Source organism: Paraburkholderia sp. EG286B, from assembly GCF_040965655.1.
In the GTDB taxonomy this organism is placed as follows: domain Bacteria; phylum Pseudomonadota; class Gammaproteobacteria; order Burkholderiales; family Burkholderiaceae; genus Paraburkholderia.
In genome coordinates this window covers 56,560-112,005 of the sequence record NZ_JBFRCF010000005.1, presented here as the reverse complement: position 1 = coordinate 112,005, position 55,446 = coordinate 56,560, and the positions used below count along the sequence as shown (strand labels likewise).

Here is a 55,446-nt window from a genome sequence, read left to right as displayed (position 1 = left end):
TGCGCTGGACAAGCCGGTGCGCTACGTACTGGAGTTCGCCTACTCGCATTACTTCGGCGACAGCGCCGGGGTGCTCGGCTTCAACGAACTCACCTCGCTGGGCGTGGGCCTGGAACTCGACAGCAGCGCGTATCCCGTCATCATCACCCGTACGCGCGCGATGGTGCGCTATGTGTTTGGCCACAACGTGCGCGGCGTGTCGTTCGGCCTGGCGGTCAGCTTTTAGGAATTCGAACGATGGATGCGCGTGAGGAGAATTACGATGAGTCCGATAGGTGAGCGTCAATTACGTTCAACGGCAGGTTCCGCATCGAGGCGGCTCGTGCTCGCCGGCGTTTGTGCCTGCCTGCTGTCATTGGCGGGATGTCCCTACTACGCCGCGCCACCCGGCACCGTGGTCATGACGCCCGCCAGCTACGACCGCTCATTCGCCGCCGCGGCGGGCGCCATGCGCGACGAGGGACTCGCGATCACCGTGCAGGACCCCGGCACGGGCACGATTGCGGGGACGCTCGACGGCGGCACCGTGACGGCGAACGTGCGCCAGCAACCCGACGGCAGCGTGGTCGTGAAGTTCGATACCGCCGACGCGCGCGACCCCACGTTGATACACCGGGTCGTGAGCAGCTACGACCGGCGCATGGGGCGCTAGGGCGATCGTTTTCCGATTGCACGCGGCGCCCACAAGCGCCACCCCAGCCGCTTACGCAACGTGCGCGGCAAACCCCGTGAGTTCCGGCGCAACGTCTTCACGCAGCGTGAGCGCCGGGATTTCATACGCACCGCCATTCTGCTTGCGAAACGCGATCGGCTCCGTCTGCGCCAGCGCATCGAGCCGAGCGCCGAGCGCGGCGCGTGTTTGCGCATAACGCTCCTCGTCCATGCGCCCCGTGCGATACACGAGAAACGGCGGCAGCACGTCGTAGCCCGGGTAATAGAGCACGCCATGATGGATCGGGAACAGAATGTCGTCGATCGGGCCGTTCACGCCCCGAGGCCCGTAATGCGACGCCCAGCCGCCCATCGTTACGACGAGCATCGCGCGCTTGCCGGCCAGCGTGCCTTCGCCGTAGCGGTCTCCCCAGCGCACGTCGGAGTGCTCGCCCACGCCATAGGCGAAGCCGTACGCGAAAACACGCTCCACCCAGCCCTTGAGGATGGCCGGCATGGAGAACCACCAGAGCGGAAACTGCAGGATGAGCGTATCGGCCCACAAGAGCTTCGCCTGCTCCTGCGCGATGTCCCCGGCCTGGAGGCCGTTCTCGAAAGCGTGCTTCGAATCGAGTGACGGGTCAAACGGCGCGTCGCTCCGGCGCTCGACGCTGTCCTGCGCGTCGAGCGCCGCTTTCCAGTTCATGGCATAGAGGTCCGACACCTGAACGGCGTGACCCGCCGCCTCGAGACGCCGCACGGTGAAATCTCTCAGCGCGCCGTTGAGCGACTTCGGTTCGGGATGCGCATAGACGAGCAGGATATTCATGAAGTGGGCTCCGTGATCGGGTACGAACCCAGCTTAGTTGTCCGGCTGCTATATTGGAAATGAATAACGGAGATACCAGCCATTATGTCTGCTAATTTGCGCAGCCTCGATCTCAACCTGCTCGTCACGCTCGACGTGCTGCTTGCCGAGCACAACGTCACACGCGCGGCGCGCCGCCTGAACTTCTCGCAGCCCTCGGTTAGTGTGCATCTCGGGAAGTTGCGCGAGATATTGGGCGATCCACTGCTGCTGCCTGGCCCACGCGGCATGCAGCCCACGGCGCGCGCGCTGGCGTTGCGCGAGCCCCTGCGCGAGGCGCTGGAATCGCTCGAGCGGGCTATCGCGCCCGAGAGCTCGTTCGATCCGGCCATCGCCCGCGATACCTGGTGCGTGGCTGCAAGCGACTATGGCGAGTCCACCATCGCGCTGCCGGCGCTGCGTGGCTTACGCGAGGCCGCGCCGCATACGCGCCTGGCCGTGGTCGAACTCGCGCCTGCGCGCGTTGCGAAGCAGGCGGCGCAGGGCGAAATCGATCTGGCGTTCCATGCCACCAGCGACGCCCCCGAGAACCTGCGCCGCCGCGCGCTCTTCACCGAGCGCTACGTACTCGCGGGCCGCGCGGACCATCCGCGCCTAAAGCGCCGGCCGAGCATCAAGCAGTTCTGCGCTCTCGAACACGTGATCGTCTCGCCCGATGGCGGCGGATTTCGCGGCATCACCGACGAAATGCTTTCACAAGCCGGACTCACGCGGCGCGTCGTGCTCTCCGTTCCGCATTTCCTTTTCGTCATTTCAGTACTCGAACGCAGCGACCTCGTGGCGATGCTGCCGTGGCGACTCGTGCGCGAAAGCGCGGCGCTGCGCATGTTCGAACCGCCCGTCGAGGTACCCGGCTACGAAATGTGCATGCTCTGGCACGAGCGCTCCCATCGCGACCCCGCGCATCGCTGGCTGCGCGAGCAGATCGCCCTCGCTGTGTAACTGCGTGCGACGGCCAGACGCCGGGTGAGAACAGCACGATGTCGCTCAGTCATGCAGAGCGGCGCTTGAAAACCGGGCCGCGCGAAACTGCTGGCAAACCTGTCGCGTAGGCGCTCGCGTCAGCCTGCATGTCAACGGCATCAGCGAGTGATCCGCTGGATTGTGCGAGAGCCCCGCCGTTGTGCCAAAGGCGGCAGCCAGGGGGCATTGTCATGACAGCAAGATAAGGAAGCCTTAAGAATCATCCCCTAAGCTCGCTACAGCGAATTGACAAGTCAAAGCGCATTCTGGCCGTCATAGGGGTTAAAGGCTTCCCTGGTCAAGCAAGGGCGAACTCTGGAGCGAATGAATGTGGCACGCGGATGCCAGCAGACCAGCAACGCTGACGCGCAGCCGGCGCGCGTCAGCACCGGCTGCGCGTGAAAGGAGATGGAAAGGCAGGACTCACGTATGTCGGTTCAGGTCGTATGGACACGGGCTGGACGGCGAACCGCACTTTCAATGCGTTGAATGCGGCGTGTTTATGGTGCGTGGTGTCATGTATGGCCCGGATTGACGCCCCGTCGATGTTCCACAGCGACATCAACGCCGCTTGCTTGAAGCTGCTGCCAGGGATGTCCGCCTCGGCGAGCTTCCAGAAACGAAGCGCAGCGGGATTGGCGTAATCGAAAATGAAGTCCGTTACGGCGCCGCCATCGCGTTGCGCGCTCAAGAAGAAGAACGGATCGATGGCGACCTCCTGCTCCGCCCTGGACCGCAACTCACTGGTCTGGAGCAGTGCCGGAATAGTGCATGACAGCAATTCCGGCGCCCATGAAAAGAGCGCCGATCAGGGTCGCGCTACGCGGAGGATCGCGCGTCATGACAAACGTCAGGCCAAGCCAGCAGACGAGCACTGCGCCGGCCCACGAGGCGACCGTGGTCAGAACGGGCCTCGTAGAACACCGGCCCATGCCTGCCCCAAGCCTGTCTGACCTGTGCGCAATGCCATACCAGGCAAGGGGTGCAGCAAGGTAGGGCCGCATCGCTTCGCCTGCAAAACGGGCAGTCTGGTGAAACAGTTACAAGATAAGTATTGACGCTGGACCATCCGGCGAGGTACTGTTCTGGTCGAAGTTCAAGAAGTTCGATTGCTGTTCATCAATTGATCGCTCCTCCGCGGTATTCGTTGTCCTCTCCCTCCTTGAAGCTTCACGCGCTCTTCAATAGAGCAAATTCCCGCATTTCTTTCTCAAGGATTCTTTATGGATACCGGCACCGTTAAGTGGTTCAACGACAGCAAAGGCTTTGGCTTCATCACCCCGGACAAGGGCGGTGACGACCTGTTCGCTCATTTCTCCGAAATCAGGAGCGAAGGCTTCAAGACGCTGGCTGAAAACCAGAAGGTGAGCTACGAAACGAAGCAAGGCCCGAAGGGGCTGCAAGCGGCTAACATCAAGCCGCTGTAAAGTTGAAGGGCCCGGCCTCCTCAGACGGACGCCGGGCTGCAGCGAAACCCTCGCGGAGCTTTGTCTCCCACAGTTGGCGCGATTTCTCCTGATTGGCATCTGTTTATTCAGCAGCGTGCCAGCGCCATACGCCTCGTTGCGCCTCATTCTCCCCTCAGGCTTTAACGCCCTTTTTTCGCTTTTCGACTGCTGAAGCATTCGGCTCGAATGGCCTTGAATCGGCGCGCCCGTGCGCTATTCGCACGGCATATGCGCGCGCAAATATCATTAAAATTAAAATGCAGAACAAACGAATTCAACATTACAACGGCTATGCCGTCCAATCCTCGGCGCATCGTTTGCCCGATGGCAGCTTTTCATCCAACCTGTTGCTCGAACTCATCGACGGCGAGCGAGCCGAAGCCCGCTACTGGTTCTATTCGCTCGATTACTTCAAGAGTGAAGAGCAAGCGTTGCAGCACTCGACCCAGTGGGCACGCAACTGGGTCGACACGCGCGGCTAAAGACGACGCCTCAGTTCGAAACACTCAACGCACCCGAAGCGCCAGGACGGGTGCAGCAAACGCGCCCAAACATTACGCGGGAAGCCGAACTGCGCATCTTCGGCACGCGTCGCTGACGACACCCTTTCCCGTGGCCTCGCCGATCGCGGCGGGTAGATAGCGGCCTTCGGTTACAATACAGGACGAGTTCGCTTCGCACAGCGCCGACAAGACGCGTGTTGGTGAGTCGCGAGTCCTGCTTTGATTGATCGTCCAGCGATAACCGTGCTCGCTGGACTGCACGCCCCGACGCGCATCGGTCTGGTATTGCGAGCCGCCGCGTCTGACCCATCCCCTCGCGTACCTGACTCGCCGCCCGGACAGGGTGGTGCCCATGACTTCCGGGACGCAAGGGCAGCCCAGTAATTTTCATGCTCCCCATTGCCGCGCGAGCGCTTGTCGATCAACGCTCGCGACGTCTTCGGCAATGCGGCGTCCGAATCCATGTCCCGCCAAATGATCAGGAATCTTGAATGGCCAAAGAAGAACTGCTGGAACTCGACGGTATCGTTGACGAAGTGCTGCCAGACAGCCGTTACCGCGTCACGCTTGACAATGGCGTGGTTGTAGGGGCGTACGCATCCGGTCGCATTCGCAAGAATCACATTCGCATCCTTGCGGGCGACCGGGTGACGCTGGAACTCTCGGTGTACGACCTGACGAAAGGACGAATCAATTTCCGGCACAAGGATGAGCGAAGCGGTCCCGCAACGCAAAGAACCGCATTTCGCCGTCGTTGATGGCGCGATACGCGACCGTCGGCTGGGATCCATACCTGTGACGCCGTTGCGTGCACTTCCACATCACGATTCGCCATTGCTGGCGGATCTCAACCAGGGAAAATAGTGACTACCGTAATTCTGAAACCCGACGAACCCGTGGACGTTGCGTTACGCCGTTTCCGTCGCGCGATCGAGCGCACCGGCCTGATTCCGGAGCTTCGTGCCCGGACGGCCTATGAAAAGCCTACCGCAGTACGCAAGCGCAAAAAGGCCGCTGCTGTGGCACGCCTGCGCAAGCAGATCAAACGGTCGTTGCCGCCGAAAAAGCGGTACTGACCGGGAACTGCCGGGCATCCCGCGTAACCTCCGCTCGTTCTCCGCATGGGAGGCTGCCGAGGCCAGGCAGGGAATGGCACGCCGGTCCTGGTGCTAGTCGTGTGGCCCGGCGACACTCTTGTTGATCAGGTCGAGGAGCCGGGACGCGGCGAAAGGCTTGCGCAGAAAGGCCCGAAATGCACCCGGGTCAGGCGGCTCCACGATGGCCGAGATGAGCACGACCGGGACCATCGAAAGCCGGGGGTCGTCAGCGAGGGCTCTGGCCAGTTCGAGACCATTCATGAGAGGCATCATGTAATCGGTGACGACTAGTTCTGGCGGTTGCGAACGCGCGAGCGCCAGCGCTTCTGCGCCATTGTGTGCCTGAGCCACCCGATGGCCTTCGGACTCGATTAGCCAGACCAGGGCATCGAGCATGCGCGCATCGTCCTCTACCAGCAATATCGTGGCCACGTACCGCCCCTGCTTTTGCGTTTCAGGACGATCCTGAACCACCGGTGCAAAAGCCAACTCGCGTGTCCTTAAGTGCATACCATCGGCTTCCTATGCACGCAGTAGCGTCTGGCTGTCGTTTCGAAGGTCTGGTTCGTTTGTCTGTCAAAAGCACGCGTTTTTTCAGCGTGCATCTGCGAAAGTTGGCTGTGAAGCATTTTTCATTCCCGCCCGACCTTCCGCGCCATCTGCACAGCAGGACATCAACTGGCCGCCTCAGCCTTTCGCCACCAACCCCACATCGGACTGGGCATCTAGCGCGGGCCATCACCGGATGCGCCGTCAAAGCGCACGCGCGCGGCATGGATGTCGGGATAACGACGATCGGCCCAATCGATGAGGGCCGCCATTGGGTCCAACAGGGATTGGCCTAGCGGAGCCAGACGATATTCGACGCTTGGTGGGCTGGTGGGAAAAACATGACGGGTGATGAGTCCGTCGCGCTCCAGATCGCGCAGTGTCTGGGTAAGCATGCGCTTGGAAATGTCCGGGATGGCCCGGTGAAGTTCACTGAAGCGCTGCGATCGCGTCGCGAGCTCCATGATCATAAGCATGCTCCATTTATCGCCGATGCGGTCGAGCACGTCACGAATCGCGCAGTGTGCGGCCTGGGCGTCGGCCAGTTCACGTTGATATCGGCTGAATCTCTCGATCGCATTCTGGGCGGTGCTCATTCGGGTTCCCCTTGACTCTTCTGGTAACAAAAAACTGCCTCCTTCCGGCGCGAGGCATCGGTCTCTATGATAGACCTGCCCTCAAACGAAGACCGCTCCTCAGTTAGCCGCAACCGCAGCCGCAGAAGTGTTGGCGTTAGGGGCAATTCCAATTTCAGGAGAAATACATGCTTTTGGTAATGGGAATTACGGGACGCGCAGGCGGCGCAACGGCCAAACATCTGTTGGCGCAAGGCCGGAAAGTACGAGCGCTGGTCCGCAATCGCGAGAAGGCGACGAATTGGGCGGATCAAGGTGTGGAACTCATCGACGGAGACTGGAATGATGCAGCCGCCGTAGAGAGGGCGCTCGAAGGGGTCGACGGCGCATTCGTCATGCTGCCGGCTGTCTGGGCACCCTCGCCTGATTTCAGGGAAGCAAAGAGCGTGATCGCGACCTATGTCGAGGCGCTGACCAGGGCAGCGCCGCCGCGGGTGGTTGTGCTGTCGTCGATGGGGGCAAACAGAACCAGCGGGCTGGGACTGATCACGGCCCTGTCGCTTCTGGAGCAAGGACTGCGCCACCTGACGCTGCCGATCGCCTATGTGCGAGCCGGCGGGTTTTTCGAAAACTTCCTTTACGGCCTGCACGTCGCCCAGGGCGGCACGCTACCCGTCTACTACAACCCGACGAGCCGGAAGTCGACCATGGTCGCGACCGACGATATCGGCGCCGGGGTGACGACGCTGCTGACCGGGCCGGCGTGGTCCGGGCATCGCGTCGTCGAGCTTGGCTCGATGGTCAGCGCCGATGAAGTCGCGGCCCAACTGGGCGAAGTCTTGCAGCGTGACGTCAAGGCCATTCCCATCCCGCGGGCCGGGTGGCCTGCAGCGTTCGAACAGTTCGGCGTCCCGAAGGGACAGACTGGACCCGCGGAAGCGATGTTCGATGCCGTCAACGCGGGCTGGATGGATCTCGGCGTCGCGGGTACGGAGCACATCGCGGGCACGACGTCTCTTCGTGATGTCTTTGCGGCGGCCCACAAGGCCACTACGGCATGAACAACGAAGATCGGCCGTCTCGTCGAACAGACGGCCGCACCGGTCCTCCGCTGCGCACTCAACAGAGAAGGTAGAACGCATGTCCAAGATTTCCTGGCGCCAGATATTACCTTTGGTTCTTGCCGCGCTTTTCGTCGTCGGATCGCTCAGCAACATCGTCGCCCCGCGATCCATCTTTGAGGAATACCTGAAGTGGGGATATCCGCACTGGTTCCATTTCGTGACTGGTCCGCTGGAACTCATGACGGCCCTTCTGCTCGCGCGAGCACGGACGAGGCTGTGGGGCGCGGCGCTCGGCTGCACCGTGATGTTGGCTGCGCTGGCAACCGTCGCAGTGCACGGCGAATACGAACACGCGGTGGCGCCACTTGTCGCGGCGACACTATCGATTGTCGTCGGCTGGATTGCCTGGCACGAGCGGCTCGCTACCGGTTCTTTGGCTCAGGCCTAAACCTTACGCGGCCTTCAAGAGCTACACAGCATGCTGTAAGTGCGTTTACCAGCCTCTGCGAAAGGCTGCCATCACCCTATTGGACCTAAGTCCTATTGCGCAACCCGCGAGTCTGCCAAATATTGTTGGCACGACCACGCACTGGGTGCCCGGTCAAATCGATCTGGATTGCCGTATCGCCAGACGAAAAGGCTTCGCCTGCGGCGCCACAATCCTCGCCTCACTTTCCTGTGTGAATTCGACCTTAACCCTTGATGGAGGTGATCATGCACAGACGTTCTGTTTTGAAGACAGGTGCCGCAACGCTAACGATCACGGGACTGTCGTTGACCAGTTTCTGGGCGCCGGTGACTGCGGCCGTTGCCGCAGAGTCCAATGCAGCAAAGCGCCACGAAATCGACGCAAAGGTCAATGAAACACTGTCGCGGCTGTTCGAGACAGTCAGTGGCTCAAAGGAACTCGTCGGCAAGGCGAATGGCGTACTCGTATTCCCGTCTGTCATCAAGGCTGGTTTCGTCGCCGGGGGAGAATACGGCCAGGGCGCTTTGCGGATAGGCGGGAAAAGTGTCGGCTACTACAGCACGGCGGCGGCCTCATTCGGCTTGCAGGCAGGTGCGCAATCCAAGGCTGTCATCTTTCTGTTCATGACGCACGATGCGCTTAACAGCTTCCGCAACTCGAAAGGCTGGTCGGTCGGTGGCGAAGGATCGGTTGCGCTGGTGAAGGTCGGAGCGAATGGCCAGATTGATACGACTACGGCTACCGCGCCGGTTCAAGCCATTGTGATGACCAACGCCGGATTGATGGGCGACGTGTCACTGTCCGGCGCCAAGATTTCGCGACTGAAAATCTGAAGTGAGTCTCGCCCCGGCGCGGGCAATCCGTGCTGCAGGTAGTTGAAATACGCACGGATAGCCCGTCTCCCTCGCATGCTCTTGAATCCCAATGTCGGCTCGACTCCAGGCGTTCGCCTGGAAGCTCACGTCGGCCAGGTCCTGCCCGGACGATAACCATCGGCAACTTCCACCTCTTTCAGGCCGAGCGCCCTGGCGACCTCCTTCTTCGTGGCGAACCGGGCGGTAACGTGAAATTTCGTGGTGCTCTGGCGCATTCGCCCGATACCATACGCACCCTTCTCGTTTTCCTTGACGATGATATCTGCCGGATGAGCGGCTTCCCCACGGAAGTCTTCCGACTCAAAATCGACATGCTGACGATTTTTGATGTTGGTTTCGGCAGTTCGGTCGAGATCGTAGGCCACTAACCAGGCATTACCGGAAATTGCCTGCCCCGGCCGATAGGACTGTTCAAGGTCAAACACCCACAGCGCTGCCCCGTTATGCGACATGAGCTTTTCCTCCACCGCGGTGAGTGCGTGCTGCCTGGGAATCCAGCGAAACAAGCTCCACATTTTTGTCGCCATGAACGTCTCCGCGGGTGTTGTCGGACTCAAAGCATCTGTCGCGACCGGGTATCAGGTGCTTATTAGAACAGTTCGCTAGCCGGATTATTCCGTGCGTCTGCAGGTTGGCTTGCTGCCATTCGCAAACCAGTATCGGCAGCTGGTTGCAGAGGTACAACGGTCGTATTGTCCGTGAAATGGCGCACGGCGCCTTAGTGTCATTCTCACGGCGAGACTCCGAACAGCTGGAGGACCACACCACGCAACCAGCGATTCCCGGCCTCGTGATGATACCGGGCATGCCAATGTTGCCGGACTGCGAAACCATCCACGGGGACCGGGCACGAATGTACTGCCAGATCGTTGGCCTGCGCGAGGATTTCGCCAATGTGACGAGGCAGCGTAGCGATCAGATCGGTCGTCTTGACGATCGTGCCGAGTCCCAGGAAACCGGGCAGCTGCAGCACGACGTCACGCTCGATCCGCTCGCGCGCCAGCGCCTGTTCGAGCAGTTGCGCACCCGTGCCCGATTCGATGGCGACATGCCCCGCCGCGCGGTACTGCTTCAAACCGAGCCGCGCGCGAACGCGCGGATGGTGCCGGTTCGTCAGACATACCCAATCCTGTTGATAAAGCTGCTGCTGGTAGATGCCGCCACTTAGCCAGGGCACATAGCCAATAGCCAGATCGGCCTCGCCCGACTCCAGCGCCCGTTCCTACCTTCCATGTGGAGTACATGGCGATCCCCTTGCCGCATATTTCGTGAATCGTGACGAGATACCCGGTCGTAGCCGCCTCAAAATTCATTTTGAAGCAGAAACGAGTAAAAATAGCATGGCACTACTGATCGTTTTATCTGTAGCGCAGAGCAAGCCGCGAATCCATCGGTAAGCGTGCGCGCCCGTGATCGGCTTATGCACCAACGCCGGCATGAACGCCGACACGCATTCGACGAATGTGCGTCACAGCGAAAACTCGACGACTGCGAAGATCGATAAAAAATCGAGTCCCCTGGAACGGGCTCTCGATGGATGCCATTAGCGCGTTTGTCATGGATCACCGTGATCGACGACGAGAACGCCCGTTGTCCACTATGCGTGTTGTGGAGCAGAAAAATGTCTGAAGATAGAGGCTACGGACCACTCTAGTCTATGGAATGCTTTTGTTCAACTTGTCAAATGGTGGCGCAGATCGCTCGCAAGTGAGCGCGTGACCCCGCCGAACATGAGGCCCTGAACGGAGACAATTTTCAGGCACGACACTTCATGCACCGAATCCGGCATTGCAGATTCCCATGTCGGAAAAGCACGGCAGGCGAACCTTTCAAGCCCGGCATTGCGGCAAGGGACTCCGTCATCGCTGACCTGTGAGGCGGTCAGGCGACGACGCCCCGGCACCGTGGCATAACAGGACAAACAGCATGGTTGCCCAGTGAACGTGCGTCGGCTTGCCTACGTACGCTCGAGAGTGCGCACGAGACGATTTCCCACCCCATGACGGCCAGGTACAGCCCTGCCAATAACGGGGAATCCGTCGGGAGCTGCTGCGCATGCTGGTGCGTGTGCGAACTGGTCGACAGAAGCCGGAACGGCTCGCTAACGCGTCAGGTAAGGACTCTCATGGCCCGGCTCATAGGGCCGCGCCTTGATCTCCATGCGCGCAATGCTCTGGAGATGCACCTCGTCCGGGCCATCGGCGAACTTCAATGCACGCCCCCAGGTCCAGCTGTCCGCCAGCGGCGTGTCGGGGCTCAGCCCCATCGCGCCGAAGGTCTGGATCGCGCGCTCGCATACGGCGGTGTGCACGCCCGGCACGAGCGCCTTGATCATGGCGATTTCCTTGCGCGCCTCCTTCGCACCCACGTTGTCGATCATCCAGGCCGCCTTCAGCACGAAGAGCCTTGCCTGATCGATTTCGATACGCGACTTCGCAATCCACTCGCCAACGGAGCCGTGCTGATAGAGCTTCTTGCCGAACGCCGTGCGCGCCTGTGCGCGCTCGATCATCAGTTCGAGCGCCAGTTCGGCGGCGCCAATCGAACGCATGCAATGGTGAATGCGGCCCGGTCCGAGACGCGCCTGGGCGAGCGCGAAACCGCTGCCTTCTTCGCCGAGCAGGTTCGAGCGCGGCACGCGCACACCCTTGAATTCGATCTCGCAGTGGCCTTCGGGCGCCGTGTGGTTGACCACCGTGATATTGCGGATGATCGTCACGCCCGGCGTATCGCGAGGCACGAGAATCATGCTTTGCTGACGGTGCGCGGGCGCGTCCGGGTCGGTTTTGCCCATGACGATGAACAACTGGCAGTTCGGGTGCGCCGCGTTCGTGATGAACCATTTGCGGCCGTCGATCACATAGTCGTCGCCGTCGAGTCGAATCGACGTGGTGATATTGGTCGCGTCCGACGACGCCACTGCCGGCTCCGTCATCGCAAACGCCGAACGGATCTTGCCGTCGAGCAGCGGCTCGAGCCACTTCGTGCGCTGCGCGGGCGTGGCGAACATATGGAGCAGTTCCATGTTGCCCGTGTCCGGCGCATTGCAATTAAACACCTCGGAGGCCCACGACACGCGCCCCATGATCTCGGCCAGCGGCGCGTACTCGAGATTGGTCAGACGCGTGCCCGGCTCGTCGTCGCGCAGATGCGGCAGGAACAGGTTCCAGAGGCCTACCGCACGCGCCTTCTCCTTCAGGTCTTCCATGAAGGAAACGGGATACTGCCCCGCGCTCACTTCTTCGTGCCATTGGTGGATGCGCGGCACGATATGCGCGTCCATGAACGCGCGCAACTGCGTGCGCAGCGCTTCGACTTTCGAGCTATAGGCAAAGTCCATCTTGCTCTTCCTTGAATCGTGGTGAATGTCGTGCGGCGCGTGGGTCGATAACGCGCCGATCCCATCGTCAAATCGTCAGGCCACCGTCGACGACGATGCACTCGCCGTTGGTGTAGCTCGCCGCGTCGGAGACGAGATAGAGCACGGTGCCGGCCATCTCGCGCGGCTCCGCATGGCGGCGCAGCGGAATCTTCGTCATCCAGCTTTCGTACAGGGCCTGGTCTTCGAACAGGGCCCCGGCGAATTTCGTCTTGGTGAGGCCCGGCAGCAGCGCGTTCACGCGGATGCCGAACGGTCCGCACTCCTTGGCAAATGCCCGCGTCATGTTGACCACGGCGGCCTTAGTGATCGAGTAGATGCCCTGCTTGTCGCCGGGCTGCAGCGCATTGACGGAAGCCGTATTGACGATCGCACCGCCGCCGTGCTCGCGCATCAGCTTGCCCGCCTCGACCGACATGAAGAAGTAGCCACGCAGGTTGACCTCCACCGTCTTTTCGAACGACGACAGATCGGTGTCGAGAATGTGGCCGAAATACGGATTCGCCGCCGCGTTGTTCACGAGGATGTCCAGCCGGCCATGTTTCGAGCGGACGTGCTGGAAAACGCCTTGAATGTCGTCGAGACGCCCCACGTGGCACGGATACGCCTCGGCGCTGCCGCCCGCTTCCCGGATGCTGCGCGCCACGGTCTCGCAGTCGTCGAGCTTGCGGCTCGACACGATCACATGGGCGCCCTGTTCCGCGAGCAGCTTCGCGATCTCTTCGCCGATGCCACGGCTCGCGCCGGTGACCAATGCAATCTTTCCGCCCAGATCGAACAAATCAGTAGTCACAACTGTCTCCTCAATGTAGTCGCGTGTCCGCGTCAAATGCCTGGCGTCAGATGACATCCACACCCATCTTCGCGAGCGCACCGGCCATTTCACCCACCTGGCGCGCCTTCTCATGCGATGCGTTGCCGCCCAGCGCACGTTTCTTCACACCCTGCGCGATGGCGGCCAGCCGGAAGAAGCTGAACGCCAGGTAAAAATTCCAGTGCTCGATCGGCCCGATTCCCCGCAAGCGGCAATACCGCTCGACGATCGCGGCCTCGTCCGGCACGCCAAGCGCCGCCCTGTCCAGCCCCGCGAGACCACCGATATGGCCTTTGGGCGGCAGCCGCAGGCACATGCAGAAGTACGCGAGGTCGGCGAGCGGATTGCCGAGCGTGGAGAGTTCCCAGTCGAGCACGGCGCGAACCTTCGGCGTGCCGCGGTGGAAGATCAGGTTGTCGATGCGAAAGTCGCCGTGCACGAGCGAAGGCTTGCCCGCTTCGGCCGGACAGTGCGCCGGCAGCCAGTCGATCAGCGCTTCCATGGCGTCGAGGTCGTCGGTCTGCGCCGCGCGATATTGCTTCGTCCAGACTTCGATCTGCCGTGAGAAGTAGTTGCCCGCGCGGCCGTAGTCGGCGAGGCCAACGGCCTCGACATCGACATCGTGCAGGGCCGCCATCGTGCCGATCAGCGCGTCGTACACAGCGCCGCGCGCTTCAACGGGCAACGCTGGCAACGACGGGTCCCAGTAGATTTCGCCCTCTTCGAAGCTCATCACGTAGAACAGGCTGCCGATCACGTCGCGGTCTTCGCAAAGATGCAAGGCCCGCGCAACGGGAACCGGCGTGTTGCCGAGCGCGCTCAGCACGCGGAATTCGCGGTCCACCGCATGCGCGGACTTGAGCAGTTCGCCCGGCGGCTGACGCCGCAGCACATAGCGGCCGCTTTGCGCCTCGAGAAGAAACGTGGGGTTCGATTGTCCGCCAGCGAACTTCTCGACGACCATCGGCCCGTGAAAGCCGGGCACGTGCGCGGTCAGATAGCGCGCGAGTGCATCGGCATCGAACTGAAGACTTGCATTCATCATGGAGCGGGAATCCGGATTCGAATCAGCCATAGGTGACGTGTTCGCGCCTCTCGGCCTGTTCGAGATGCGGCAAGGTGTTGAAGGTGAGCAGCGACATGGCGCTGTCGTTGAAGACGTACTGGCTCACGCTGCTGTTGCGGATCTGCATGTTGAGCGCGATGGCGGCGGCAGCCGGCGCCTGCAGAACCTGCTGCGTGAACACGGCGATCGGTCCGCCCGAACTCACCACCAGAATGCGCTTGCCGCCGCTGCGCTGAATGGCGAGACGCGCACGCTCGCAGCGCGCCTGGAACTGCCCCCAGGTCTCGGGAATGCGCCCGGGCAGCTTATCTTCGGACCAAAGCTGCAAGACCTGCTTGAGCCCCTTGTAGAAGTGCTTCATCGAGCCTTCGGCCAAAAGCCCGGGCGCGAGTCCGCTCTCGCCGAGCGCGGAAAAGAGGGCTTGAAAATCGTACTCGTTCAGATCCGCGTCCTGTACGACCTCCACTGTCGCGCCGCCCATCGCGGTGAGCAACGCGTCGGCGGTCTGCGCGTGGCGCCGCATCGTGCCGGTCACGACACGATCGAACGTCAGCCCCGCCTGCGCGCAATATTCGCCCAGCCAGCGCGACTGGGTAACACCGCAAGCTGAAAGCTCGTCATAGTTTTCGGCGCCGAACGACGCCTGCCCGTGCCGTACCAGGAAGAGTTCCGCCATGCCAACCTCATCTGAACATGACGGCAACGATACTGGCACACAGACTATTCAGGAAATTTATTCTGGTGATACTGCGCCATAACGATTCGTGACACCTACGGTCGCTGCTTGCGCATGAGACGGCCAATCTGCTCGCGCAGCCAGCGATGCGCCGGATCGGCCGTGACGCTGCGGTGCCAGTAGCCATGCGTCTCGAGATCGGGGAGATCGAACGGCAGCGCCAGGATGCGTGCGTCATAGCGCTTGAGCAACATGAGAGGCGCAGTCAGGACGAGATCAGTGCGCATCGCGATCAAGGGCGCGACGAGATAATGCTGAACGCGGGTCTGGATGGTGCGGCGGAGTCCCAGCTTGTTGAGTTCGGCATCGACGAGACCGGGTCCCTGCCGGCGGCTGGACACATGGATATGGCCCAAGCGCAGGTAGTCGTCGATCGTGAGCTTCTTCCTCGCGAACGGATGGCCCTGGCGCAGCATGCACGCATAACGGTCGCGGCCCATCGGCTCCTGCTCGAGGTACGGATCGTCGATGAGCGGCGCGTCGATCGCCAGATGGACCGCGCCGCTCGCCAGCGCTTCGGGAACGTCGCGGCGCGTCGTGAAGTAGCTCTCGATGCGGATGCCCGGCGCAAGACGCTGCAACACCTCCTCCAGCGCAGGCAGCAGCATGGTCTCGGTCAGGTCGTTCATGCTGAGCCGGAAGGTTCGCTGCGACGAGGCCGGATCGAAGCGTTCACCGGCGTGGGTGCTCGAATCGAGCAACTGCAGCGCCTCGCGCACGCGCCCAATGATATTTTCGGAAACCGGCGTGGGCATCATGCCAGCCGGCGTGCTCACGAACAACGGATCGTCGAATGCCTTGCGCATGCGCGCGAGCGCGTTGCTCACGGCGGGCTGCGTGATGAACAGCAACTCCGCCGCGCGCGTGAGGTTACGCGTTCGATAGACGGCCTCGAACACGACGAAGAGATTCAGATCGACTTTGGATGGGCGCATGGCCCCGAGCCTAACCGGCCCATCGCAATGCCGTCAATCGAGCGCGGATCGCGTCGTCTCGAACGTCAGTCCGCATACCCCGGACAGGCTCGATCGAGCCGGCGCAGCAGTCCGGGCCAGACGAGCGCCCCTGGCATGACGCCGCGCGTCACCGCCACGATCTGCTGCTTGAAGCCGTCGAGAATCGGCTGCGCGATTGGCGTCAGCTTTGTGCCGCCCGACTGCGCGCGCACCTGGATCATGCAGGCCGCCTCGAAGAAGTACATCGCGACAAAGGCGTCCGCCGGCGTGCTGCCGACAGTCAGCAGTCCGTGGTTACGCAACATCAGATACATCTTGTCGCCGAGGTCTCGAACCAGACGCGGCTTTTCGGCTTCGTTCAGGGCAAGGCCCTCGTAGTCGTGGTAACCGAGCGACGCCAACACCCCGAGCGACTGCTGCGAGAGCGGCAGCAGTCCCGCCTCCTGGGCCGACACGGCAACGCCGTTGATCGAATGGGTGTGCATCACGCAGTGCGCGTCGTCACGTGCTGCATGCACGGCGCTGTGAATCGTGAAGCCAGCCGGATTGATGTCGTACGGCGACTCGCTGGCCTTGCGGCCGTCGAGGTCGATCTTCACCAGCGAGGACGCCGTGATTTCCTCGAACATCATGCCGTACGGGTTGATCAGGAAATGATGCTCCGGGCCGGGCACGCGCGCCGAGATATGGGTAAACACCAGATCGTCCCAGCCGAACAGCGCGGTGAGGCGATAAGCAGCTGCCAGATTGACGCGCGCCTCCCATTCGGCGGGTGACACGTCGTTCTTGACATTGACACAGGGTGAAGCCATGTCGACGCTCCTTGGTTGGGTTTCGTGAACTCCAGAGAGTCCTCATGATGCGTGCGGACTCGCCGAAAGATTGTCGGCCAGGCGACAACTCCATTCAACCGCGGCTGGCACATGCCATTCGATAGCGCTCGTTTAAGGCATCGCCTTGTGATCCCAGGGCGGTTCGTCGCCAAACGTCTCCGCGAGGTAATCGACGAACCGGTGCACCTTGAGCGGTATGCGCCGCACGCCCGGATACACCGCCTGAATCGCCAGCTCGGTCGCGCGATAGTCCGGCAGCAGCGCCACCAGTTCGCCGCGCCCGAGGTGCTCGCCGAACACGAAGGTCGGACCATAGGCGATGCCGGCTCCGGCCAGCGCGGCACCGAGCAGCATCTGTGTATTGCTGGCCGCCAGCCGGCACGGTCCGTCGATGACGTGTGCGCGGCTGCTCGCGTCGAGCAGGGTCCAGTCGCCGGCCGAGACGGCCTCGCTGAAGGCGAGGCGCTGCGCGCGCCGCAGGTCGTCGGGAGTGCGCGGGGTGCCATGGCGCTCGAGATACGCGGGCGACGCACACACGACCATCCGGCACGGTGCCAGCCGGCGCGTCACGAGTCCCGGGTCCTGCAGCCGTCCGATCCGGATCGCGACATCGACGCCCGCATCGATGAGGTCAACGTAGCGGTCCCCGAGCAGCACCTCCACGTTCACGTGCGGATGGTCCTCCAGATAGCGCGCGACGACCCCGCCCAGATGCATCGCGCCGAACGTCACCGGCGCGGCGACGCGCAGCACGCCGCGCGCCGTGAGCTGGGAATCGCTTGCCTCCCGGTTCGCTTCGTCGAACGCTTCGAGAATCCGCTTGCAGCGCTCGTAATAGGTGTGGCCGACATCGGTCAGGCTCAGGCGCCGCGTCGTTCGCTGGAGCAGCCGCGCATTCAGTTCGGCCTCGATTGCGCTCACGTGCTTGCCGGCCATCGCGGCCGACAACCCGAAGCGCCGCGCCGCCGCGGCGAGGCTGCCCTCCTCTACGGCGGCGACAAAGACGCCGAGACTCGTCAGTCGGTCCATTGCATCCTCCGATTCGATCATCCGATTATCGGCTGACCACACTGGAACGGCAATTATCAAAGCCAAGGCTTGAATCTACGATGCATCCATCACCCAACCGGGAAGGAGCCTGGAAATGGAAATCGAGTCGAACGGCACGCGGATACACGTCAGGCAGCAAGGCAGCGGCGAGCTGGCGCTGGTGTGCCTGCACTACTACGGCGGCTCGTCGCGCACATGGGATGGCGTAGCGAGCGAACTGTCCGACCGCTATCGGATCGTGGCCACCGATCACCGCGGCTGGGGCGATTCCGAGGCGCCTGCTGACGGCTACCGGATCGCCGATCTCGCCGCCGACGCCGAGGGTGTCATCGAGGCGCTGGGTCTGCCGCGCTACGTCCTCGTCGGGCATTCGATGGGCGGCAAGGTCGCGCAACTGATCGCATCGCGTCGGCCAGACGGGCTCGAAGGCCTCGTGCTCGTGGCGCCATCGCCGCCGTCGCCGATGATGCTGTCGGACGAGCAGCGCGCGACGTTGACCGGCGCGTATCAATCGCGCGCATCGGTCGAATACGTCATCGATCACGTGCTGACCGCAAAACCGCTCGACGCCGCCCGCCGCGAGCAAGTCATCGAGGACAGCCTGAAGGCCGCGCCGCAGGCCAGGGCGGCCTGGCCGAACGTGGCCATGCGCGAAGACATCACCGAAGCGGTGGCATGCATCGACGTGCCGACCATCGTCATTTCAGGCGAGCTTGACCAGGTGGATCGCGTGGCGACGCTGCAGGCGGAACTGCTGCCGCGCATCCCGCACGCGGCGATGCACATCCTGCCTGGAACGGGACACTTGTCGCCGCTGGAGGCGCCGGCCGACGTGGCGCGGGTCATTGCGCGGTTCGTCGGCGCGATCCAGGATCGCGCCGACGCATGCCGCGCACACCTCAACCCCCTTGGGCAAACACCTCGCGCGCCGCGAACAGGCCGTTGAGCGCCGCCGGAAAGCCCGCATAGACGGCCATCTGCATGATCGTCTCGACGATCTCCTCGCGCGTGAGGCCCACATTCAGGCCCGCCGCGATATGGACCTTGAGCTGCGGCTGCGCGTGGCCGATCGCCGTAAGCGCCGCGATGGTGGCGATCTCGCGCGAGCGCAGGTCGAGACCCGGCCGCGCGTAGATGTCGCCGAAGGGAAATTCGAGCAGATACTGCGCGAAATCCGGCGCGATGTCGGCAAGCGAGTCGATCACGTGCTCGCCGCCGCTGCCGTCAATCGCCGAGAGCATGCGCTTGCCTCTTGCGAGGCGGCTTTCCTGGTGGGCGTCGCTGTGCTGATTCATCGTGGTGTGCATTCTCGTTCCTTTGCATGGCGTGGGAATAACCTTCGATCTTGTTGTCGAGGACGAGAAGACACGCCTGGAGTTCCGCCACCTGCGCACGCACCGCTTCGCGATGCGCCGCCAGCAATTCGCCGCGCTCGCGCTCGGTTGCCTTGCCCGCCGCACGCAGTTGCGCATAGCGCAACATGCCCTGAATCGGCATGCCCGTGGTCTTCAGACGGCCCAGAAACTCGATCCATTCGAGCACCGAGCGGTCGTAAGCACGCTGGCCCGTTTCGTTGCGCACCGCATAGGGAATCAGCCCGATGCGTTCGTAGTAGCGAATCGTGTGGGCCGAAAGGCCCGTGAGCGCGGCCAGTTCGCCAATCTTCATGCGCTTCTCCTCATCGACGTTCTGAATGGTGAGACTTCGAGTGCACTCCAGGTCAAGCTTTTTTTGCGCGGGCGTGTCCCTGCACAATAGACCCGAGAAAACGAGCAATAGACTTGAGAACTCTTGCCCCTGCCCTGCCAATAGAACTCGAAAATTAAAATGACAATGGAAGTTTTCTAGTCGACCTGGTCCCGGCGGCCCTCATGCACGTGCAATCGCTGCGCCAACAGTAGGCTTCGGACACGGGATGACCGAAGGCCCATTGTCCACGCGAAGTATATGTCTGGCGTCGCGAAAGTCGCGCGTGGGGCTCTCTGTCCCGGTCAGGCGAGCCCGCTGGAGGCGTCGCACGGAGCACCCAGCGCAGCGAGTTTCGCCATACACGCTCGTCTCACTGATGCCGAGGACGCCATGGCAAGCGCCACATGATTGAGGCGTGGGGCGCGGGTGCGTCGATTCTCACGCGGATTGAGGGGGTGACGCCGCGGTCACTCGTGCACTGAGATTGACTGTACGAACGGGGCCCCGAGCAGCCCGGGATTGATCTGCACGTCGTACCTGTTCTCGAAAGAATCGTTGTGCCGATAGGCCAGCGAGCACGGCATCGGTAAAGTGCGGATCCGTTTGTCGTCCAGGACGACTGGTGTCGACGCGTCAAGGACGAGTGCGCAGGACGTGTGTTTTCCGTGCGTGATGTGGACAGTGCCGTCGACGGCGAGCGATAGCACCGGCACTACGCGCGCGCCGGCATAGTCATTCAAAAGAATGCAAATTGCGCTACTGAAAAACACCGAACTGAAGACACCCCACATCACGACGTCGAGCGCGACCGCTCCCACCCGAACGCACGCGTCTAAGGCAAAGTGCGCCCTCTACGTCGCACTGCGTGCGCATTCGCGAGGAGCGGCTCGCGGACTGGATGTTGACTGAACGACGACCGGGTTCGACGGCCAGTTTTTGCTGGCTCTCGCTGAGCAACTCGTTCAAGACGTGTCCCCTGAAATTGGCTTCTACATCTGCCACGTCGCCGTTTTGCGCGCTCGCGGGCTACGAATACGTCGTGAGCCCCCTCATGGTCTCGCGCGTGCATCTCAGTGCCGCACCCCGCGAGCGCGCTGCCCGATCATGGCCGCAGCTGCCGTCCCCGTCAGCAGCTTTTTCCTTCTCATCTTGACCGCCCCCGCGGCCAATGTGGAATGCAGTCTAGGAGTTGTAACAAGACGTAACAAGCCGAACCAGACGAATAGCGTGGGCAAGCTCACACAGCCTGTCGCGCCTCCCATCAATCACTGCTGGCCTATCAAGTCGACGGCGACCGTTATACCTTGGAAGCTGTCATTGGCATGGCGCTGAATCCTGTGACCGTTTGGGCTCGACTAGAGCCGCCATTCAGCACGATATTCGCTGGCCCCGCAGCCGGTCCGCGTGGTGCGTCAGGGCGTCCCTTGCCTTGTGACCCATGGGCGCCGCAAAGCGCAAGCGGCTCAAAAAAGACGGCCCTGTGCTTCCAGTCGGCTATCATGCCATTCCTCTCCGAAGTCGCTCCTTATGATTTCCGTCCGTAATGTCACGCTGCGCCGCGGCGTTAAAGTCGTGCTCGACCGCGCGTCCGTCACTTTCACCCCCGGCGAAAAGATTGGTCTTGTCGGCCGCAATGGCGCCGGCAAGTCGTCCTTCTTCGGCCTTCTCAACGGTACGCTGCACGAAGACAGCGGCGAGTCCTCGATTCCAGCTGCATGGAGGATGGGCCAGGTCGCACAGGAAATGCCGGAGACCGAGCAGGGCGCGACTGACTTCGTAGTCGAAGGTGACACCGTGCTGCTCGCCGCACAGGCCGAAGTCGCCGCCGCCGAGGCCAGCGACGACGGCATGCGCATGGCGCACGCCTACATGGCCCTGCACGACGCCGGCGCACACGATGCCCCCGCACGTGCCCAGGCGCTGATCCTGGGACTGGGCTTTACGGCCGCGCAGCTTGATCAGCCGGTCAACAGTTTTTCCGGCGGCTGGCGCATGCGACTGCAACTGGCGCGCGCGCTGATGTGCCCGTCCGACCTGTTGCTGCTCGACGAGCCAACCAATCACCTTGACCTGGACGCGCTGGTTTGGCTGGAAGCCTGGCTCAAGCGCTATCAGGGAACCCTGGTCGTGATCAGCCATGACCGCGAATTCCTCGACGCGGTAACGCAGGTGACGGTGCACGTCGACAACGCCAAGCTGGTGCGCTATGGCGGCAACTACAGCAAGTTCGAAGACATGCGCGCCGAGCAGCTCGAGTTGCAGCAGGCCGCGATGGCCAGGCAGGCGGACAAGATCGCCCACCTGCAGAAGTTCATCGACCGTTTCAAGGCCAAGGCCTCGAAGGCAAAACAGGCGCAGAGCCGGGTCAAAGCGCTCGAACGCATGGAGAAGATCGCACCGGTGCTTGCGGAAGCGGAGTTCAACTTCGAATTCAAGGAACCCCTCAACGTCCCGAACCCGCTGTTGTCGATGCTGGAGGCGAGCTTCGGCTACCCCGCGCCGGCTGACGCACTGCCGGGCACGCCGCCTACGGTCATCGTGCGGGGCATCAATCGTTCCGTGCTGGCCGGGCAGCGCATCGGCATTCTCGGTGCCAACGGCCAGGGCAAGTCCACACTCGTGAAGACGGTAGCGCACGCGCTGAAGCCGATTGCCGGCGAAATCAGCGAAGGCAAAGGCCTGAACATCGGCTATTTCGCCCAGCAGGAGCTGGACGTGCTGCGCCCGCTCGACACGCCGATGGAACACATGATCCGCCTCGCCAGGGACACACCGGCGCACTTGCGCGCCCCAGGCCAGAGCGGCACCGAGCAATCGCTTCGCACCTTCCTCGGCACCTTCAACTTCAGTGGCGACACGGTCCACCAGGCAGTGAGCACGATGAGCGGCGGCGAAAAGGCGCGGCTCGTGTTGTGCATGATCGTGTGGCAGCGCCCCAACCTGCTGCTGCTCGACGAGCCTACCAACCACCTCGACCTTGCTACACGCGAAGCGCTGGCCATGGCGCTCAACGAATTTGAAGGCACGGTGATGCTGGTCAGTCACGACCGGGCCCTGCTTCGCGCCGTCTGTGACGAATTCTGGCTGGTCACCAAGGGCGGCGTCGAACCCTTCGACGGTGATCTGGACGATTACCAGCAGTTCCTGCGCGACGAAGCCCGTCGCATGCGAGAGCAGGCCGACGCAGAGCAGAAGGTTATCGCCTGAGATCCAGCCCAGGATTTCGGTAGGGGTTGTCGAGCAGCGGCAATTGCGCCTCGATCGTCGCGAAGAGTCCGCGAGTGCTGCGATGCGATCGCATGCGAATTGTTCCGTACAGACTTTACTGTGCGCGATTCACATCGACCTCATTGAAGACGTGCTCGCCACGGCCTCCTGGGAAGAACTGGGACGCGGTTGGAGCCAGCGTGACGGAGAACCGGACCGTAGCAAACATGCTGCGGATATTCAGGGCCGCGAAAGCAGCGAAGTTCAGTGTTTTCATCTCGCCACATTATTTTTATCCGACCGATCGCGCATGGAAATTCAATGGCCCGCTCGAGACGGACGAGTTCGCGAGCGCACAGGTGTGGTGCACCGGGAGCCATGACCAGAGGTTCATTCCGCGTAGCTCAGGAGCAAGCAAACGCAACCTGCTAAACTCGCCGGTTGCTGGTCTTTATGTCCTTGTGTATGCCTATCGTCAAGAGCAGTTCGAAGGGTGGCCTCGTTTACTCCACAGACGGCGGGCGGATGTGCCCCGAGTGCCGGCGCACGGTCGCAGAATGTATATGCAAGACGATTGCCAGTACACAACCCGCAGGGGACAGCGTCGCGCGGGTAGTTCGCGAGACCAAAGGTCGAGGCGGGAAGAGCGTGACGGTCGTGAGAGGGTTGGCGCTCGACCCCGTCGCCCTGGCCTCGCTGGGCAAACAGTTGCGCGCCGCCTGCGGCTCGGGTGGAACGGTCAAGGATGGCACGATTGAAGTGCAAGGCGACCATTGTGACCGTATTATCGAAGAGCTCAAAAAGTCCGGTCATCGGGTGAAGCGCGCCGGGGGCTAATTCCTTCGGTTGGCGCAGGCAAAAAGCGCAATCGACCACGCTCGGGCGGTAACACGCCAATATCGTCTATCGGGAACGTCATCTCGCAAGCGAGCGCTGCCCGTCACTGTCATCCAATCCACCACGGATCGATCCCACCACTCTCTGGGCGCGCGGATGACGACACAAGCCGCGCGAGACGGATAGCGCCAGACAAGATCATGCGCCCGTTCAAACACGTGTGACTTCGGCTGTCGGGGCCAGGGTATTCGCGAGACATCAATCATGCTGCAGAGGGACAAATGAAGAAAGGAAAGACGAAACTCACGCGTCTTGATGCTGAACGACTCTTCGAGGGGCTTCCCGCCTCGAACGCAACTACGTCGAGTCGGCCCGAGAACCCATTCGACGCAGGGACGTTCACCGAGATCAGGCGCGTCGACGACGAAGCCAAACTCTGGAAAGACAACCTCATTACGCTCCCGCTAGCGATCGCATTGCCTGCTGGATACGCGTCGATATCCGCCTTGCGCGAGGCGATGGTGCGCGCATGGCGCGTGAGGTGGGTACGGGAGGAGGAAAGCCAGGTTGTCGCCGAATTTCCTGAGGGATGGACTGCCGTTCGTCCGCAAAGTGGCCCCATAGAGTTGCGCGATTCCACTGGCGTGGTCCGCGCCCTTTTTGGGTGGGCCGAGGACGCTGAACTCCGGATTCTTCCTAGGTATCTGGTTGAGTCGCAGGCGAACAGTTCAAGCGGGCTCGGCAGCCTGGTTGTCCGTGATCGAGGAAACGGCCAGATTCTTGAGAGATCGTCAATCTGGTCCGCGAAAACGGGTACCCATCATCCGGATTGGGGCCGGCTGTCACTGTGGCTCAGTTCACGTTACCCACAACATGGCGATCCGCTGCGCTACTGGAAGGATTGCGAGGAGAATATCAATAATTAGGCGAGTTCTGCGGGCCCCGTTCCTCGGGCGCAAACTACCGTATCCGAACTTGAGGGCGCTCCAGCAGTCTCTATGCGCCTTTCAGCCAGGGCATTTCCACAGGTGACACCACCAATTGTCGGAACTCACGCTCCAGTTCGAAGATGAACCCGACCAGGATCATGGAATCGGCATAGGGAATCGGGAATACGTGAGGATTTTCTGCAGCACGTAGCCGGCACGTGGACGTGTCCGCCGTCGTTGCGGCGTTTTCGCGGACGCTTTCCAGTTCGTCAGCCATTGCCTGCCCACTTACTCCCGCGCGCTCGTAGCGCCCCTGCACCGCTTCGAGAGCGGCAATGGCCGAATGGTCCGCCACGTGCAGATGCGCGCAGTCGATCGTGATGTGAGCGGGATCGTTCTGCATATCGAATAGCATCTGGAAGTGGGTGGCCGAGGCGAAAAACAGCGTGCCGCGCGGCGCATACACGCGCTCGCCCGACGCCGTATCGCGAATATCGCAGCGGAATTCGCGCGCATGGCCTCGCGTTCATCATTGCGCGCGCGCAGTTCGAGCACTTCAAGGTGCCCGGTCCGCAGGGGCCGCAATGGATGCGCGGCCCGGCGCTCGCGCTCATGGCGGGGCTCGTCGCGTTCACCGTGGCGATCGTGTTCGTGCTGCCGCGCGTGACGAAGGCCGCGCCGCCGGCGCTCGTGGCCATCATCGGCGTGGGGTTGACGAAGCCGGGCATCACCGGATGCGGCACCATGCGGATCAGCTTGCCGAGGCGCAGCGCGCCGAACAGCATCATGACGAGGCCGCTCAGCACGACCGTGGCGAACAGATACTGCGGCCCATGCTGAACCACGAGCGCGACGATCACCACGGCCATCGACCCGGTGCCGCGCCCGAAATCATCCCGGGCCGGCCGCCGAACAGCGCCGTGATCGTGCAGATGAAGAACGCGCCGTACAGGCCCGCGAGCGGGTTGACGCGCGCGACGAGTGCGAAGGCGATTCACTCGGGCACGAGCGCAAACGACGACGTGATGCCGGCGAGCAGTTCGCTACGCAGCAACGAAGAACGGGAAGAACGGCGCGAGCCGGAACGGTCGGATTCCATGTAGCGGTATGGATTTACAGCGGATTGGCTGGATGTCGTTGCCACGCCCCACGCGTCGCGTTGGCTCGAAGGGGGGGCGGGGACAAGGCGGGGTGCGAGGCGGCGGCATGGCGCCGCCTCGAGGGCCCGCGAGGTCCGTGCGGCGCTCGCGGGTGAGCGTGCGCCATGATCCGGACGGGCGAAAGGGCGCATCCTGGCATGACTGCCGTCAGGTTGCCGGCGAGGCCGCGGGTTGGGCGGACGGCTCAGGGCGCCTTGAAGAGCCGCTCGCAGGCGAAGTCGACGAACGCGCGCAGGCGCGGCGTAAGGTGCCGGCTGGAGGGCCAGAGGATCGAGAACTGGCCCGGCGCTTCGCAGGCCGCGTCGAGCACCGTTGCGAGCGTGCCCGCCGCCAGCGCGTCGCGAGCGAGGAAGTCCGGCATGTAGCCGATGCCGAAGCCCGCCTCCACCGCCCCGCGCAAGGCCTCCATGTTGTTGCAGACGAGCGCGGCGCGTAATGCCGGCGGCGCGTCCTTTCCCGTGGCGAGGTCCCACGGCTGGAGCTTGCCCGTCGTGGGAAACCGGTAACGCACGCACGCGTGCGCTGCGAGATCGCCCAGCGTGCGCGGCACGCCCGCGCGCGCGAGATAAGCGGGCGCCGCGGCAAGCACGAAGCGAAACGGCCCGAGACGCCGCGCCATCAGGCTGGAATCGTTGAGCGCCCCGCTGCGGATGGCGGCGTCGAAGCCGCCTTCCACGAGATCGACGAGCCGGTCGTTGAAGTCCAGATCGAGTTCGATTTCCGGGTAGCGCTGCGCGAATTCGGGCAGCACCGGCAGCAGAAAGCGATAGCCGATGGCGGGCAGGCTCACCCGCAGGCGCCCGCGCGGCGTCTGGGCTGCCGCCGAAAGCAGTTCCCGCGTATCGCGCAATTCTTCGAGCATGCGATGGCAGCGCTCGTAGAACAGTTGCCCTTCCTCGGTGAGTGTGATGCGGCGTGTCGTGCGGTGAAAGAGCCGCACGCCGAGCGACTGCTCGAGCCGCGCAATGCTCTTGCCGACCGCCGAGGCCGAGATGCCGAGTGCGTGTCCCGCCTCGACGAAGCTGAGCGCCTGCGAGACGCGCACGAAAGCGACGATGCCGTTGAGATTGTCCATAGCGTATTCGAGTCGTCCCGCGCGCAACGATTCGCGAATCGCATTCCGCAATCTGCGGAACGCCAGCCTGTTTTTCTGCGCACGCTTGCGCATTATCGTAGTTCGCTCCGGCCGGCGCGCGCCCGGCGACCTCTGGAGCCTTTTTCGTGACGATTTCCCGCAACGACAACGAGGCGTCGCGCCGCGTCGCCATCCTGGCGGCCGTCTGCCTCGCCGGCCTCGCCTTGCCGCTCGCTTTCTCGGGTGGGGCCGTGGCCACCCCCGCCATCGGCCGCGCGTTCGCGCGCGACGCCGCCAGCGCCCCCGCCGCCCTCGCCTGGGTCACCAATGCGTTCATGCTCGCCTTCGGCAGTCTGCTGATGGCGGCAGGCACGCTTGCGGACCAGTACGGGCGCAAGCGCGTGTTCGCATTCGGCGTGACGGGTTTTACGCTGGCTTCGCTTGCGCTCGCGTGTGCGCCTACGCTCCTCTCGCTCGACCTGCTGCGCGCGGCGCAAGGCGTGTCCGCCGCGGCGGCGCTGGCAGGCGGCACCGCGGCGCTCGCGCAGGAGTTCGACGGCCACGCCCGCACCCGCGCATTCAGCTTGCTCGGCACGACCTTCGGCCTCGGGCTCGCGTTCGGGCCCGTGATCGCCGGGCTCCTGATCGAGCGCCTCGGCTGGCGCGCGGTGTTCGCGACCGGCGCCGTGGCAGGCGCGTTCGCGCTCGTATTCGGTGTACCACGCATGCGCGAGTCGCGCGACCCGAACGCGCGCGGACTCGACTGGCCCGGCACGCTCACCTTCACGGCAACGCTTTCGTGCTTCACGTACGGCGTGATCGAAGCACCCAGCCGCGGTTGGACCGAGCCCCTCGTGGCGGGTTTGCTGGCCGCTTCCGTGCTGCTGGCGTGCGCTTTCGTGGCAATCGAAAGACGCATCGCGCGCCCCATGCTCGATCTCTCGCTCTTTCGCTATCCGCGCTTCGTGGGCGTTCAGCTGCTGCCCATCGCGACCTGCTTCTGCTACGTCGTGCTGCTCGTCGTGCTGCCGCTACGGCTCATCGGCGTAGAGGGCTACCGCGAGATCGACGCGGGCTGGCTCATGCTCGCGCTCTCTGCGCCCATGCTGGTCGTGCCGCTCGCGGCGGCGGTGCTCACGCGCTGGCTCTCGCCGGGCGTGGTCTCGGGCATCGGCCTGGCCATTGCGGCCGCGGGGCTGTACGCGCTGGCGCTGGCGTTGCGCGGCGGTGCGAATGCGTCCGCGATCGGGCCGATGCTCGCGATCGGCACCGGCGCGGCCATGCCCTGGGGCTTGATGGACGGCCTCTCCGTGAGCGTCGTGCCGAAGGAGCGCGCGGGCATGGCCACCGGCATCTTCAGCACGACGCGCGTGGCGGGCGAAGGGATCGCGCTGGCCTGCGTGAGCGCGCTGCTGGCCGCGCTCACGCAAACCCGGCTGCTCGCAGCGGTCCACGTTCATGCCGACGCGGGCGCGCTTGCGCAGACGTCGGCAAGACTCGCGGCGGGCGACCTCGCGCAGGCTGCGGCGTGGCTGCCGGGAGTGCCAGTGTCCGCGTTGCGTGCGGCCTATGCCGATGCCTTTTCGGTGCTGCTGATGGGGCTGGCTGCGCTGACGCTTGGCTGCGCTATCGCGGTGCTCGTGTTCCTGGGGCGGACGCGCGCAGCAAGCGCCGTGCAAGCGGATTTGCCGGAGCACACCGCAACGATCGTGCATGAAGGAGGCGAGGCACACTCCCGTTCGCGTGTTTGATACGATTCGCTCCACCCGCCCCCACAGCGAACCCCATCATGGCGCGTGAAAACTTCAGCGATCTTCTTGCGTTTCTCGCCGTCGCGCGCGAGCGCAGCTTCACGCGCGCGGCCGCGCAGCTCGGCGTCTCGCAGTCGGCGCTGAGCCACACCATCCGCAGCCTCGAAACGCGCCTCGGCCTGCGTCTGCTCACGCGCACCACGCGCAGCGTCGCCACCACGGAAGCCGGCGAGCGGCTCTTTCAGGCGCTCTCGCCGCGCTTCGAGCAGATCGACGCCGAGCTTGCCGCCCTCACCGAACTGCGCGACAAGCCCGCGGGCACCATCCGCATCACCGCGATCGATCATCCCATCGACACGGTGATCTGGCCGAAGCTGCGCCCGCTCGTCGCCGACTATCCCGACATCAAGGTCGAGATCACCGTGGACTACGGCCTGCGCGACATCGTCGCCGATCGCTACGATATTGGCGTGCGCCTGGGCGATCAGGTCGAGAAAGACATGATCGCGGTGCGCATCGGGCCGGACGTCAAGATGGCAATCGTCGGTTCTCCCGATTATTTCGCCACGCACAAGGCGCCGCGCGCGCCGCAGGATCTGCTCAAGCACAACTGCATTACGCTGCGGCTCACGTCGTCGGGTGGCCTGTACGCATGGGAACTCAAGAAAGACGAGCATGCGCTGCAAGTGCGCGTGGACGGCCAGCTCACGTTCAACGCCATGCCGCAAATGCTCAACGCCGCGCTGGACGGTCACGGCCTCGCGTTCGTTCCCGAGAACGCCGCGTTGCCGTTCCTCCGCGCAGGCCGCCTGAAAAGCGTGCTCAAGGACTGGTGCCCGGTATTTCCGGGCTATCACGCGTTTTACCCGAGCCGGCGACAGTCGTCGCGCGCGCTCGCGCTCGTGATCGACGCGCTGCGCTATCGCGCGTAGCGTAGCGCGCCCTGGTGCCGATTAACTACCGGACTTGCGCCCTTCGACCGGATAGCCCGGATCCGTATATCCCGGCGTAGAGGCATGCCCCGGCGCCACGAGGCTGTCGACGAACGTTTCGTCATCGGGGCCGAGCTGGAGGTTCAGCGCGTCGATATAGCTGTCCCAATGCGCTTCGGTGCGCGGACCGGCGATCGTCGAACTGACGTGGCGATTCTTGAGCACCCAGGCGAGCGCGAACGCGACAGGCGTCGTGCCGCGCTGCGCGGCGTAGTTCGCGATCTCGCTCGCAATCCGCAGTGACTCGGTGCGCCACTCCGTCTGGTGGATGCGCCGGTCGCCGCGGCCCGCGCGACTGTCGCCGGGCGGCGGTGCATCGACGGCGTACTTGCCGGTCAGTACGCCGCGCGCGAGCGGACTATAGGGCACCACGCCCAGCCCGTAATGCGCGGCCGCGGGCAACTGCTCGACCTCGGCCGTTCGATCGACGATGTTATACAGCGGCTCGCTTGCCACGGGCCGGTCCATGCCCATCTGGTCCGCGAGGCGCACGATCTCGGCAATGCGCCAGCCACGGAAATTCGACACGCCGAAGTAGCGCACCTTGCCCTGGCGGATCAGATCGCCCACGGCGCGCACGGCTTCGTCGAGCGGCACGTCGGGCAGCGCGCGGTGAAAGTAGAGGATGTCGATATAGTCGGTCCCGAGGCGCTTCAGGCTCGCCTCCACCGACTGGTAGATCCACTTGCGCGACTGCCCCTGCTCATTCGGCCCCTGTGCGAACGGGAAACCGAATTTCGTCGCGACGACCCAGCTGTCGCGCTGCGCCGCGATGGCGCGGCCGACGATTTCTTCCGAGCGGCCCGCGTGATACACGTCGGCCGTATCGATGAAATTGATCCCCTGTTCGAAGGCCTTGTCGATGATGCGCTTCGACGCGGCCTCGTCGGTCTCGCCGCCGAACATCATCGCGCCGAGGCACAGCGGGGAAACCTTGAGCGCACTGCGGCCCAGATTCCGATAGTCCATATCCTCTCACTTCGAGCTAGTTGCCAAAGTAGGGATTTAAATACGTAGTCGCTTTTCAATAAAGGCCCGGATCGCGCATGCTTTCATGAATGGGATTCATGAAACGCTATTGAAGGACCGCGCCCTCCGCCGGCAGGTTCGCGCTCTCGCGCAGACAATCCAGCGCCAGCGCCACCGCCGCGCGGCTCACGCTGTCGCGCCGCCAGTACATCGCCACCCCGCCCGAACTGGCGAGGGGCATCGGCATGGCGAGCACGCGCAGCACGTTCAGCCGCGAGAAGCGCACGGCCGCGCGATGCGAGGCCACGCCGATCAGGTGCGTCTGGTTCAGGAGCGTCACGTTGAGCATCGACGAATTCGACTCCACGGTGTGGCGCGGCATGCTGCGCCCCGCCGCGGCGAGCGCCGTTTCGAGCGCCGTCCGAATGGGCGTGCCGGCCGGCCAGACGATCCACGCATACTCGAACAGATCGGGCCAGTCCAGCTTGCGGCGTTTTGCGAGCGGATGCCCGAGCCCCACGACGAAGTTCACCGGGTCGCGATAGAGCGTTTCCATTTCGAGCGTCGGGTCGACTTGCGCACTGGCCGCGCGTCCCACCACGATATCGAGGTCGCCATGGACGAGCGCCGGCATCATGAGGTTCATCGTGCTTTCGACGAGGCGCACCTGCGCGCGCGGCATGGCCTCGACGAGCCGCGCGACCGCGAGCGGCACCGTGTCCGCCGCCGAAACACCCGACGTGCCGATCGAAATCAGCCCGCTGCCGCCCTCGCGCAGCGCATCCATGTCGTCGCGCGCGCTGTCGAGATGGCCCTCGATGCGCCGCGCATGCTCGATCAGCGCCTCGCCATAGGGCGTAGGCCGCAGGCCGCGCGCGTGGCGCTCGAAGAGCGGCAAGCCGATGTCGGCTTCGAGGTCCTTGAGCCACTTGGACAGCGCCGGCTGGGTGGTGTTGAGCGCCTCGGCCGACTGGCTCAGATTGCCGGTCTGCGCCACGGAAAGCAGCATCTGCAGGTGCCGCAGACGCAGGCGATGTGTCCAGTCCATGTGTCCCCCACTTAGCTATACCAAAAAACATATGGATAAGAAGAAATCATGATTTTACTGGATATGGCTCGCTGGCTTATAAATTCGTTCAACGGCAATGCAGGCCAAACGCCGTGCCGACGAATACACAGGAATAAAGGAGACTCGCATGTCCAGCATGTCCGCCAGCACAACCACGCCCGAACGCGATGCCTACTATGCGCAGATCGCGCGCAGCGGCATGTCGCCGCTCTGGGAGTCGCTGCACGCCCTCGTGCCGAAGTCGCCGCGTCCGCAGGCCCTGCCCGCCATCTGGAAGTACGCGCAGCTGCGCGAGCTCGTCATGCAGGCGGGCTCGGTCATCAGCGCCGAAGAGGCGATCCGGCGCGTGCTCGTGCTCGAAAATCCCGGTCTGCCCGGCAAGTCGAGTCTCACACCCAATCTGTATGCCGGCCTGCAGCTGATCCTGCCCGGTGAGATCGCGCCGAGCCATCGCCATACGCAGTCGGCGCTGCGCTTCATCGTCGAAGGCAAGGGCGCGTGGACGGCCGTGAACGGCGAGCGCACCACCATGCACCCCGGCGACTTCATCATCACGCCCTCGTGGACCTGGCACGATCACGGCAACCCGTCCGTCGAGGAAGGCGGCGAGCCAGTGGTGTGGCTCGACGGTCTGGACATTCCGCTCATCGCGCATCTCGACGCGGGCTTCGCCGAGAACTACCCCGAGGCCACGCAGCCCATTGCGCGCACCGAGGGCGATAGTTTCGCGCGCTTCGGCCACAACATGCTGCCGGTACGCCATACGGTGAGCGATCCGACCTCGCCGATCTTCAGCTACCCGTATGCGCGCAGCCGCGAAGCGCTCGACACGCTCTACCGCGGTGGCGAACTCGACGGCTGGGACGGCGTCAAGCTGCGCTACGTGAATCCGGCCACGGGCGGCTGGCCCATGCCCACCATGGCGACCTTCATGCAGTTCCTGCCGAAGGGCTTCAAGGGCAAGACCTACCGCAGCACCGATTCGACCGTCTATTGCGTGGTGGAAGGCAGCGGCGCGGTGCGCATCGGCGAGGAACGCTTCACGTTCGACCCGCACGACGTGTTCGTCGCGCCCTCGTGGGTGCCGGTCCAACTCGAAGCTGAAAGTGACGCGGTGCTCTTCAGCTACTCCGATCGCCCCGTGCTCGCCGCGCTCAATCTGCTGCGCGAAGAACGCATCGGCTAACGCTTCGACGGCGAGCGCGCGTCCGCCTCGATACGCGCGCGCAGCTTGCTTCGGCATCCCTATCAATCTGTTCACTCTCTCAAAGAGCAACCATCATGGCATTCGTTTTCCAGCCCGAGGCGCCTGTCGCCCTTGCCGTCGCCGGCTCGACCGATCAGTTCGCCGTGCGCCGCGTGTACTGCGTGGGCCGCAATTACGCCGCGCATGCGCGCGAAATGGGCTTCGACTCGGATCGCGAGCCGCCCTTCTTCTTCTGCAAGCCCGATAACGCCATCGTGCCGGTCGCCTACGGCGAAACGCTCGAACTGCCGTATCCGGCGCAAACGCAGAACTACCACTACGAAGCCGAACTCGTGGCGGTGATCGGCAAGGCGGGCTCGGACATCGCCGGGGAACACGCGCTCTCGCACGTGTGGGGCTACGCCGTGGGTCTCGACATGACGCGCCGCGACCTGCAGATGAAGATGCGTGAAATGGGCCGCCCCTGGGAGATCGGCAAGGCGTTCGATCTTTCCGCGCCGGTGGGCCCGGTGCATCCGGCGAGCGAAGCCGGCCACTTCGAGAAAGCAGGCCTGTGGCTCACCGTCAACGGCGAAACGAAGCAGAAGAGCGACGTCTCGCACCTCATCTGGTCAGTGGCCGAAACGGTTTCGTATCTCTCGAAGTTCTTCCGCCTCGAACCGGGCGACGTGATCTTCACCGGCACGCCCGAAGGCGTGGGCCCCGTGAAGGCCGGCGACACCATGAAGGTGGGCGTCGAGCGCCTGGGCGAGCTGACCGTGAAGGTGGTTTGAGCTGCATCCGTTCTACAGGAAAGTCCATCGTGCAGCTCTACAGCTTCTTCAATAGCTCGACTTCGTACCGCGTGCGCATCGCGTTGCGGCTCAAGGGCGTCGAACATGAGTATCTCGGCGTCAACATCCGCACCGGCGAGCATCGCGCGCCGCAGTACGTCGAGCACATCAACGCTTCGGCAACGGTGCCCGCGATCGTCGAAGGCGACTTCCATCTGGGCCAGTCGCTCGCCATCATCGACTGGCTCGATGCGCGCTATCCCGAGCCGCGTCTGATTCCAGCGGAGCCGCAAGCGCGTGCGCGCGTGCTCGAACTCGCGTACCTGATCGGCTGCGACATGCATCCCGTCAACAACCTGCGCGTGCTCAAGTATCTGCAGGATGTGCTGGGCGTGACGCCGGAGCAGAAGAGCGTGTGGTATCGGCACTGGGTCGCGCAAGGCATGGCAGGCGTGGAGCGTCTGCTCGCGCAGGCCGCCGGGTCGCACGATGGACCGTGGTGCTTCGGCGCGGCGCCCACGCTGGCCGACTGCTGCCTCGTGCCGCAGATCGCCAACGCGTTGCGCATGGACTGCGATTTGTCCGCTTACCCGCGCAGCATGGCTGTCTACCGGCACGCCTGCGAGCATCCCGCATTCGCAGCGGCCGAGCCACGGCGTCAGCCCGATTACACCGCCTAGCCGCGCGCCGCGGGCCTCAAACAAGTCATTCAGGAGACAAGACATGCAATCATCCAACGCCAGACGCAGCGCGATCGTGGTGGGCGGCGGCATCGGCGGCCTTGCCGCGGCGCTTGCGCTCGCGCGGGCCGACGTCCGCGTGCTGCTGCTCGAACAGGCCCCGCAGATCGGCGAGATCGGCGCGGGCATCCAGCTCGGCCCCAATGCGTTCACGGCGCTCGACGCGCTCGGCGCGGGCGAGGCGGCGCGCAATCGCGCCGTGTTCACGGACTCGCTCACACTCATGGACGCGACCAACGCGAAGCCCGTCGCGCGCATCGAAACGAGCGAGCGCTTTCGCGAGCGCTTTGGCAATCCATATGGCGTGATTCATCGCGCGGACATTCATCTGTCGATTCTCGAAGCGGTGAAGGACAATCCGCTCATCCAGTTCCGCACCGACACGCAGATCAAGTCGCTCGAACAGAACGAGCACGGCGTAACCGTGATCGACCAGCATGGCGAGCGCTACAGCGCCGACGCCGTGATCGGCTGCGACGGCGTGAAGTCCGCGGTGCGCGCGGCGCTGATCGGCGACGAACCGCGCGTGACGGGCCACGTGGTCTACCGCGCCGTGGTCGACGTGGAGAACATGCCGAAGGATCTGCAGATCAACGCGCCCGTGGTGTGGGCGGGGCCGCACTGCCACCTCGTGCACTATCCGCTGCGCGGCGGCCGGCAGTACAACCTCGTCGTGACCTTTCATAGCCGGGAGCAGGAAGTCTGGGGCGTGCGCGACGGCAGCAAGGAAGAAGTCCTTTCGTACTTCGAAGGAGTCGACGCGTTGCCGCGGCAGATGCTCGACCGCCCGACGTCGTGGAAGCGCTGGGCCACGGCCGACCGCGATCCGGTCGAGCAATGGAGCTTCGGGCGTGCGACGATACTCGGCGATGCTGCGCACCCGATGACGCAGTATGTGGCGCAGGGCGCTTGCCAGGCGCTAGAGGATGCGGTCACGCTGGGCGTTGCCGTCAAGGCTGCGGATGGCGATTTCGTCGAGGCGTTCAAGCGGTATGAGGCGGCGCGTATTCCGCGGACGGCGCGTGTGCTTTACTCTGCGCGTGAGATGGGGCGTATTTATCACGCCAAGGGCGTGGATCGGCTCGTGCGCAATGCGATGTGGGTGGGGCGCAGCCAGGAGCAGTTTTATGACTCGCTGCAGTGGCTTTATGGGTGGAGTGATGAGAACTGTCTCGATTCTGGCGCGGTTTGAGCCGCTAGTGCGTTTGAGGTTTTCCTGGGCTTTGGCCGTGGTTTCTGGCCGTTTTGGCCTTTCCTTGTTTTCGCGTCGGTGTGCAGGCGTTGCCCCTGTGCGGGGCGGCACCTACTTTCTTTGCGGCGGCAAAGAAAGTAGGCAAAGAAAGCCGCTCAAACCGCCAGCGCTTGCCACAGTTCACATCTGGCCGTAAATGGTGAATGGCTCCGGAGCGTCTGTCACCTCGCACCACCAAAGTTAGTGACAAAGCAATCATTCATCCCGCTGCTCGCTACGCGCGCTGCGGTTGGGTCTGCAAGGGAAAGCGGGTGGCACGCGTGAGCATTCGCGAGAACTCATGTACCCCATCGGTGTTTGGTTATGCCCTTCGGCGCGCGTAGCGCCGCCGGAAGGATGAGCGCCTTGTCACTACCTTTGAAGGTCCGGGGTGACAGATGCTCCGGAGCCATTCACCATTAATGGCGAGATGTGAACTGTGGCAGGCGCTGGCGGTTTGAGCGGCTTTCTTTGCCTACTTTCTTTGCCGCCGTAAAGAAAGTAGGTGCCGCCCCGCACAGGGGCAACGCCTGCATATCGACGCGAAAACAAGAAACCACAAAAACAGCCAAGACCGAAAACAAAAAAACCTAACGCGCAAAATACATATCGTGAAGCTCATCCACATTCACATCCTTAGCGCGCGCAGCAAACGTAACCTTCCCGCCCTGCATAAGATAAACCTGGTCAGCAAGCCGCAGCGCCATATTAGTATTCTGCTCCACGAGCACAATAGTCCGCCCGGCAACCTTGAGCCGCTCTAGAATCGCAAACACTTCCTGCACCATCACAGGCGCAAGCCCAAGCGAAGGCTCATCGATCAGCATGAGTTGCGGCGAAGACATGAGCCCGCGCCCAAGCGCCAGCATCTGCGCCTGCCCGCCTGATAGCGTGCCCGCAGGCAGCCCGCGCCGCTCCTTGAGCAGCGGAAACAGTGCATAGACCTCCTCGAGCTGCGCTTTCGCCCCAGCGCGACGCGTTTTCGCAAACGCGCCCAGCATCAGGTTCTCCTCGATCGACATGTCGCGGAAGATCATGCGCCCTTCGGGCACCATCGCAATGCCGCGCTGCGCCATGTCCCACGTGGGCACGCCCGCGAGCGGCGCACCATCGAAGGTGATCTGGCCGCGCTCCAGCGGCACGAGCCCCATGATCGCCCGCAGCAGCGTAGTCTTGCCCGCGCCGTTCGGGCCCACGATGGTCGTGACCTCGCCGCTCGCAATATTGAGCGTAACGTCCCATAACACATTGATCGCGCCATAGCCGGCGCGGGCGCTACTAACCTCAAGCATGAGCGGCCTCCCCCGTATAGCTGCGCACGACCTCCGGATCGCGGAACACCTCGGCAGGTGGCCCGTCGGCGATCAGCTTGCCGAAATTGAGCACGCATACGCGCCTGCACAGGTTCATCACGGTTTCGATATCGTGCTCGATGATCAGGATGCCTACGTTGTATCGCTCGTGCACCGCCAGCAGCGTTTGCATGAAGCGGCGCTTGGTGGCCGTCTCCAGGCCCCCCAGCACTTCGTCAAGCAACAGCAGCTTCGGCCCCGTCGCGAGCGCCTTCGCTACCTCCAGCGCCTTCAGTTCGGTGAGCGCGAGTTCCGTCGCCGCGTCGCGCTGCGCCTTGCCTTCGAGTCCCAGGAACGCGAGGATTTCGTCGATGCGCGCCTCGTCAACCCGCCCCGTACCGAAGCGTTGCGCGACGATCAGGTTCTCGCGCACCGTGAGTTCGTGCATGGGCTGCGGCACCTGGAACGTGCGCCCGATGCCCAGGCGCGCGCGCCGGTAAAGCGGCGCTTTCAGCAGATTCACGTCGCCGAAACGGATCGATCCGCTCGTGGGCCGCACGAGCCCCGAAATCGCGTTGAAAAGCGTCGTCTTGCCCGCGCCGTTCGGGCCGACCAGCCCCACCACGTCGCGCGTGCCGAGCGAGAGCGATACACCGTTGACCGCCGTGATGCCGCCGAAGCGGATCGAGACATCCTGCAGGCGCAGCTCCGCCGCCTGTTCAGCTTGCTGCATAAACACCTCGCCGGGTACGTTTGAAGCGCAGCGCGGTCAGACCCGCGGGGCTCACGATGATCATCGCCACGAGCAGGATGCCCAGCACGATCTGGTGTCCCGTCGGCAGCAGGCTCTTGAGCACGAGCTGATCCACTAGATAGACCGTCACCGCGCCCACCAGCGGCCCGAGTATGGTGCGATAGCCGCCGCAGATTGCCGCGATGATCGGCACGACGGCCCAGCTCGCGTTGAACGCGTAATCGGGTTCGAGAAAATTGATGTAGTGCGCGTTGAAGGCGCCCACGAGCCCCGTCATCAGCGCCGAGAGCATCAGCATGGCGAGCTTGAGCATCACGCTGTTGACGCCCACCACGCGCGTGGCGTCCTCCGACTCGTGCATCGCCCGCAGCGCGAGTCCCACATGGCTGCCGCGCAGCCGCGCATAAATCGCGGCGAACGCGAGCACGAGCGTGAGCACCACGAGATAGCCGCCGCTCTTGCTGCCGAAATCGAAGCCCGCGACCTTCGGCAGCCCCGGAATGCTGGAAAGGCCGCTCGCGCCGCCCGTGAGGCCGGACCATTCGGTCGCGATGATGCGGAAGATCTGCGCATAGGCGAGGATGGCGAGCGCGAAGTACGGCCCCTTCAGGCGCAGCGCGGGCGCCATGGCGAGCGAGGCGACTGCCGCCCCCACGCCGCCCGCGAGCATCGCGGGAAACACGGGCCAGCCCGCCTTGAGCGTGAGGAGCGCCGAGATATACGAACCCACGCCGAAAAACGCCGCGTGTCCAAAGCTCACCATGCCGCCGAGGTTACCGAGCAGCGCCCACGCGAGCGCCACACCCGCGATCGTGAGCGAGGCCACCGCCAGGCTCATCAGATACAGGCTCTGCCCGAACACGAGCGGCACGCCCGCATACAGCACGGCCAGCGCCACGGCGAGCCCAGCCAGGCGCGGGCCCGACCAGGCCGTCGTGGTTTTCAATGTCGACATCGATCTCATCCCCTTCGTTTCGCCACACCGAACAAGCCGTTCGGCAGCACGTAGAGCACGAGCAGAAACAGCAGCATGCCCGCGAGTTCCTGCAACGCCGAACTGGCGAGCGTGACGGTGAGCGCCTCGGTAATGCCAAGCAGCATCGCGCCCGCCAGCACGCCCGGAATCGAGCCCACGCCCGCGAGCACCGTGATGATGAACGCCTTGACGGTGAGCGCTTCGCCAATGGATGGCTGGATCGCGCTCGACGCGTAGATCGACACGCCCGCACACGAAGCGAGCAGCCCTGCCACGATGAACGAGATCAGTTCGGTCTTGCGCGGGTCGATACCCATCAGGCGCGCCGCATCGCGGTTGCTGGAAATCGCACGCACGGCGCGGCCATACCACGAACGCGAGAGCCACCACCAGAGCGCGAGCATCAGCACGACGCTGATACCGAACGAGAGCACTTCGCTGCGCATGGAAAGCAGGTTGCCGAGCATCACGCTGTCCTGCAGCCATGCGCTGCCGGTCGAGCGCACGTCGGCGCCCCAACCCAGCAGCACGGCGTTGGTCAGCACGATGCCGATACCGTAGGTCAGGATCAGCGAGTTCAGCTCGCGGTCGCGTTTGATGCGGCTAACCAGATACCACGCGGCGGCGGCGGCCGCGCAGACCACCGGAATCGCCACCGGAATCGCGAACACGGGATTGAGGCCGAGCTTCGTCTCGAACGTGTAGGCGATATAGGCGGCAAGCAGCACCAGCTCGCCGTGGGCGAGATTGATGATGCGCATCGAGCCGAACACCAGCGCGAGCCCCAGCGCGACGAGCGCGTAGGCGCCGCCCACGAGCACGCCCGAATACAGCGATTGCAGCAACAGGTCCGTCATCGCGGCTCCTCCTTCGTTGCGCGCGCAATTACCACGGCAGCGCGGGGTAGTTCAGCTTGCCCGTCGCACGCTCCTTCGGCCACACGAGCACGATGCGATTGCCCTGGATCTGCGCCATGTTGTTCAGGAACGCGGGGTTGTCGCCGTTCGGCGCGAAGCTCACCTTGCCGATCAGCGTGTCGTGCGGCTTCGCGCGCAGTTCGGCGGCAATGCCGTCCTGCTTGAGCGTGCCCGCGTCGGCGGCGCGCGCCATGGCGTCGAACAGCAGCCGCGACTGCACGTAGGCGAATTCGGCCAGGTAATCGGGTTCCTTGTGATAGGCGGCCTGGTACGCCTGCACGAAGGCCTTGCCGTCGGCCGTGCCGAAGTCCGCGGGATACGGCAGCATCGCGCAGCCGATCACGTTGTTCACGAGATCGGGATAGTCGGTGGTCATCTTCGGCGTGACGATGGACCACGCGCCCATCACGGCTTTCAGTTGCGGGCGCAGCACCTTGGCCGCACGCAGAATGCCGATATAGTCGTTCTCGTACGCGATCATCAGCAGGACTTCGGGTTTGTCCTGCAAGCGCACCTTGTTCACGAGCGGCTTGAAGTCCGTCATCGCCGGGTCGAATGCGTGCACCGTCACTGTCACGCCCTGCGCGCGCAGTTGCGTCGAGACTTCGTTGCTGAGGTCGGTGGTGGCCTGCTTCGTCGAGGCGAGAATCGAAACCGACTTCACGCCCATGGCGTTCAACTGCCCCACCACGGCCTTCGAATAGCCCGATGCGGGCCCGATGCGGAAAAAGTGCTTGAGGCCGCGCGTAGTCATCGCGCTGTCCACGGCCCCCGAGGTGATATAGACGATGCCCGCCTTGTCCGCCGCTTCCGAAGCCGGGCTCACCGAATTGGAGCCGTAGCCGCCCGTAATGGCGAGCACGCCTTGCGAAGCGAGCTTCTCCACCGCCGATACGGCCTTGGCGGGCTGCGCCTCGTCGTCGACCACGGTGAGCGCGACCTTATGTTTGCCGCTACCGCTGTTGAAGAGATCGGCGGCGAGCCGGATGCCTTCGAGCTGCGCGTTGCCCGCACGCGCCATCGAACCGGTGAGCGGCAACTCCACCCCCACGGGCAGCGTGTCGGCAAATGCGGCGGGCGTGTGGGCGAGCAGCGCGCAGGCGCTTGCGGCGCCCGCGCCGATGCGAAAGAGTGCGCGCACGAGGGCGCGCGGCTTGCTGCGAGTCGCGAAGCGGTCCATCGAACCTCCAAACCTGAGTCTCGGTAATAGGAAGCGGCACCGTTCAGATGCGGTGCTCGCCCTGTTTCGTTGTTCTATGTTCTTGTCACCACGGCACGCCCGGATACACCGGCTTCGCCGTCGCGTAGGTCGCGGGCCACACGAGCGAGAGCTTGCCGTCGTGCGCGAACTGGCCCATGTGCGCCACGTAGTTCGCGTTGTCGCCGCGAGCGTCGAACGCCACCTTGCCAATGAACGTGTCGTCGCGCCGGGTGGCGCGCAGCGTGTCGGCCAGACCGCCCTTGTCGAGCGTGCCCGCCTTCTGCGCACTCGCGATCGCGTCGAACAGCAGTTGCGCGTAGACGAACGACGTCTGCGACTGATAGTTCGAACCGGTCTTGAAGAGCCGCTGGTACGTATCGGAGAAGTCGCGCTGGTCCGCCGAGCGGTAGTCAGCCGGCGAAGAGAGCACGGTCGCGCCATACACGTTCGGCACGAGGTCGGGGAACGACTGCGCCATCTTCGGGCTCGCGAACGCCCATGGCGCCGCTATCGCCTTCAGCTCGGGCTTGAGCACGCGCGAGGCCCGCAGAATGCCCACGTAGTCGTTCTCGTAGCCGATCATCGCCATGGCGTCGGGCTTGTCCTGCAGCTTGACCTTGTTGATGAGCGGCTTGAAGTCGCTGATCGAGGGATCGTAGGCATGCAGGAAGGTCTTCACGCCTTGCGCCTTGAGCGCCGTGTCGAGCTGCTTCGCGAGGTCGCTCGTCGCATCCTTCGTCGAATAGACGATCGCCACCGACTTCACGCCCAGCGTGTTGAAGAGGCCCACCATGCCCTTCGTGTAGCCGGGCGTGTTGCTCACGCGAAAGAAGTTCTTCAGGCCGCGCGTGACCATGTCGTCGCTGGTGCCGCCCGAGGTCACGTAGACGAGCCCGGCCTTGTTCGCGGCTTCCGATGCCGGCCCGGCGCAGTTCGAATTGGCCGCGCCCGCGATCGCGACCACGTGCTGCGAGGCGAGCTGCTCGACGGCGGCGACGGCCTTGGCCGGGTTCGATTCGTCGTCGACGGCCACCAGCGTGATCTTGTCCTGCGGATGGCGCCGGTTGTAGATGTCGGCCGCCACCTGAATGCCGCGGTACATTTCGGTGCCCGCCTGCGCGAGCGCGCCGGTGAGCGGCAGTTCCACGCCCACGCGCCACTCCGTGGCGTGCGCGAACGACGGCGCGAGTGCGATGGCCAGCGCTGCCGCCAGCGTGCCGCGCAGGTTCGTCGGCGCGGGCCGTCCGCGTCCCGGACTGCCGATGCTCCCGTGCTGCGTCTTGATTCGCGTCATGTCTCCTCCTTTGCCCTTGGGGGCTTTTGTGTGCTTTGGAGTGTGCTGCGCGGCGGCGCCTGATTCGCATAGGCGCGCCACTGGACAGGTGCCAGTGTGGTTCAGGCGCACGAGGCCAACAATTCGTTTTCGGGAAAGCGGGCGTTCGGCTGGCTGGAAGTCGGCATTTGTCCCGATGCCTGCACACGCGCAATCGACGGGTCCGGCGAGCAGGGGCAAAAAAAACCGCTGCACTGAGGCAGCGGGCATGGAGAAACGGCACGGCGCACCGCATTCGCGATGCGCCATCAAACAGACGGTCTTTGGTGCGCTCAGGCCGGCGCGTTTTCGGTGCTCAGCTTCGTCACCATGCCGGTCTTGGCGTCGTAGGCGTAGCCCTGCTGCTCGAGATGAGCGCTGACCGCTTCGACGACCACTTGCTGCTGGGACTCCTTGCGCAGCAGTTCATGCTCGGGCACGACCTGGCCCAGCTCGGCGGCGAGGCGGCGGCTCAGCGAGGCTTCGCCGGCGCTGCGGGCCAGACCCACAATCGCCTTTTCGTTGGCCTGGGCCAGTTGCTGCTTCAGTCCGTTCGCGTACTCGGACCAGCGCTTGATGTTCTCGCGCGCATCGGTAATCGCGGCGGCGTGCTTGGCCGTCTCGCTGGCAAGCTGGGCCTTCAGCGTCTCGACTTCTTCCGGATCGGCGGCCGCAGGCTGTGCCTCGGCTGCGCCCTCGGCGGCTTCGCTCGACGCCGCGGCCTTGGCGAATTCGCCCAGTTCGGCGAGTTCGGTCGCCTGCTGCTGCGCGGCGTCGGCGCGCTCCTGCGCCTCGGTCAGGCTCGCCGTGAGACGGGCGATCTCGGAGGCGTCGGCCGTGCGCTCGTCGCTCAGGCTGGCGAGCTGCTGCCGGGCATTCTGCAGTTCGGTGGCGGCGGCATCGCGCTCGGCCTGGGCACCGGCGACCTGTTCGCGCTGGGCCGCGTGCGCTTCCTGCTCGGCTTGCAGCGCCGCGCGAATCGCTTCCAGTTCGCCCTCGAGCTTCGCAACCGCTTCCGCGTGAGCCGTTTCCAGCGCTGCGCGCTCCGCTTCGTCATTCTCCGTCGAGGCTGCCGGTTCGGCCTGCTCGCTTTCCTGCGCGGCTGCCGCAGCGGCTTCGGCTTCCGCGGACTGCGCCGCGTGCGCTTCGCGCTCGGCGGCCAGTTCGGCGACCGCGCGCGCCAGTTCCGCCTCGAGGGCCGAAACGCGCTCGGCCAGTTCCTCGGCGCGCTTTTCCGCTGCGTCGGCGCGCTCGATCGCGCTCGCGATGTCTTCCTCGAGAGCCGGCCCCTCATTGGGCCTGGTCTCGTAGGCGCGCGTCATGTTATCCAGCTGAACCTGCAGGGCGTCGAGTTCCTGGACCGTGCTCTGCAGCTCTTCGAGCGCGTTGTCGCGTTCGTTGCATGCGTCCTCGACGCGCTCGCGCATCGACAGCAGGCGGCGCGCCACGGCGCGCTCGGCCTCGTCCTGCGCCGACGTCCACAGACGGTCGAGCGCGTCGCGCATCGTGTCCGTCACGGTTTCCGGCAACGCGGGGCGCTCGACGACCTGCTGCACGCGCGGCGCCCGCTCTTCGCGCCACTTGCGCAGCGAGGCAGCCACTGCGACCACCGAGCCGGTATGAACTTCGGACCAGATGGCCATGGGAGAAACCTTCTGGCCCTCGTCGGCCATCCGCTCCGCGATTTCAGCCACCAGTTCGTCCGTGATCGTAATGCTGCTTGACATATCTGCCTCGAGAAAGTGCGAGCCCACCCCGCGTTTCTAGAGATTGTCAGGCAACCCCCTCCCGGTTAATCGCTCGAAAAGCCGGGTTTAAGGGGAGGTGTTCACAGGATTGCGCCGCCACTTCCGAAGCGCTTGCGGCAAGCAACTCGCCCTGGGCGGCGTTTTCGGTGTTCTGGCGCAGCGCGGAAGTCAGTTCCTTGCTGGCCGCCGGGTTTCTGTGGCTCGGGTCAGGCAGCCAGCGCCAAGCCAGTGTGCGGTCAAGCGAGGCGGGTTATCTCTGCGGCTTCGAAAACGCCAGCGTAGTGGGCCCCGCATAGCCAAGCAGCGCCGACACCTCCGCGGCGCCACGCGCGATCAGCGTCTTGAAGCGCTCCATGCCCGGCACGCCGCGGCTGACCGGCGTGCCCATCACGAGCGCCGCGATCACCGCGCCCGACTCGTCGCGGATCGGTGCGGCAAAGCCCACCACGTCGGCGGAACTCTGCTCGACCGTGGCGGCCACGCCGGTCTCGGCCACTTCCTTGAGAAGCGCCTTCAACTCGCGTTTTTGCGTGCGCGTGGCGGGCGTGTGGGCGCGCAGTTCGGCCGTGCGGAAATACTCGGTTTGCTGCGCCTCGCTCATCGCGGCCAGCAGCACGCGTCCGCCCGAGGAGGAAAAGAGTTCGCGCCGCTCGCCGATGCCCGCGATGAAGCGGATCGCGCTGCGGCTCTCCGCCGACATCACATAGACCATGGAAGGCCGGTCGCTCGCGAGTTGACCGATCAGGATCGTTTCGCCCGCTTCGAGCGCGAGGCGCTCCATCACGGGGCGCGCGATCTCGGGAAAGCGCCGCTGCGCGACGATGGCCGCGCCGAGCTTGAATGCTTCCACGCCGAGGGCGTACTTGCCGCCGTCATGCGTGAGATAGTGCGCGTGCGTGAGCGCGCGCAGCAGCGCGAGCAGGCTCGTTTTGGGCGTGGTGCTGAGGTCCGCGAGTTCGGTGAGCGTGGCGCCTTGCGGATGGTCGGCAAGAATGCGCAGCACCTGCACGATGCGCGTGGTCGCGCGCGGCCCGGGCGAGGCGGTGGATTCGGTGCCCGCTTCGCGGTCTTCGGGGAGGTGCGCCATGGATCGATCGACGGTTGAACGGTGCGAAAAATTATACATGCCGCCCTGCTCCCGAAAGTGATGCGGACCGGCCGCGACGGTGTGGCTTACCTCTGCTCAAACGGCCTCCTCATGCGCGCCGCGCGTGCGCACGCTCGCGTTCGCGCCGATCGCCCCGCTCGCGCACAGCGCATCGATGCGCGCGGCGTCGAGCCCGAGCAGATCGTCGAGCAGCTCACGCGTATGCTCGCCGAGCAAAGGCGGCGGCACCTCGTATTGCACGGGCGTCGCCGACAGGCGCAGCGGGCTCGCCACACTCGGCGACGTGCCCGCCAGCGGATGCGCAATGCGGCGCACGGATTCACGCGCACGCGCATGCTCGGAGCCGAACGCCTGCGCCACATCGTTGATCGGCCCGCACGGCACGCCGCACGCTTCGAGTGCGTCGATCCACGCGTCGCGTGTGCGCGTGCGAAACGCCTTTTCGAGCACCGGCAGCAACAGAGCGCGATTCACGCTGCGTGCGCTGTTGGTCGCGAAGCGCGGGTCCGCTGCGAGTGCGTTCAACTCCATCGCGCCGCACAGCGACCGGAACTGGCTATCGTTGCCGCACGCGAGAATCAGATGGCCGTCGCTGGCCGCGAAGGTCTGGTACGGCACGACGTTGGGATGCGCGTTGCCCAGGCGCCGCGGTGCCTCGCCCGTGCAGAGATAGTTCATCGACTGGTTCGCGAGCATCGCCAGCTGGCAGTCGAGCAGCGCAATGTCGATGTGCTGGCCGAGGCCGCTGCGCTGCCGCTCGATCACGGCGGCGAGCACGCCCGTCGTCGCGTACATGCCGGCCATCAGGTCCGTGACCGCCACGCCGACTTTCTGCGGGCCGCCGCCGGGCGTTTCGTCGGGCTCGCCCGTCACGCTCATGAGGCCGCCCATGCCCTGAATGAGGAAGTCGTATCCAGCTCGATGCGCGAGCGGCCCGCTCTGCCCGAAGCCCGTGACCGAGCAGTAGATGAGCGCGGGATTGAGCGCCGCGAGGCTTGCGTAATCGAGCCCATACTTCTTCAGGCCGCCCACCTTGAAGTTCTCCACCAGCACGTCGCATTGACGCGCCAGTTCGCGGATCAGCGCGGCGCCTTCGGGCGCGGCGATGTCCACGGCCATCGACAGCTTGCCGCGGTTCGCGCACTGGTAATACGCGCTCTCCACGGTGTCGCGGCCCGCTTCGTCGCGCAGGTAGGGCGGCCCCCACGAACGCGTTTCGTCACCCGGGCCGGGCCGTTCGATCTTGATCACCTGCGCGCCGAGATCGGCGAGATTCTGCGTGCACCACGGCCCTGCCAGCACGCGGGAAAGATCGAGCACCCGTATGCCTTCGAGCGGCCGGCCGCGCTGGCCGCCTTGCTGTGCCTGTTGTCGTGCCTGCGCTTTCGTTGACTGCGATGCCGATGCTGCTCTCGTCTGCTGCTGCATGTGAAATGACCTCTGCCTGGATTGCGAAACTGCACGTTCGGGCGCTGCGCGTACGCCATGCTCAGTCGAGCGGCTTGCCCGCAGTCTCGGGCATGCGCCAGTAAGCGATAAGGCTCACGGCCGCGCCCGCGCACACGTAGGCGAGAAACCAGCCCTCGCGCTGCTGCGATTGCAGCCATGTCATGAGATACGGTGTCGTGCCGCCGAGCAAGGCGACCACGAGGTTGTACGCCGCGCCGATGCCGATGCCCCGCACCGCGGTCGAGAACAACTCGGCCATGATCGCGGGCGCAATGGCCGAATAGAGTCCATAAGTGAGCAGCCCGAAGCATTCGACGAGCAGCATCGACGTCACGCTGGGCCCGATCGAGCGCACCACCGGATAAAGGAACACGAGATACGCCGTCGCGAACACCATCAACTGCGGACGCCGCCCGAAGCGATCCGACAACGCGCCGAAGAACGGCTGCGCAATCATGAAGATGGCAATGCTCAGCGTGCTGGCCAGAAAGGCGTCGGCCGGCGTCGCGCCCGCGTGGCGGATCGCGTAGATCGGCATGAAGCTGATGAAGAGATAGAAGCTGAACGCACCCAGCACGCTGATGCCCACGAGGCGCAGCACGGCCGTGCGATGTTGCGTCCACGTCCACCACAGCGAGCGGCGCTCGATACGGCCCGAACGGCGCAGTTGCTCGAACGCGTGCGTTTCGCCCACGTTGCGGCGCATCCAGAAGCCTGCGAGCGAACCGCAACCGCCAATGAAGAACGGAACGCGCCAGCCCCACGTCACGAGCGCTTCCTTCGACATCACGTTCGTCATCACGCTGGCGAGCGCGGAAGCGAGCAGCAGGCCGGCCGCGATGCTGAAGAACAGGAAGCTGCCATACAGCCCGCGCCGCTTCGCAGGCGCGGATTCCGCGAGGAAAGTGGTGGCCGCGCCGTATTCGCCGCCGACCGAGAGGCCCTGCACCATGCGCAGCACCGTCATGAGCACGGGCGCAAGCACGCCGATCGTCGCGTAGGTGGGCAGCACGGAAATCAGCAGCGACGAACCCGCCATCATCATGATGGTGAGCGTGAGCGCGGCGCGCCGCCCGAAGCGGTCGGAGAAGCCGCCGATCACCCAGCCGCCCAGCGGCCGCATGAAAAAGCCCACGGCGAACACGGCGAAGGTTGCGAGCAGCGAGGCGGTGTCGTTCTCGGCGGGAAAGAATTGCTTGCTGAAGTAGATCGCAAAGGTCGTATACACCGACCAGTCGAACCACTCCACCACGTTGCCGACGCTGCCGGCGAATATGACGCTGGCCGTGCGTCGCGGCGCCGCTTCGGCCGCTGCGCCTGCCTGCGCGATTTCGGGGTTGGCGTTCATCCAGCTTGTCTCCTTGAATCCTGTTTTCAGGTTTATTCGAATCGTTCTGGCTGCCGGGCCGGCGGTGCCGGTCTCGGGTTCCGAATGTAGCATCGGATTCTGAATATCGAACGAGGCGCGTGCCTGGCGTATACCCTCTAAGCGTCCAAAATTCGGGTAATTGTTCTTTATAAACAGAAAGTTACCGGCGCATCATCGGTCGACCAGGCTGTTCCGATATTCGAACCGTGTTGCCGATATCGAAACTCGATTCTAGAATCGGAACACGATACCGGCGCAGCGCGCCATCCCACACCGGAGGAAGACAGGCATGACGACACACGAGGACGCCCAACTGCTCGGACGCGGTTTCTACTGGCAGGAGCTGCAAGCAGGTCAGCGCTTTCGCACGTTCCGGCGCACGGTCACGGAGACCGACCTGGTCAATTTCATTTCGGCGACCGGCATGCTGGAGGCGATCTTCATCGACGCGCATTTCGAGCACGGCGCCATGAGCGGGCGCCCCGTGCCGGGCGCGCTCACGAGCGGCCTGATCGAAGGCCTGCTGTTCCAGACCATGGTGCAAGGCACCGGGCTCGCCATGCTCGAGTTCTCGATGAAGGCGCACGCGCCGGTGCTCGTCAACGACACGATCTACGGCGTGGTGGAAGTCGAGGAAGTGAAGCCCACCTCGAAGCACAATCGCGCCGTGGTCACGAGCCGCGTGGAAGTGCTCAACCAGCGCGACGAACTCGTGCTCTCGTACACGGTCAAGCGCATGCTCGCCGGCCGCCCCGAATGAGCGCGCAAGCGCCTGATGACTTCGCACTGCCAGGAACTGCACTGTAAAGCGCAGCACGCTATGACCGACCCATTCACCCTCCGAACCATTCCGCCCGAAGACGAGGCGTTGCGCGCACCGGTGCGCGCGTTTCTCGCCGAAGCGCTCGAAGGCGTGCCGCCCGCCGTGCGCGCGCGCTCGTGGCTCGGCTTCGATGCCGACTTCAGCCGCCAGCTTGCGGCGCAAGGCTGGCTGGGCCTCACGCTGCCGCGCGAATACGGCGGCGGCGGGCGCAGCCCATTTGCGCGCTTCGTGCTCGTGGAAGAGCTGCTTGCGGCCGGCGCACCGGTGTCGGCCCACTGGATCGCCGACCGCCAGAGCGGCCCGCTCATCGCACGCTACGGCACCGAGGCGCAGAAGGCGTTCTATCTGTCGCGCATCTGCCGGGCCGAGGCGTTCTTCTGCATCGGCATGAGCGAGCCCAACGCGGGCTCCGACCTCGCGAGCGTACGCACGCGCGCCGAGCGCACGGCCAGCGGCTGGCGCCTCTCGGGCCGCAAGATCTGGACGACCAACGCCCCGCACTCGCACTTCATGATCGCGCTCGTGCGCACTTCGGGCGCGCCCGAGGACCGGCATCGCGGGCTTTCGCAAGTGATCGTCGACCTGTCGCTGCCGGGTGTGCATGTCGCGCCGATTCGCGACCTCGCCGGCGACGCGCATTTCTCCGAAGTCACTTTCGACGATGTCGAATTGCCCGAGGACGCGCTGATCGGTACCGAAGGCGCGGGCTGGGAACAGGTCACCGCGGAACTGGCGTTCGAGCGCAGCGGTCCCGAGCGCATTTATTCGAGCATCGTGCTGCTCGAGGAATGGGCGCATACGCTGCGCGAAGCCGCACGCACTGCTCACTCGCCGGTCGGCGAAAGCGAGCGCCGCACGCTCGGGGCGTTCGTAACCGAACTCGCCACCTTGCGCGCCATGTCCGTGGCCGTTACGGGAGCGCTTGCCGACGGGGCGAGCCCCGCCACGCAGGCCGCGCTCGTGAAGGACCTCGGCACCAGCTTCGAGCAGAGCGTGCCCACGCTGATCGGCGACGCGCTCGGCGCGCATCCGCAGCAGGCCGTGACACGCGAGCTAGCCGATACGCTCGACTACGTGACGAAGATCGCGCCGTCGTACTCGCTGCGCGGCGGCACGCGCGAGATCCTGCGCGGCATGATCGCGCGCGGCCTCGGGCTGCGCTAAACGAACGACGAACATGGAGAAGAACACCATGGATGACATGCTGACCGAATCGGCGCGACACGTGCTCGCGCGTCACTGTACGCCGCAATTCGTGCGCACCGTGGAAGCGGCGCGCGACCGTCACGCGGGACGCGCCCTGTGGGACCAGCTCGACGCGCTCGGCTTTCTCGACGCGCTCGTGCCTGAGGAGAAAGGCGGCTCGGGCATGCGCCTCGCCGCCACCGCGGGCGCGCTGTTCGAATTCGGCGCGCACGCGCTGCCGCTACCCGCCGCGCACACCATGATCGCGCGCGATCTGCTCGCACGCGCGGGCGTGGAAGCGCCGCGCGGTCCCATCGCCATCGCGCTTGGCAACGCTTCGCGCCACGGCGCGGCGTTCGTGCCCTACGGTCTCGTCGCCGACACGCTCATCGTCGAAACCGCCGATGGCGCGAGCCTCGTCGAGCTCGCCAGCGCCGATCTGCGCGCGCACGGCGATAGCCTCGACGCCACGCTCACCTACCCCGCGCACGCGGCCCGCACGCTGCCCGCCAGCGTGCGTGGCGTGGGCGAACTGGGCGCGCTCGCCACGGCCGCAACGATGGCGGGCGGCATGCAGCGCGTGTTCGACATCACGCTCGGCTACGTGAACGACCGCCAGCAGTTCGGCCGCTCACTCGGCAAGTTCCAGGCCGTGCAGCAGCAGTTGAGCGTCATGGCCGAGCACGTGGCCGCCACGCGCGTCGCGGCGCAGTTGGGCTGCGCGGGACACCACACGTCGGAACAGCGCATCGCGGCGGCCATTGCGAAGGCGCGTGCGAGCCGCGCCGCGCCGCTGGTGGCGAACGGCGCACACGCGCTGGTGGGCGCGATGGGCATCACCGCCGAGTTCGACCTGCAACTCTATACGAGACGGTTGCACGCGCAACGTCTTCAATATGGATCGGAGTCGTTCTGGGACGACGTGGTCGGCACGCACGCGATCGATCATTGGAACAATGTCGCCGCCGGCGTGATCGGCATTTACGACGCGCTCGACGAGGCCGCGGCGGTCGGCACGTAGTCCCGCACCACGCGGGCCTCACGCCGTGCCAACGCGCTCGAGCACCACATCGAGCAGCACGTTCGCGCCGTCGATGAGCTGATCGTCGTCCGTATGCTCGCGCGGATTGTGGCTAATGCCGCCGCGGCTCGGCACGAAGATCATCGCGGCCGGCGCGATCCGCGCAATCATCTGGGCGTCATGGCCCGCGCCCGAGGTCATGCGCCGGTTCGAGAAGCCCCGGCGTTCGGCGGCGGCCTCGATGGCGCGTGCGAGTGCCGCGTCGAATACCACCGGTTCGAAACGCACGAGACGCTCGGTCTCGATCTTCACGCCCTCCTTGTGTGCCACCTCCGCCAGAAAATCGGCGAGGCGGCGCTCGGCGTCCTGCAAACGTGCTTCATCGGGGTCGCGCAGGTCGACCGTGAAAACGGCCTTGCGGGGAATCACGTTGATGACGTTCGGCTCGATGCTCAGCATGCCGATGGTGGCGAGCGTCGTGCCGCTTCGAACCGCGAGGTCGCGCAGGAACGTGGCGACCGCCGCGGCCACCCAGCCCGCGTCATGACGCAAACGCGTAGGCGTCGTGCCAGCGTGATTGGCGTTGCCTTGCACGCTCACGCGCTGCCACGAAATGCCTTGCAGATTCTCGACCACGCCGATGCGCACGTTTTCCGCTTCGAGAATCGGTCCCTGTTCGATATGCAGTTCGAAATACTCGTGCGGCGTGATCGCGCCCGGCTCCATCGCCCCCGCGTAGCCGATGCGGGCCAGTTCGTCGCCGAGTCGCGTTCCATCGATGCCGCGCGCGTCGAGCGCCGCTTCCACGGCCAGGCCGCCGGCGTAGACCAGCGAGCCCATCATGTCCGGCTGGTAGCGCACGCCTTCCTCGTTCGTGAATGCGCCCACGGTGATGGACCGGCCCGGCTTCACGCCCGCTTCGCGAAACGCGCGCACCACGGCGAGCCCGGCGAGTACGCCATAACAACCATCGAGCGCCCCCGCGTTGCGCACGGTGTCGATGTGGGAACCCATCATCAGCGGGCGTTGCGAGCCGGCGTCGGCGCCTGCGTGCAGGGTGCCGAACACGTTGCCGATACGGTCGATGCGCACGTCGAGATCGAGTTCGCGCATCCACGCGACCACGCGGTCGCGTCCGGCTTTTTCGTCGTCGGTGAGCGCGATGCGGGTGCGCCCGCCCGCTTGCGGATCGGCGCCGATTTCACCCAGTTCGCGCAGTTGGCGAAGCAGCACTTCGCCGTTCAGTTTCAGCGTATTCATGATTGGTTGGTTCCGACCGGCAAGGCGAGGTGCGCGATTTCCGCGAAGTAGCGTGCGCCGGTCATCAGGATGTCGTCGTTGAAATCGTAGCCGGCGTTGTGCAGCGGAATGCCGCCGCGTTCCGGCGCGTCGCCGTTGCCGATGAAGATGAAATTGCCGGGCACGACCTGCAGGAATGCCCCGAAATCCTCGGAGATCATCATCGGCTGCACGTTGGCGTCCACGGCGGCGTCTCCCGCCACGTTGCGCGCGGCGTTCACCGCCATGTCGACGAACTGCTCGGAATTCACGGTCGGCGCGAACTCGTGCGTATACTCGAAGCTGCATTCGGCGCCGTGCGTCTGGCAAATGCCGACGCTGACTTCACGCTTGCGGGTTTCGAGCAGCGCCTGCACGTTCTTCGAATAGCTGCGCGTATCGCCCTTGATGATCACGTTCGAGGGAATCACATTGCGAATGCCGTCGGTGATGAATTCCGTGCAGGAGATCACGGCTTGCAGGCCCGGGTCGAGATTGCGCGACACGATGGTCTGCAGCGCGAGCACGATCTGCGCGGCGATGACGATCGGATCGGCCCCCATGTGCGGGCGCGCCGCGTGCGTGCCGCGGCCCTTGATATGGATAACGAAGTTATCCTCGCTCGCCATGATGCCGCCCGCGCGCGTGGCGAACGTGCCGGCGGGCATGCCCGGCATGTTGTGCGCGCCGAAGATCGCATCGACGGGAAAGCGGTCGAACAGGCCGTCCGCCATCATCGCCTTGGCGCCGCGGCCGTGCTCCTCCGCAGGCTGGAAGATGAACCGCACCGTGCCGTCGAAATCGCGCCGCTCGGCGAGCAGCCGCGCCGCGCCGAGGACCATCGACATATGGCCGTCGTGCCCGCAGGCGTGCATTTTTCCCGCGTTCAACGAGGCATGCGCGCGGCCCGGCGCCTGCTCCGCGATATTGAGCGCGTCCATGTCGGCACGCAGGCCGATCACGCGCTTGCCGTTGCCGACCGTGAGGTTCGCCACGAGCCCCGTGCCGCCAACGCCGCGGTGCACCTCGAGCCCAAGTGTCTCGAGGATGTTCGCCACGTAGTGGGCAGTATGGATCTCCTCGAAGCCGGTCTCGGGACGCTGGTGCAGATACTGTCGCCAGCTTTTGAGTTGGCCTTGCAGTGTGCTTTCCATGTGGGTGTCCTCTTTTCAGTTACTGCGTGACCTGACTCAGCCAGGCGTCGCGACGCGCCGCCACGGTTTGCGCAGACGCGCCGACCAGTTCCGCGTACACGCCCGGCGCCGTGGCGCCCTCGGTGCTGATCAGCAGCACGCGTGAGTTCGCGTCGAGCCCTGCTGCGCGCGCAAGTTCGGGTTCGCGCATGAGCTTCGCAAGGCCCGCGAGCCCTGCCGCGCCCGACTCGCCCGATACAACGGGTACGTCGCCTGCCGCGCCGGTGGCGAGGCTGCGCATCGCGTCCACGGCGTCCTCGTCTTCGATCAGCATGAAGTTGTCGACGCACGGCTCGAGTATCTGCCACGCGAGCGGCGAGGTCTCCCCGCACGCAAGGCCCGCCATCACGGAGTCGACCGACCCTGTGGCTTTCGCGGCGCGGCCGGCGATGGCGCTTTGATACAGGCAGTCGGCCTGGCGCGGTTCGACCACGATGAAACGCGGACGCGCGGCGCCATGATGCTCCCACAGATAGCTGGCTACGCCGGCCGCGAGACCGCCCACGCCGCCCTGCAGAAACACATGCGTCCACGCGCCGCCAGACTGTTCGATGACTTCCGCCGCGATGGTGCCGTAGCCTTGCATGACATCGCGCGGGATCGCCTCGTAGCCGTCATAGGAGGTATCGGAGACGACGTGCCAGCCGTTCGTCTTCGCGAGCTGCGCCGCGTGCTCGACCGATTCGTCATAGTTGCCCGCGATGCGAACGATACGCGCGCCGTACGCGGCGATCGCCGCTTCGCGCTCCGCGCTGACGTTCGCATGCAGCACGATCACGCAGTGGCAGCCAATCGATTGCGCGGCTGCCGCCAGCGCTTTGCCATGGTTGCCATCGGTCGCGCTGATGACCGTGAGGTTCGTGACCATCCCGCCGTAGCGGCCCTCGATCAGCTTGCAAGGATCGATCTCCTGCTGGGGCCACAGGCGCATGATGAGGCGCATCAGCGCGATCGGTGCGCCCAGCGCCTTGAAGCTGCCAAGAGGAGAACGAAACGATTCGTCCTTGAGGCCGAGGCGGGCCACGCCCAGGCGCGCGGCCGCACCGCCCAGGTCCCAGAGCGGTGTGGGCTCCGGGCTGATCAACGCCCAACGGGCGAGCCATGCCCGGCTTTCGTCGCCCGACTTCACGTTCAGGATGGCCCCGAGCGTTTCCGGGTAAGCATGGCGCGCGGCGCGCGGGTTGGCGATCAGCATGGGTTGGCTCCGGTGGATTTGCGATGTCGAAATGATATTGCGCAGCCCCCGTGAAAACGTCTCATAATGCGGTCACGTCACGCAAAAAAATATCGACTTTCAGGCTTCCGCGTAAATGGCGACACATCTCGACTCCTTCGACCGCAAACTCCTGACGGAAGTCCAGCGCGACGCCCAGACTCCGCAAAACGAACTCGGCGCGCGTGTGAACCTCTCCACGGCGGCGGTGAACCGGCGTTTGCGCCGTCTCGTCGACGAAGGCGTGATCGACCATTACGCGGCGATCGTCTCGCCCGAGAAGGTCGATCATCCCATCACGATCGTTGCGACCGTCGAGGTGGAGAGCGAGCAGATCGACCTGCTCGATACGATGAAGCGCACCTTCGAGCGTTGCCCGCAGATACAGCAGTGCTACTACGTCGCGGGCGAGTGGGATTTCGTGCTGATTTTCGCGGTGCGCAACATGGACCAGTACACGGAACTCACGCGCGAGCTATTCTTCTCGAACAACAATGTGAAGCGGTTCAAGACGCTGGTGAGCATGAGCCGCGTGAAGGTCGGGCTCGAAGTGCCGCTCGCGCTGGACGGCGAATGAGGAACGCGGGTTGCGACGCAGACGCAACGCGGTCATCTGAACAACCGGAGCCACGACCCATGAGCAACGCCGTGCATCACGCTGGAGCCATTGAAAGCGAAGAGTTGTTCCACCACCCGGACGTCGCGACGCTGCGTGCGGACCTCGCGCTCGCACTGCGGGCCGCCGCGCATTTCGGGCTCGGTGAAGGCGTCTGCAATCACTTCAGCGTCGCGCTTCCCGGCGAAGACGGCCTCTTTCTACTGAACCCGCGCGGCCTGATGTGGAGCGAGGTGATGGCCGACGATATCGTCATCGTCGACGCACAGGGGGACGTGATGGCAGGCCGTCACGCCGTGGAGCCGACGGCGATGTTCATTCACGCCGCCATCCACGGGATCGCGAAGAAGGCCTGTGTGCTGCATACCCACATGCCGTACGCAACCGCTCTCACGCTCACTGAGGACTGCGGGCTCGACACGACCTTGTCGCAGAACGCCATGCGCTATCACGGCCGCGTCGCGCT

The 55,446-nt window shown here is 64.4% G+C and carries 56 protein-coding genes and 4 pseudogenes (2 of these 60 cut by a window edge); 27 read left to right on the top strand and 33 right to left on the bottom strand.

What is annotated here, in order from left to right; genetic code table 11:
- Both AB4Y42_RS12085 and AB4Y42_RS12080 read left to right on the top strand, forming a co-directional pair.
- A protein-coding gene (locus tag AB4Y42_RS12085) for a hypothetical protein (RefSeq protein WP_368694529.1) crosses the window boundary here: on the top strand, positions 1-226 show its 3' end. It extends 707 nt beyond the left edge of the window; the window shows 226 of its 933 coding nt (coding positions 708-933); its start codon lies off the left edge, out of view; it ends in the stop codon at positions 224-226.
- Positions 227-262: 36 nt separating this feature from the next.
- Positions 263-652, top strand: a complete 390-nt coding sequence (locus AB4Y42_RS12080) for a hypothetical protein (RefSeq protein WP_368688827.1) — start codon at positions 263-265, stop codon at positions 650-652.
- Between the two features lie 51 nt (positions 653-703).
- Here AB4Y42_RS12080 and AB4Y42_RS12075 read toward each other — a convergent pair whose 3' ends face one another.
- Entirely contained in the window at positions 704-1,480 is a 777-nt protein-coding gene (locus tag AB4Y42_RS12075) for an NAD(P)H-dependent oxidoreductase (protein WP_368688826.1), read from the bottom strand.
- A gap of 84 nt (positions 1,481-1,564) precedes the next feature.
- Between AB4Y42_RS12075 and AB4Y42_RS12070 the strand changes: the two genes are divergently transcribed.
- A complete protein-coding gene (locus AB4Y42_RS12070) occupies positions 1,565-2,461 on the top strand; it encodes a LysR family transcriptional regulator (protein ID WP_368694285.1) in 897 nt (298 codons plus the stop codon).
- A 403-nt stretch (positions 2,462-2,864) separates the two neighbouring features.
- Here the strand turns inward: AB4Y42_RS12070 and AB4Y42_RS12065 are convergent, their stop codons facing one another.
- Positions 2,865-3,263, bottom strand: coding sequence for a hypothetical protein (locus AB4Y42_RS12065; protein ID WP_368688824.1), 399 nt, complete (start codon positions 3,261-3,263; stop codon positions 2,865-2,867).
- Between the two features lie 442 nt (positions 3,264-3,705).
- Here AB4Y42_RS12065 and AB4Y42_RS12060 point away from each other — a divergent pair, with 442 nt between their 5' ends.
- The 4 genes from AB4Y42_RS12060 (at position 3,706) to rpsU (ending at position 5,509) form a co-directional block, all read left to right on the top strand.
- Positions 3,706-3,909 carry a cold-shock protein gene (locus tag AB4Y42_RS12060; RefSeq protein ID WP_368688823.1) on the top strand — a complete coding sequence of 68 codons (204 nt, stop codon included), beginning with the start codon at positions 3,706-3,708 and terminating at the stop codon, positions 3,907-3,909.
- 278 nt (positions 3,910-4,187) lie between these two features.
- Positions 4,188-4,412: a hypothetical protein gene (locus AB4Y42_RS12055; RefSeq protein WP_368694528.1), complete on the top strand. Its 225-nt coding sequence runs from the start codon at positions 4,188-4,190 to the stop codon at positions 4,410-4,412.
- 512 nt (positions 4,413-4,924) lie between these two features.
- Positions 4,925-5,191 carry a translation initiation factor IF-1 gene (gene infA / locus AB4Y42_RS12050; RefSeq protein ID WP_342922662.1) on the top strand — a complete coding sequence of 89 codons (267 nt, stop codon included), beginning with the start codon at positions 4,925-4,927 and terminating at the stop codon, positions 5,189-5,191.
- 105 nt (positions 5,192-5,296) lie between these two features.
- On the top strand, positions 5,297-5,509 hold the full coding sequence (gene rpsU, locus AB4Y42_RS12045; protein WP_158761989.1) for a 30S ribosomal protein S21: 213 nt from the start codon (positions 5,297-5,299) through the stop codon (positions 5,507-5,509).
- A gap of 93 nt (positions 5,510-5,602) precedes the next feature.
- Here the strand turns inward: rpsU and AB4Y42_RS12040 are convergent, their stop codons facing one another.
- Positions 5,603-6,019: a response regulator gene (locus AB4Y42_RS12040; protein WP_368688822.1), complete on the bottom strand. Its 417-nt coding sequence runs from the start codon at positions 6,017-6,019 to the stop codon at positions 5,603-5,605.
- Positions 6,020-6,255: 236 nt separating this feature from the next.
- A complete protein-coding gene (locus AB4Y42_RS12035; RefSeq protein ID WP_368694284.1) occupies positions 6,256-6,675 on the bottom strand; it encodes a winged helix-turn-helix transcriptional regulator in 420 nt (139 codons plus the stop codon).
- A 167-nt stretch (positions 6,676-6,842) separates the two neighbouring features.
- On the opposite strand from AB4Y42_RS12035, the gene AB4Y42_RS12030 reads away from it, so the two are divergent.
- From AB4Y42_RS12030 to AB4Y42_RS12020, 3 genes are all read left to right on the top strand, one after another.
- Complete coding sequence (locus AB4Y42_RS12030; RefSeq protein ID WP_368694283.1) at positions 6,843-7,715, top strand: NmrA family NAD(P)-binding protein; 873 nt, start codon at positions 6,843-6,845, stop codon at positions 7,713-7,715.
- Between the two features lie 79 nt (positions 7,716-7,794).
- Entirely contained in the window at positions 7,795-8,166 is a 372-nt protein-coding gene (locus AB4Y42_RS12025) for a DoxX family protein (RefSeq protein ID WP_368694282.1), read from the top strand.
- 266 nt (positions 8,167-8,432) lie between these two features.
- The gene (locus AB4Y42_RS12020; protein WP_368688818.1) at positions 8,433-9,020 is read left to right on the top strand and encodes a YSC84-related protein; all 588 of its coding nucleotides are present in this window, start codon (positions 8,433-8,435) and stop codon (positions 9,018-9,020) included.
- Between the two features lie 125 nt (positions 9,021-9,145).
- On the opposite strand, the gene AB4Y42_RS12015 is transcribed toward AB4Y42_RS12020, so the two are convergent.
- From AB4Y42_RS12015 to AB4Y42_RS11975, 9 genes and pseudogenes are all read right to left on the bottom strand, one after another.
- On the bottom strand, positions 9,146-9,589 hold the full coding sequence (locus tag AB4Y42_RS12015; protein WP_368688817.1) for a hypothetical protein: 444 nt from the start codon (positions 9,587-9,589) through the stop codon (positions 9,146-9,148).
- Between the two features lie 203 nt (positions 9,590-9,792).
- A pseudogene (locus tag AB4Y42_RS12010) lies at positions 9,793-10,284 on the bottom strand (LysR substrate-binding domain-containing protein); the annotation flags it as partial.
- An 879-nt stretch (positions 10,285-11,163) separates the two neighbouring features.
- Positions 11,164-12,402, bottom strand: coding sequence for an acyl-CoA dehydrogenase family protein (locus tag AB4Y42_RS12005; RefSeq protein ID WP_368694281.1), 1,239 nt, complete (start codon positions 12,400-12,402; stop codon positions 11,164-11,166).
- A gap of 67 nt (positions 12,403-12,469) precedes the next feature.
- The gene (locus AB4Y42_RS12000; protein WP_368694280.1) at positions 12,470-13,234 is read right to left on the bottom strand and encodes an SDR family oxidoreductase; all 765 of its coding nucleotides are present in this window, start codon (positions 13,232-13,234) and stop codon (positions 12,470-12,472) included.
- Between the two features lie 46 nt (positions 13,235-13,280).
- Complete coding sequence (locus AB4Y42_RS11995) at positions 13,281-14,300, bottom strand: phosphotransferase (RefSeq protein WP_368694279.1); 1,020 nt, start codon at positions 14,298-14,300, stop codon at positions 13,281-13,283.
- A gap of 22 nt (positions 14,301-14,322) precedes the next feature.
- On the bottom strand, positions 14,323-14,997 hold the full coding sequence (locus AB4Y42_RS11990) for a histidine phosphatase family protein (RefSeq protein ID WP_368688813.1): 675 nt from the start codon (positions 14,995-14,997) through the stop codon (positions 14,323-14,325).
- Positions 14,998-15,092: 95 nt separating this feature from the next.
- Positions 15,093-15,992: a LysR family transcriptional regulator gene (locus tag AB4Y42_RS11985; RefSeq protein ID WP_368694278.1), complete on the bottom strand. Its 900-nt coding sequence runs from the start codon at positions 15,990-15,992 to the stop codon at positions 15,093-15,095.
- Positions 15,993-16,057: 65 nt separating this feature from the next.
- Positions 16,058-16,825: a class II aldolase/adducin family protein gene (locus AB4Y42_RS11980; RefSeq protein ID WP_368694277.1), complete on the bottom strand. Its 768-nt coding sequence runs from the start codon at positions 16,823-16,825 to the stop codon at positions 16,058-16,060.
- Positions 16,826-16,957: 132 nt separating this feature from the next.
- Positions 16,958-17,875, bottom strand: a complete 918-nt coding sequence (locus AB4Y42_RS11975) for a LysR family transcriptional regulator (RefSeq protein WP_368694276.1) — start codon at positions 17,873-17,875, stop codon at positions 16,958-16,960.
- Positions 17,876-17,990: 115 nt separating this feature from the next.
- Here AB4Y42_RS11975 and AB4Y42_RS11970 point away from each other — a divergent pair, with 115 nt between their 5' ends.
- Positions 17,991-18,842, top strand: a complete 852-nt coding sequence (locus tag AB4Y42_RS11970) for an alpha/beta fold hydrolase (RefSeq protein WP_368694275.1) — start codon at positions 17,991-17,993, stop codon at positions 18,840-18,842.
- Here the strand turns inward: AB4Y42_RS11970 and AB4Y42_RS11965 are convergent.
- Both AB4Y42_RS11965 and AB4Y42_RS11960 read right to left on the bottom strand, forming a co-directional pair.
- Positions 18,796-19,137, bottom strand: a complete 342-nt coding sequence (locus AB4Y42_RS11965; RefSeq protein WP_368688808.1) for a carboxymuconolactone decarboxylase family protein — start codon at positions 19,135-19,137, stop codon at positions 18,796-18,798. The two genes, AB4Y42_RS11970 and AB4Y42_RS11965, sit on opposite strands and share 47 nt — an antisense overlap.
- Complete coding sequence (locus AB4Y42_RS11960; protein ID WP_368694274.1) at positions 19,121-19,564, bottom strand: MerR family transcriptional regulator; 444 nt, start codon at positions 19,562-19,564, stop codon at positions 19,121-19,123. Before AB4Y42_RS11960 ends, AB4Y42_RS11965 begins: the two co-directional genes overlap by 17 nt.
- A 1,548-nt stretch (positions 19,565-21,112) precedes the next feature.
- On the opposite strand from AB4Y42_RS11960, the gene AB4Y42_RS11955 reads away from it, so the two are divergent.
- The 4 genes and pseudogenes from AB4Y42_RS11955 (at position 21,113) to AB4Y42_RS11940 (ending at position 24,555) form a co-directional block, all read left to right on the top strand.
- The gene (locus tag AB4Y42_RS11955) at positions 21,113-22,792 is read left to right on the top strand and encodes an ABC-F family ATP-binding cassette domain-containing protein (protein ID WP_368694273.1); all 1,680 of its coding nucleotides are present in this window, start codon (positions 21,113-21,115) and stop codon (positions 22,790-22,792) included.
- A gap of 170 nt (positions 22,793-22,962) precedes the next feature.
- Positions 22,963-23,142 (top strand): annotated as a pseudogene (locus AB4Y42_RS11950) (cysteine hydrolase); the annotation flags it as partial.
- A 115-nt stretch (positions 23,143-23,257) separates the two neighbouring features.
- Entirely contained in the window at positions 23,258-23,629 is a 372-nt protein-coding gene (locus tag AB4Y42_RS11945; RefSeq protein WP_368694272.1) for a translation initiation factor Sui1, read from the top strand.
- A gap of 281 nt (positions 23,630-23,910) precedes the next feature.
- Positions 23,911-24,555: a hypothetical protein gene (locus AB4Y42_RS11940; protein ID WP_368694271.1), complete on the top strand. Its 645-nt coding sequence runs from the start codon at positions 23,911-23,913 to the stop codon at positions 24,553-24,555.
- A 70-nt stretch (positions 24,556-24,625) separates the two neighbouring features.
- On the opposite strand, the gene AB4Y42_RS11935 is transcribed toward AB4Y42_RS11940, so the two are convergent.
- On the bottom strand, positions 24,626-25,024 hold the full coding sequence (locus tag AB4Y42_RS11935) for an STAS domain-containing protein (RefSeq protein WP_368694270.1): 399 nt from the start codon (positions 25,022-25,024) through the stop codon (positions 24,626-24,628).
- A gap of 47 nt (positions 25,025-25,071) precedes the next feature.
- Between AB4Y42_RS11935 and AB4Y42_RS11930 the strand changes: the two are divergent.
- Positions 25,072-25,272, top strand: a pseudogene (locus tag AB4Y42_RS11930) (sodium-independent anion transporter); the annotation flags it as partial.
- On the opposite strand, the pseudogene AB4Y42_RS11925 reads toward AB4Y42_RS11930, so the two are convergent.
- Both AB4Y42_RS11925 and AB4Y42_RS11920 read right to left on the bottom strand, forming a co-directional pair.
- Positions 25,269-25,552, bottom strand: a pseudogene (locus AB4Y42_RS11925) (SulP family inorganic anion transporter); the annotation flags it as partial. The pseudogenes AB4Y42_RS11930 and AB4Y42_RS11925 sit on opposite strands and share 4 nt — an antisense overlap.
- 350 nt (positions 25,553-25,902) lie before the next feature.
- Positions 25,903-26,793, bottom strand: a complete 891-nt coding sequence (locus tag AB4Y42_RS11920) for a LysR substrate-binding domain-containing protein (protein WP_368694269.1) — start codon at positions 26,791-26,793, stop codon at positions 25,903-25,905.
- A 152-nt stretch (positions 26,794-26,945) separates the two neighbouring features.
- Between AB4Y42_RS11920 and AB4Y42_RS11915 the strand changes: the two genes are divergently transcribed.
- Both AB4Y42_RS11915 and AB4Y42_RS11910 read left to right on the top strand, forming a co-directional pair.
- Positions 26,946-28,544: an MFS transporter gene (locus AB4Y42_RS11915; protein ID WP_368694527.1), complete on the top strand. Its 1,599-nt coding sequence runs from the start codon at positions 26,946-26,948 to the stop codon at positions 28,542-28,544.
- 38 nt (positions 28,545-28,582) lie between these two features.
- Positions 28,583-29,476: a LysR family transcriptional regulator gene (locus tag AB4Y42_RS11910; RefSeq protein ID WP_368688801.1), complete on the top strand. Its 894-nt coding sequence runs from the start codon at positions 28,583-28,585 to the stop codon at positions 29,474-29,476.
- Positions 29,477-29,497: 21 nt separating this feature from the next.
- On the opposite strand, the gene AB4Y42_RS11905 is transcribed toward AB4Y42_RS11910, so the two are convergent.
- Complete coding sequence (locus AB4Y42_RS11905) at positions 29,498-30,505, bottom strand: aldo/keto reductase (RefSeq protein ID WP_368694268.1); 1,008 nt, start codon at positions 30,503-30,505, stop codon at positions 29,498-29,500.
- Between the two features lie 106 nt (positions 30,506-30,611).
- On the bottom strand, positions 30,612-31,553 hold the full coding sequence (locus tag AB4Y42_RS11900) for a LysR substrate-binding domain-containing protein (RefSeq protein WP_368688799.1): 942 nt from the start codon (positions 31,551-31,553) through the stop codon (positions 30,612-30,614).
- Between the two features lie 157 nt (positions 31,554-31,710).
- On the opposite strand from AB4Y42_RS11900, the gene gtdA reads away from it, so the two are divergent.
- The 4 genes from gtdA (at position 31,711) to AB4Y42_RS11880 (ending at position 35,486) form a co-directional block, all read left to right on the top strand.
- Positions 31,711-32,760, top strand: a complete 1,050-nt coding sequence (gene gtdA / locus AB4Y42_RS11895) for a gentisate 1,2-dioxygenase (protein WP_368694526.1) — start codon at positions 31,711-31,713, stop codon at positions 32,758-32,760.
- 95 nt (positions 32,761-32,855) lie between these two features.
- Positions 32,856-33,554: a fumarylacetoacetate hydrolase family protein gene (locus AB4Y42_RS11890; RefSeq protein ID WP_368694267.1), complete on the top strand. Its 699-nt coding sequence runs from the start codon at positions 32,856-32,858 to the stop codon at positions 33,552-33,554.
- Positions 33,555-33,583: 29 nt separating this feature from the next.
- A complete protein-coding gene (gene maiA / locus AB4Y42_RS11885) occupies positions 33,584-34,234 on the top strand; it encodes a maleylacetoacetate isomerase (RefSeq protein ID WP_368688797.1) in 651 nt (216 codons plus the stop codon).
- 43 nt (positions 34,235-34,277) lie between these two features.
- Complete coding sequence (locus AB4Y42_RS11880; protein WP_368688796.1) at positions 34,278-35,486, top strand: 3-hydroxybenzoate 6-monooxygenase; 1,209 nt, start codon at positions 34,278-34,280, stop codon at positions 35,484-35,486.
- Between the two features lie 629 nt (positions 35,487-36,115).
- Here the strand turns inward: AB4Y42_RS11880 and AB4Y42_RS11875 are convergent.
- From AB4Y42_RS11875 to AB4Y42_RS11830, 10 genes are all read right to left on the bottom strand, one after another.
- Complete coding sequence (locus tag AB4Y42_RS11875; RefSeq protein WP_368694266.1) at positions 36,116-36,817, bottom strand: ABC transporter ATP-binding protein; 702 nt, start codon at positions 36,815-36,817, stop codon at positions 36,116-36,118.
- The gene (locus AB4Y42_RS11870; protein WP_368688794.1) at positions 36,810-37,550 is read right to left on the bottom strand and encodes an ABC transporter ATP-binding protein; all 741 of its coding nucleotides are present in this window, start codon (positions 37,548-37,550) and stop codon (positions 36,810-36,812) included. The genes AB4Y42_RS11875 and AB4Y42_RS11870 overlap by 8 nt, the downstream gene beginning before the upstream one ends.
- Complete coding sequence (locus AB4Y42_RS11865) at positions 37,537-38,526, bottom strand: branched-chain amino acid ABC transporter permease (RefSeq protein WP_368694265.1); 990 nt, start codon at positions 38,524-38,526, stop codon at positions 37,537-37,539. The genes AB4Y42_RS11870 and AB4Y42_RS11865 overlap by 14 nt, the downstream gene beginning before the upstream one ends.
- Before the next feature lie 5 nt (positions 38,527-38,531).
- Positions 38,532-39,404, bottom strand: a complete 873-nt coding sequence (locus AB4Y42_RS11860; RefSeq protein ID WP_368688792.1) for a branched-chain amino acid ABC transporter permease — start codon at positions 39,402-39,404, stop codon at positions 38,532-38,534.
- 28 nt (positions 39,405-39,432) lie between these two features.
- Positions 39,433-40,644, bottom strand: coding sequence for an ABC transporter substrate-binding protein (locus AB4Y42_RS11855; protein WP_368694264.1), 1,212 nt, complete (start codon positions 40,642-40,644; stop codon positions 39,433-39,435).
- An 85-nt stretch (positions 40,645-40,729) separates the two neighbouring features.
- Positions 40,730-41,959, bottom strand: coding sequence for an ABC transporter substrate-binding protein (locus AB4Y42_RS11850; protein ID WP_368694263.1), 1,230 nt, complete (start codon positions 41,957-41,959; stop codon positions 40,730-40,732).
- 311 nt (positions 41,960-42,270) lie between these two features.
- Complete coding sequence (locus AB4Y42_RS11845; RefSeq protein ID WP_368694262.1) at positions 42,271-43,704, bottom strand: DNA-binding protein; 1,434 nt, start codon at positions 43,702-43,704, stop codon at positions 42,271-42,273.
- A 271-nt stretch (positions 43,705-43,975) separates the two neighbouring features.
- Positions 43,976-44,812, bottom strand: coding sequence for an IclR family transcriptional regulator (locus AB4Y42_RS11840; RefSeq protein WP_368694261.1), 837 nt, complete (start codon positions 44,810-44,812; stop codon positions 43,976-43,978).
- A 96-nt stretch (positions 44,813-44,908) separates the two neighbouring features.
- Entirely contained in the window at positions 44,909-46,261 is a 1,353-nt protein-coding gene (locus AB4Y42_RS11835) for a CaiB/BaiF CoA transferase family protein (protein WP_368688787.1), read from the bottom strand.
- 61 nt (positions 46,262-46,322) lie between these two features.
- Positions 46,323-47,630, bottom strand: a complete 1,308-nt coding sequence (locus AB4Y42_RS11830) for an MFS transporter (protein ID WP_368688786.1) — start codon at positions 47,628-47,630, stop codon at positions 46,323-46,325.
- Positions 47,631-47,940: 310 nt separating this feature from the next.
- Between AB4Y42_RS11830 and AB4Y42_RS11825 the strand changes: the two genes are divergently transcribed.
- The 3 genes from AB4Y42_RS11825 to AB4Y42_RS11815 are packed head-to-tail and all read left to right on the top strand — an operon-like array spanning position 47,941 to position 50,680.
- A complete protein-coding gene (locus tag AB4Y42_RS11825; RefSeq protein WP_233888092.1) occupies positions 47,941-48,411 on the top strand; it encodes a MaoC family dehydratase in 471 nt (156 codons plus the stop codon).
- 60 nt (positions 48,412-48,471) lie between these two features.
- Positions 48,472-49,638, top strand: coding sequence for an acyl-CoA dehydrogenase family protein (locus AB4Y42_RS11820; RefSeq protein WP_368694260.1), 1,167 nt, complete (start codon positions 48,472-48,474; stop codon positions 49,636-49,638).
- Between the two features lie 13 nt (positions 49,639-49,651).
- On the top strand, positions 49,652-50,680 hold the full coding sequence (locus tag AB4Y42_RS11815) for an acyl-CoA dehydrogenase family protein (protein WP_368694259.1): 1,029 nt from the start codon (positions 49,652-49,654) through the stop codon (positions 50,678-50,680).
- Positions 50,681-50,698: 18 nt separating this feature from the next.
- Here the strand turns inward: AB4Y42_RS11815 and AB4Y42_RS11810 are convergent, their stop codons facing one another.
- The 3 genes from AB4Y42_RS11810 to AB4Y42_RS11800 are packed head-to-tail and all read right to left on the bottom strand — an operon-like array spanning position 50,699 to position 54,346.
- On the bottom strand, positions 50,699-51,940 hold the full coding sequence (locus AB4Y42_RS11810) for a Zn-dependent hydrolase (RefSeq protein WP_368694258.1): 1,242 nt from the start codon (positions 51,938-51,940) through the stop codon (positions 50,699-50,701).
- Positions 51,937-53,112: a M20 aminoacylase family protein gene (locus AB4Y42_RS11805; RefSeq protein ID WP_368694257.1), complete on the bottom strand. Its 1,176-nt coding sequence runs from the start codon at positions 53,110-53,112 to the stop codon at positions 51,937-51,939. Before AB4Y42_RS11805 ends, AB4Y42_RS11810 begins: the two co-directional genes overlap by 4 nt.
- 19 nt (positions 53,113-53,131) lie before the next feature.
- Complete coding sequence (locus tag AB4Y42_RS11800) at positions 53,132-54,346, bottom strand: diaminopropionate ammonia-lyase (protein ID WP_368694256.1); 1,215 nt, start codon at positions 54,344-54,346, stop codon at positions 53,132-53,134.
- A gap of 115 nt (positions 54,347-54,461) precedes the next feature.
- Between AB4Y42_RS11800 and AB4Y42_RS11795 the strand changes: the two genes are divergently transcribed.
- Complete coding sequence (locus AB4Y42_RS11795; RefSeq protein WP_368694255.1) at positions 54,462-54,941, top strand: Lrp/AsnC family transcriptional regulator; 480 nt, start codon at positions 54,462-54,464, stop codon at positions 54,939-54,941.
- 59 nt (positions 54,942-55,000) lie between these two features.
- A protein-coding gene (locus AB4Y42_RS11790; RefSeq protein WP_368694254.1) for an aldolase crosses the window boundary here: on the top strand, positions 55,001-55,446 show its 5' portion. The gene runs 316 nt beyond the window's last position; the window shows 446 of its 762 coding nt (coding positions 1-446); it begins with the start codon at positions 55,001-55,003; its stop codon lies off the right edge, out of view.

Coding starts and splice junctions, on each gene's coding strand:
- AB4Y42_RS11945 (WP_368694272.1), top strand. CDS start 23,258: ATGCCTATCGTCAAGAGCAGTTCGAAGGGTGGCCTCGTTTACTCCACA.
- AB4Y42_RS11830 (WP_368688786.1), bottom strand. CDS start 47,630: ATGAACGCCAACCCCGAAATCGCGCAGGCAGGCGCAGCGGCCGAAGCG.
- AB4Y42_RS11835 (WP_368688787.1), bottom strand. CDS start 46,261: ATGCAGCAGCAGACGAGAGCAGCATCGGCATCGCAGTCAACGAAAGCG.
- AB4Y42_RS11910 (WP_368688801.1), top strand. CDS start 28,583: ATGGCGCGTGAAAACTTCAGCGATCTTCTTGCGTTTCTCGCCGTCGCG.
- AB4Y42_RS12030 (WP_368694283.1), top strand. CDS start 6,843: ATGCTTTTGGTAATGGGAATTACGGGACGCGCAGGCGGCGCAACGGCC.
- AB4Y42_RS11880 (WP_368688796.1), top strand. CDS start 34,278: ATGCAATCATCCAACGCCAGACGCAGCGCGATCGTGGTGGGCGGCGGC.
- AB4Y42_RS11795 (WP_368694255.1), top strand. CDS start 54,462: ATGGCGACACATCTCGACTCCTTCGACCGCAAACTCCTGACGGAAGTC.
- AB4Y42_RS11940 (WP_368694271.1), top strand. CDS start 23,911: ATGAAGAAAGGAAAGACGAAACTCACGCGTCTTGATGCTGAACGACTC.
- AB4Y42_RS11955 (WP_368694273.1), top strand. CDS start 21,113: ATGATTTCCGTCCGTAATGTCACGCTGCGCCGCGGCGTTAAAGTCGTG.
- AB4Y42_RS11975 (WP_368694276.1), bottom strand. CDS start 17,875: ATGGACCGACTGACGAGTCTCGGCGTCTTTGTCGCCGCCGTAGAGGAG.
- AB4Y42_RS12070 (WP_368694285.1), top strand. CDS start 1,565: ATGTCTGCTAATTTGCGCAGCCTCGATCTCAACCTGCTCGTCACGCTC.
- AB4Y42_RS11990 (WP_368688813.1), bottom strand. CDS start 14,997: ATGGCGGAACTCTTCCTGGTACGGCACGGGCAGGCGTCGTTCGGCGCC.
- gtdA (WP_368694526.1), top strand. CDS start 31,711: ATGTCCGCCAGCACAACCACGCCCGAACGCGATGCCTACTATGCGCAG.
- AB4Y42_RS12020 (WP_368688818.1), top strand. CDS start 8,433: ATGCACAGACGTTCTGTTTTGAAGACAGGTGCCGCAACGCTAACGATC.
- AB4Y42_RS11965 (WP_368688808.1), bottom strand. CDS start 19,137: ATGCTCTCGGCGATTGACGGCAGCGGCGGCGAGCACGTGATCGACTCG.
- AB4Y42_RS11855 (WP_368694264.1), bottom strand. CDS start 40,644: ATGGACCGCTTCGCGACTCGCAGCAAGCCGCGCGCCCTCGTGCGCGCA.
- AB4Y42_RS11805 (WP_368694257.1), bottom strand. CDS start 53,112: ATGGAAAGCACACTGCAAGGCCAACTCAAAAGCTGGCGACAGTATCTG.
- AB4Y42_RS11850 (WP_368694263.1), bottom strand. CDS start 41,959: ATGACGCGAATCAAGACGCAGCACGGGAGCATCGGCAGTCCGGGACGC.
- AB4Y42_RS11875 (WP_368694266.1), bottom strand. CDS start 36,817: ATGCTTGAGGTTAGTAGCGCCCGCGCCGGCTATGGCGCGATCAATGTG.
- AB4Y42_RS11995 (WP_368694279.1), bottom strand. CDS start 14,300: ATGATGAATGCAAGTCTTCAGTTCGATGCCGATGCACTCGCGCGCTAT.
- AB4Y42_RS11970 (WP_368694275.1), top strand. CDS start 17,991: ATGGAAATCGAGTCGAACGGCACGCGGATACACGTCAGGCAGCAAGGC.
- AB4Y42_RS11900 (WP_368688799.1), bottom strand. CDS start 31,553: ATGGACTGGACACATCGCCTGCGTCTGCGGCACCTGCAGATGCTGCTT.
- AB4Y42_RS11820 (WP_368694260.1), top strand. CDS start 48,472: ATGACCGACCCATTCACCCTCCGAACCATTCCGCCCGAAGACGAGGCG.
- AB4Y42_RS12015 (WP_368688817.1), bottom strand. CDS start 9,589: ATGGCGACAAAAATGTGGAGCTTGTTTCGCTGGATTCCCAGGCAGCAC.
- AB4Y42_RS11870 (WP_368688794.1), bottom strand. CDS start 37,550: ATGCAGCAAGCTGAACAGGCGGCGGAGCTGCGCCTGCAGGATGTCTCG.
- AB4Y42_RS11865 (WP_368694265.1), bottom strand. CDS start 38,526: ATGTCGACATTGAAAACCACGACGGCCTGGTCGGGCCCGCGCCTGGCT.
- AB4Y42_RS12005 (WP_368694281.1), bottom strand. CDS start 12,402: ATGGACTTTGCCTATAGCTCGAAAGTCGAAGCGCTGCGCACGCAGTTG.
- AB4Y42_RS11980 (WP_368694277.1), bottom strand. CDS start 16,825: ATGGCTTCACCCTGTGTCAATGTCAAGAACGACGTGTCACCCGCCGAA.
- AB4Y42_RS12080 (WP_368688827.1), top strand. CDS start 263: ATGAGTCCGATAGGTGAGCGTCAATTACGTTCAACGGCAGGTTCCGCA.
- AB4Y42_RS11920 (WP_368694269.1), bottom strand. CDS start 26,793: ATGGACAATCTCAACGGCATCGTCGCTTTCGTGCGCGTCTCGCAGGCG.
- AB4Y42_RS11845 (WP_368694262.1), bottom strand. CDS start 43,704: ATGTCAAGCAGCATTACGATCACGGACGAACTGGTGGCTGAAATCGCG.
- AB4Y42_RS11985 (WP_368694278.1), bottom strand. CDS start 15,992: ATGCGCCCATCCAAAGTCGATCTGAATCTCTTCGTCGTGTTCGAGGCC.
- AB4Y42_RS11815 (WP_368694259.1), top strand. CDS start 49,652: ATGGAGAAGAACACCATGGATGACATGCTGACCGAATCGGCGCGACAC.
- AB4Y42_RS11840 (WP_368694261.1), bottom strand. CDS start 44,812: ATGGCGCACCTCCCCGAAGACCGCGAAGCGGGCACCGAATCCACCGCC.
- AB4Y42_RS11825 (WP_233888092.1), top strand. CDS start 47,941: ATGACGACACACGAGGACGCCCAACTGCTCGGACGCGGTTTCTACTGG.
- AB4Y42_RS12035 (WP_368694284.1), bottom strand. CDS start 6,675: ATGAGCACCGCCCAGAATGCGATCGAGAGATTCAGCCGATATCAACGT.
- AB4Y42_RS11800 (WP_368694256.1), bottom strand. CDS start 54,346: ATGCTGATCGCCAACCCGCGCGCCGCGCGCCATGCTTACCCGGAAACG.
- AB4Y42_RS12075 (WP_368688826.1), bottom strand. CDS start 1,480: ATGAATATCCTGCTCGTCTATGCGCATCCCGAACCGAAGTCGCTCAAC.
- AB4Y42_RS12055 (WP_368694528.1), top strand. CDS start 4,188: ATGCAGAACAAACGAATTCAACATTACAACGGCTATGCCGTCCAATCC.
- AB4Y42_RS12060 (WP_368688823.1), top strand. CDS start 3,706: ATGGATACCGGCACCGTTAAGTGGTTCAACGACAGCAAAGGCTTTGGC.
- AB4Y42_RS11810 (WP_368694258.1), bottom strand. CDS start 51,940: ATGAATACGCTGAAACTGAACGGCGAAGTGCTGCTTCGCCAACTGCGC.
- AB4Y42_RS11860 (WP_368688792.1), bottom strand. CDS start 39,404: ATGACGGACCTGTTGCTGCAATCGCTGTATTCGGGCGTGCTCGTGGGC.
- AB4Y42_RS12025 (WP_368694282.1), top strand. CDS start 7,795: ATGTCCAAGATTTCCTGGCGCCAGATATTACCTTTGGTTCTTGCCGCG.
- AB4Y42_RS11890 (WP_368694267.1), top strand. CDS start 32,856: ATGGCATTCGTTTTCCAGCCCGAGGCGCCTGTCGCCCTTGCCGTCGCC.
- AB4Y42_RS11905 (WP_368694268.1), bottom strand. CDS start 30,505: ATGGACTATCGGAATCTGGGCCGCAGTGCGCTCAAGGTTTCCCCGCTG.
- AB4Y42_RS11960 (WP_368694274.1), bottom strand. CDS start 19,564: ATGAAGATTGGCGAACTGGCCGCGCTCACGGGCCTTTCGGCCCACACG.
- infA (WP_342922662.1), top strand. CDS start 4,925: ATGGCCAAAGAAGAACTGCTGGAACTCGACGGTATCGTTGACGAAGTG.